Source organism: Vibrio sp. S12_S33, assembly GCF_963889785.1.
Classification (GTDB): Bacteria; Pseudomonadota; Gammaproteobacteria; order Enterobacterales; family Vibrionaceae; genus Vibrio; species Vibrio aestuarianus.
In genome coordinates this window covers 57,672-115,342 of record NZ_CAWPQZ010000007.1, presented here as the reverse complement: position 1 = coordinate 115,342, position 57,671 = coordinate 57,672, and the positions used below count along the sequence as shown (strand labels likewise).

The 57,671-nt window shown below is 44.4% G+C and carries 45 protein-coding genes and 1 pseudogene (2 of these 46 cut by a window edge); 19 read left to right on the top strand and 27 right to left on the bottom strand.

All coding sequences use genetic code 11. The features are described 5' to 3' along the window. Nucleotides 1-563, top strand: the end of a protein-coding gene (locus AACW06_RS05525) for a M20 aminoacylase family protein (RefSeq protein ID WP_192074329.1). 604 nt of this gene lie to the left of the window's left edge; 563 of the gene's 1,167 nt are visible here — the last part of the coding sequence; its start codon lies off the left edge, out of view; it ends in the stop codon at nucleotides 561-563. Nucleotides 564-604: 41 nt separating this feature from the next. Beyond that, nucleotides 605-1,598 (top strand): annotated as a pseudogene (locus tag AACW06_RS05520) (IS630 family transposase). 85 nt (nucleotides 1,599-1,683) lie between these two features. On the opposite strand, the gene AACW06_RS05515 reads toward AACW06_RS05520, so the two are convergent. The 10 genes from AACW06_RS05515 to ebgR form a co-directional block, all read right to left on the bottom strand. Then, nucleotides 1,684-2,832, bottom strand: coding sequence for an HD domain-containing phosphohydrolase (locus AACW06_RS05515; RefSeq protein WP_192074328.1), 1,149 nt, complete (start codon nucleotides 2,830-2,832; stop codon nucleotides 1,684-1,686). A 125-nt stretch (nucleotides 2,833-2,957) separates the two neighbouring features. After that, nucleotides 2,958-4,100 (bottom strand): chromate efflux transporter, encoded by a 1,143-nt coding sequence (chrA, locus tag AACW06_RS05510; RefSeq protein ID WP_192074327.1) that lies wholly within the window; start codon nucleotides 4,098-4,100, stop codon nucleotides 2,958-2,960. A 110-nt stretch (nucleotides 4,101-4,210) separates the two neighbouring features. Continuing rightward, on the bottom strand, nucleotides 4,211-5,443 hold the full coding sequence (locus AACW06_RS05505; RefSeq protein ID WP_443262896.1) for an MATE family efflux transporter: 1,233 nt from the start codon (nucleotides 5,441-5,443) through the stop codon (nucleotides 4,211-4,213). Nucleotides 5,444-5,833: 390 nt separating this feature from the next. Then, nucleotides 5,834-8,209 carry an alpha-glucosidase gene (ygjK, locus tag AACW06_RS05500; protein WP_192074326.1) on the bottom strand — a complete coding sequence of 792 codons (2,376 nt, stop codon included), beginning with the start codon at nucleotides 8,207-8,209 and terminating at the stop codon, nucleotides 5,834-5,836. 15 nt (nucleotides 8,210-8,224) lie between these two features. Further along, complete coding sequence (ygjJ, locus tag AACW06_RS05495; RefSeq protein ID WP_192074325.1) at nucleotides 8,225-9,289, bottom strand: protein YgjJ; 1,065 nt, start codon at nucleotides 9,287-9,289, stop codon at nucleotides 8,225-8,227. A 409-nt stretch (nucleotides 9,290-9,698) separates the two neighbouring features. Next, on the bottom strand, nucleotides 9,699-11,132 hold the full coding sequence (locus AACW06_RS05490; protein ID WP_176312806.1) for an amino acid permease: 1,434 nt from the start codon (nucleotides 11,130-11,132) through the stop codon (nucleotides 9,699-9,701). Between the two features lie 568 nt (nucleotides 11,133-11,700). Continuing rightward, nucleotides 11,701-13,125 (bottom strand): amino acid permease, encoded by a 1,425-nt coding sequence (locus tag AACW06_RS05485; protein WP_172532000.1) that lies wholly within the window; start codon nucleotides 13,123-13,125, stop codon nucleotides 11,701-11,703. Between the two features lie 177 nt (nucleotides 13,126-13,302). After that, complete coding sequence (locus tag AACW06_RS05480) at nucleotides 13,303-13,755, bottom strand: beta-galactosidase subunit beta (RefSeq protein WP_171979489.1); 453 nt, start codon at nucleotides 13,753-13,755, stop codon at nucleotides 13,303-13,305. 3 nt (nucleotides 13,756-13,758) lie between these two features. After that, nucleotides 13,759-16,860, bottom strand: a complete 3,102-nt coding sequence (gene ebgA / locus AACW06_RS05475; protein WP_192074324.1) for a beta-galactosidase subunit alpha — start codon at nucleotides 16,858-16,860, stop codon at nucleotides 13,759-13,761. 324 nt (nucleotides 16,861-17,184) lie between these two features. Then, entirely contained in the window at nucleotides 17,185-18,168 is a 984-nt protein-coding gene (gene ebgR, locus AACW06_RS05470) for a transcriptional regulator EbgR (protein ID WP_192074323.1), read from the bottom strand. A gap of 393 nt (nucleotides 18,169-18,561) precedes the next feature. On the opposite strand from ebgR, the gene galE reads away from it, so the two are divergent. The 4 genes from galE to galM all read left to right on the top strand — a co-directional run bounded on the left by galE (nucleotide 18,562) and on the right by galM (nucleotide 23,035). After that, nucleotides 18,562-19,581, top strand: a complete 1,020-nt coding sequence (gene galE / locus AACW06_RS05465) for a UDP-glucose 4-epimerase GalE (protein WP_192074340.1) — start codon at nucleotides 18,562-18,564, stop codon at nucleotides 19,579-19,581. Nucleotides 19,582-19,675: 94 nt separating this feature from the next. Then, complete coding sequence (locus AACW06_RS05460) at nucleotides 19,676-20,728, top strand: UDP-glucose--hexose-1-phosphate uridylyltransferase (RefSeq protein ID WP_192074322.1); 1,053 nt, start codon at nucleotides 19,676-19,678, stop codon at nucleotides 20,726-20,728. Between the two features lie 78 nt (nucleotides 20,729-20,806). Beyond that, nucleotides 20,807-21,967, top strand: a complete 1,161-nt coding sequence (galK, locus tag AACW06_RS05455; RefSeq protein WP_192074321.1) for a galactokinase — start codon at nucleotides 20,807-20,809, stop codon at nucleotides 21,965-21,967. A gap of 3 nt (nucleotides 21,968-21,970) precedes the next feature. Then, complete coding sequence (gene galM, locus AACW06_RS05450; protein WP_192074320.1) at nucleotides 21,971-23,035, top strand: galactose-1-epimerase; 1,065 nt, start codon at nucleotides 21,971-21,973, stop codon at nucleotides 23,033-23,035. A 183-nt stretch (nucleotides 23,036-23,218) separates the two neighbouring features. On the opposite strand, the gene AACW06_RS05445 is transcribed toward galM, so the two are convergent. The 4 genes from AACW06_RS05445 to AACW06_RS05430 all read right to left on the bottom strand — a co-directional run bounded on the left by AACW06_RS05445 (nucleotide 23,219) and on the right by AACW06_RS05430 (nucleotide 27,453). Further along, entirely contained in the window at nucleotides 23,219-24,229 is a 1,011-nt protein-coding gene (locus AACW06_RS05445) for a substrate-binding domain-containing protein (protein ID WP_192074319.1), read from the bottom strand. A 197-nt stretch (nucleotides 24,230-24,426) separates the two neighbouring features. Then, entirely contained in the window at nucleotides 24,427-24,978 is a 552-nt protein-coding gene (locus tag AACW06_RS05440) for a gamma-glutamylcyclotransferase family protein (protein ID WP_168521205.1), read from the bottom strand. An 18-nt stretch (nucleotides 24,979-24,996) separates the two neighbouring features. Further along, nucleotides 24,997-25,935 carry a zinc transporter ZntB gene (locus AACW06_RS05435; RefSeq protein ID WP_192074318.1) on the bottom strand — a complete coding sequence of 313 codons (939 nt, stop codon included), beginning with the start codon at nucleotides 25,933-25,935 and terminating at the stop codon, nucleotides 24,997-24,999. A 66-nt stretch (nucleotides 25,936-26,001) separates the two neighbouring features. Then, nucleotides 26,002-27,453: a RimK family protein gene (locus AACW06_RS05430; protein WP_168521208.1), complete on the bottom strand. Its 1,452-nt coding sequence runs from the start codon at nucleotides 27,451-27,453 to the stop codon at nucleotides 26,002-26,004. A 70-nt stretch (nucleotides 27,454-27,523) separates the two neighbouring features. Here AACW06_RS05430 and AACW06_RS05425 point away from each other — a divergent pair, with 70 nt between their 5' ends. Both AACW06_RS05425 and AACW06_RS05420 read left to right on the top strand, forming a co-directional pair. Beyond that, a complete protein-coding gene (locus tag AACW06_RS05425) occupies nucleotides 27,524-28,618 on the top strand; it encodes a GNAT family N-acetyltransferase/peptidase C39 family protein (protein WP_192074317.1) in 1,095 nt (364 codons plus the stop codon). A 169-nt stretch (nucleotides 28,619-28,787) separates the two neighbouring features. Continuing rightward, nucleotides 28,788-29,972, top strand: coding sequence for an NnrS family protein (locus AACW06_RS05420; RefSeq protein ID WP_192074316.1), 1,185 nt, complete (start codon nucleotides 28,788-28,790; stop codon nucleotides 29,970-29,972). A gap of 89 nt (nucleotides 29,973-30,061) precedes the next feature. Here the strand turns inward: AACW06_RS05420 and dapD are convergent, their stop codons facing one another. The 3 genes from dapD to AACW06_RS05405 all read right to left on the bottom strand — a co-directional run bounded on the left by dapD (nucleotide 30,062) and on the right by AACW06_RS05405 (nucleotide 32,639). Next, nucleotides 30,062-31,093, bottom strand: coding sequence for a 2,3,4,5-tetrahydropyridine-2,6-dicarboxylate N-succinyltransferase (dapD, locus tag AACW06_RS05415; protein WP_192074315.1), 1,032 nt, complete (start codon nucleotides 31,091-31,093; stop codon nucleotides 30,062-30,064). 231 nt (nucleotides 31,094-31,324) lie between these two features. After that, the gene (locus tag AACW06_RS05410) at nucleotides 31,325-31,624 is read right to left on the bottom strand and encodes a YebG family protein (protein WP_168521212.1); all 300 of its coding nucleotides are present in this window, start codon (nucleotides 31,622-31,624) and stop codon (nucleotides 31,325-31,327) included. A gap of 118 nt (nucleotides 31,625-31,742) precedes the next feature. Continuing rightward, nucleotides 31,743-32,639, bottom strand: coding sequence for a LysR family transcriptional regulator (locus AACW06_RS05405; RefSeq protein ID WP_192074314.1), 897 nt, complete (start codon nucleotides 32,637-32,639; stop codon nucleotides 31,743-31,745). A 118-nt stretch (nucleotides 32,640-32,757) separates the two neighbouring features. Between AACW06_RS05405 and AACW06_RS05400 the strand changes: the two genes are divergently transcribed. From AACW06_RS05400 to recD, 4 genes are all read left to right on the top strand, one after another. Beyond that, nucleotides 32,758-33,774, top strand: coding sequence for a TDT family transporter (locus AACW06_RS05400; protein WP_192074313.1), 1,017 nt, complete (start codon nucleotides 32,758-32,760; stop codon nucleotides 33,772-33,774). Between the two features lie 98 nt (nucleotides 33,775-33,872). Continuing rightward, the gene (recC, locus tag AACW06_RS05395; RefSeq protein ID WP_192074312.1) at nucleotides 33,873-37,325 is read left to right on the top strand and encodes an exodeoxyribonuclease V subunit gamma; all 3,453 of its coding nucleotides are present in this window, start codon (nucleotides 33,873-33,875) and stop codon (nucleotides 37,323-37,325) included. Between the two features lie 301 nt (nucleotides 37,326-37,626). Continuing rightward, nucleotides 37,627-41,244: an exodeoxyribonuclease V subunit beta gene (gene recB, locus AACW06_RS05390; RefSeq protein WP_192074311.1), complete on the top strand. Its 3,618-nt coding sequence runs from the start codon at nucleotides 37,627-37,629 to the stop codon at nucleotides 41,242-41,244. After that, nucleotides 41,241-43,370, top strand: coding sequence for an exodeoxyribonuclease V subunit alpha (recD, locus tag AACW06_RS05385; RefSeq protein WP_192074310.1), 2,130 nt, complete (start codon nucleotides 41,241-41,243; stop codon nucleotides 43,368-43,370). The genes recB and recD overlap by 4 nt, the downstream gene beginning before the upstream one ends. Nucleotides 43,371-43,569: 199 nt before the next feature. Here recD and AACW06_RS05380 read toward each other — a convergent pair whose 3' ends face one another. Together AACW06_RS05380 and argA are read right to left on the bottom strand one after the other, a co-directional pair. Next, on the bottom strand, nucleotides 43,570-43,749 hold the full coding sequence (locus AACW06_RS05380) for a hypothetical protein (protein ID WP_192074309.1): 180 nt from the start codon (nucleotides 43,747-43,749) through the stop codon (nucleotides 43,570-43,572). A 432-nt stretch (nucleotides 43,750-44,181) separates the two neighbouring features. Further along, nucleotides 44,182-45,519 carry an amino-acid N-acetyltransferase gene (gene argA, locus AACW06_RS05375; protein WP_192074308.1) on the bottom strand — a complete coding sequence of 446 codons (1,338 nt, stop codon included), beginning with the start codon at nucleotides 45,517-45,519 and terminating at the stop codon, nucleotides 44,182-44,184. 230 nt (nucleotides 45,520-45,749) lie between these two features. Between argA and AACW06_RS05370 the strand changes: the two genes are divergently transcribed. From AACW06_RS05370 to csdE, 4 genes are all read left to right on the top strand, one after another. Further along, nucleotides 45,750-46,139, top strand: a complete 390-nt coding sequence (locus AACW06_RS05370) for a DUF2850 domain-containing protein (protein WP_238336639.1) — start codon at nucleotides 45,750-45,752, stop codon at nucleotides 46,137-46,139. 62 nt (nucleotides 46,140-46,201) lie between these two features. Continuing rightward, complete coding sequence (mltA, locus tag AACW06_RS05365) at nucleotides 46,202-47,314, top strand: murein transglycosylase A (protein ID WP_192074339.1); 1,113 nt, start codon at nucleotides 46,202-46,204, stop codon at nucleotides 47,312-47,314. A 148-nt stretch (nucleotides 47,315-47,462) separates the two neighbouring features. Beyond that, nucleotides 47,463-48,272: a tRNA cyclic N6-threonylcarbamoyladenosine(37) synthase TcdA gene (gene tcdA, locus AACW06_RS05360; RefSeq protein ID WP_192074306.1), complete on the top strand. Its 810-nt coding sequence runs from the start codon at nucleotides 47,463-47,465 to the stop codon at nucleotides 48,270-48,272. 5 nt (nucleotides 48,273-48,277) lie between these two features. After that, nucleotides 48,278-48,703 carry a cysteine desulfurase sulfur acceptor subunit CsdE gene (gene csdE / locus AACW06_RS05355; protein ID WP_192074305.1) on the top strand — a complete coding sequence of 142 codons (426 nt, stop codon included), beginning with the start codon at nucleotides 48,278-48,280 and terminating at the stop codon, nucleotides 48,701-48,703. A gap of 77 nt (nucleotides 48,704-48,780) precedes the next feature. Here csdE and csdA read toward each other — a convergent pair whose 3' ends face one another. The 4 genes from csdA to AACW06_RS05335 form a co-directional block, all read right to left on the bottom strand. After that, nucleotides 48,781-49,992: a cysteine desulfurase CsdA gene (csdA, locus tag AACW06_RS05350; RefSeq protein WP_192074304.1), complete on the bottom strand. Its 1,212-nt coding sequence runs from the start codon at nucleotides 49,990-49,992 to the stop codon at nucleotides 48,781-48,783. Further along, a complete protein-coding gene (locus AACW06_RS05345) occupies nucleotides 49,992-50,591 on the bottom strand; it encodes a DJ-1 family glyoxalase III (protein WP_053310879.1) in 600 nt (199 codons plus the stop codon). The genes csdA and AACW06_RS05345 overlap by 1 nt, the downstream gene beginning before the upstream one ends. After that, the gene (panE, locus tag AACW06_RS05340) at nucleotides 50,588-51,478 is read right to left on the bottom strand and encodes a 2-dehydropantoate 2-reductase (protein WP_192074303.1); all 891 of its coding nucleotides are present in this window, start codon (nucleotides 51,476-51,478) and stop codon (nucleotides 50,588-50,590) included. The genes AACW06_RS05345 and panE overlap by 4 nt, the downstream gene beginning before the upstream one ends. Nucleotides 51,479-51,581: 103 nt before the next feature. Then, on the bottom strand, nucleotides 51,582-52,382 hold the full coding sequence (locus AACW06_RS05335; protein ID WP_192074302.1) for a nucleoside-specific channel-forming Tsx family protein: 801 nt from the start codon (nucleotides 52,380-52,382) through the stop codon (nucleotides 51,582-51,584). Nucleotides 52,383-52,711: 329 nt separating this feature from the next. Here AACW06_RS05335 and AACW06_RS05330 point away from each other — a divergent pair, with 329 nt between their 5' ends. The 3 genes from AACW06_RS05330 to AACW06_RS05320 all read left to right on the top strand — a co-directional run bounded on the left by AACW06_RS05330 (nucleotide 52,712) and on the right by AACW06_RS05320 (nucleotide 54,690). Then, nucleotides 52,712-53,287, top strand: a complete 576-nt coding sequence (locus tag AACW06_RS05330) for an LON peptidase substrate-binding domain-containing protein (protein ID WP_192074301.1) — start codon at nucleotides 52,712-52,714, stop codon at nucleotides 53,285-53,287. 123 nt (nucleotides 53,288-53,410) lie between these two features. Then, complete coding sequence (locus tag AACW06_RS05325) at nucleotides 53,411-54,013, top strand: RNA polymerase sigma factor (RefSeq protein ID WP_192074338.1); 603 nt, start codon at nucleotides 53,411-53,413, stop codon at nucleotides 54,011-54,013. Further along, entirely contained in the window at nucleotides 54,010-54,690 is a 681-nt protein-coding gene (locus AACW06_RS05320; RefSeq protein ID WP_192074300.1) for a ChrR family anti-sigma-E factor, read from the top strand. Before AACW06_RS05325 ends, AACW06_RS05320 begins: the two co-directional genes overlap by 4 nt. Before the next feature lie 179 nt (nucleotides 54,691-54,869). On the opposite strand, the gene AACW06_RS05315 is transcribed toward AACW06_RS05320, so the two are convergent. The 4 genes from AACW06_RS05315 to AACW06_RS05300 form a co-directional block, all read right to left on the bottom strand. Beyond that, nucleotides 54,870-56,261, bottom strand: coding sequence for an AmpG family muropeptide MFS transporter (locus AACW06_RS05315; RefSeq protein WP_192074299.1), 1,392 nt, complete (start codon nucleotides 56,259-56,261; stop codon nucleotides 54,870-54,872). 82 nt (nucleotides 56,262-56,343) lie between these two features. Further along, nucleotides 56,344-56,889 (bottom strand): peptidylprolyl isomerase, encoded by a 546-nt coding sequence (locus AACW06_RS05310; protein ID WP_168786570.1) that lies wholly within the window; start codon nucleotides 56,887-56,889, stop codon nucleotides 56,344-56,346. Further along, complete coding sequence (locus AACW06_RS05305) at nucleotides 56,889-57,458, bottom strand: YajG family lipoprotein (protein ID WP_192074298.1); 570 nt, start codon at nucleotides 57,456-57,458, stop codon at nucleotides 56,889-56,891. Before AACW06_RS05305 ends, AACW06_RS05310 begins: the two co-directional genes overlap by 1 nt. 24 nt (nucleotides 57,459-57,482) lie before the next feature. Then, nucleotides 57,483-57,671: the end of a methyltransferase gene (locus AACW06_RS05300; RefSeq protein WP_192074337.1), read on the bottom strand. 942 nt of this gene lie beyond the right edge of the window; 189 of the gene's 1,131 nt are visible here — the last part of the coding sequence; its start codon lies beyond the right edge, outside the window; it ends in the stop codon at nucleotides 57,483-57,485.

Here is a 57,671-nt window from a genome sequence, read left to right as displayed (position 1 = left end):
TGGGCGCGCAAATTGTTACCGCGATGCAAACTATTGTATCTCGTAACTTAAGTGCGATTGATGAGACTGCTGTTATCTCTGTCACTGAGTTCACTACTAACGGTACGGTTAACGTGATTCCAACCAAAGTGACGATTAAAGGTGATACACGTAGTTTTACCGACGTAGCATTACACAAGATTGAAAAAGCGATTGAACGCATTGTTGCTGGTCAATGTATGTCTGCGGGTGTGGGCTATACATACAAGTTCAATAACAGCTTTCTATCGACGATTAATACACCAGATGAAGTGGCTTATGCAGCAGAAGCGGCGACTAAAGTCGTTGGTGCGGATCGTGTGAATGGTGCATGCCAGCCATTTACAATTAGTGAGGATTTCTCATTTATGTTGCGTGAAGCGAAAGGCTGTTACATCCTCGTTGGTAATGGAGTTGGTGAATGTGGTGGGACTGCGTTACATAAACCTCAGTATGACTTCAACGACAATATCATTAAAGATGGTATTAGTTTCTGGACGACATTAACTGAGCAACAATTATCCATCTATACCCGTGATCATTGAAGATGCTTGATTTCTCATAAAATCAGGATTATGCACGCACCATGAAAATAATACTGACTCCTCAACAGAAACAACAACTCGAAGTGATGCACGATTCAACTCGTGATAGCCGAGTACGTGACCGCATCAAAGCGGTTTTACTCGCTTCTGAAGATTGGAGTCAGGCGATGATTTCTCAAGCTCTTCGCATTCACGAATCAACCGTAGCTCGTCATCTCAGTGATTATGTTCTCTCTGAAAAACTTAAGCCTGAAAATGGTGGTAGCTAAAGCTGACTGTCTGTTGGACAAACCATACAACTTATCGAACATCTGACTGAGAATACGTACTTTCATACCCACCAAATTGTCGCTTATGTGCAAGCTGAGTTTGGTATCCGTTATACCGTTGCTGGTATGAACAAGTGGCTACATCATCACGGCTTCTCATATAAGAAGCCGAAAGGTGTGCCACACAAGTTTAACCCAGAGATGCAACAAGCCTTTATCGAACATTATAACGAGACGTTAAGAAACAGCGAAGACCCCGTGTTGTTCATGGATGCCGTTCATCCTACGCAGTCAACAAAACTCAGTTATGGCTGGATACGAAAAGGCCAAAATAAAGTGATTGAGACAACAGGCAGTCGAACTCGCCTTAATGTCATCGGTGCGTTACCACTTCAAAATATTGGCGCAACGGTGACAAAAACGTATGACACGATAAACAGCGAGAGCATCGTTCGTTTCTTCTGGAAGCTCAAAAAGGAGCATTACCCTTTGGAACAAAAAGTACACTTAATTCTTGATGGCGTAGCCTATCATCAGTCAAGGCTGGTGAAAAATGCGGCAAAAGTGCTCAATGTCGAGCTTCATTACTTACCCCATATAGCCCAAACTTAAATCCAATCGAGCGGCTTTGGAAAGTGATGAATGAGTATGTGAGGATTCGGCCACCAAAGAGTTTTTCGATGTAACATTACCAGAAGTTGCAGGTTCACTCGTATCCAGAATTACGGATAACTTTCAGATTTTGAAACCTGCATCTTCAAGTTGAACGGGTATAGAGGGATTTTGATAATTGCTTTTCAATATTCAAATTTCATTATCCATTTATTATTTCATTATTTATTCAGGCACAATTAATTTATCCTATCTTTGGGGTCCATTTCAGGGTGGGCGGCTATGATTTGTTTAAGATAGTCTTGATGGTAGCGCAGCGCATTAACACAATGCCTATCCAGTTTTCCATCGACAACCATCTTTTCTAACTCTAACAGTGCAAACGGTACAGACCATGCTTGTTTATACGGTCGATGACTGGTGAGCGCGTCAAATACATTGGCCACAGCAATGATACGAGCTGAAACCGGAATATCATCTTTACTTAAACCGTAGGGGTAACCACTACCATCTAAAAACTCATGATGATAAGCGACAATCTCTTTCAGTACTGATACACAAGGGTGCTGAGGTGAACCCACATCATCAATAATATGGTTAATGATATCTATCCCTTTTTCAATGTGGCCATAGAGCTGTTGGCGTTCTTTGGCTCCAAAGTTTTCCGTTTTCAATAACATCGAAAGTGGTAATGAGAGTTTTCCTATATCGTGATACCGAGAAAATTGCGTAATGTTGTCAATCATTTCGTCATTAAGCTGATAAATATCGGCAACCTCAGTAGCAATCACTTTGGCATAACTGCTGATCCTTACTTGATGTTCTAGGTTCTCTTGTAAGTGTTTAGGTGAGCGCAACTGAGTATGACGAGCCGTTTCTAAAATCGTATGGATTAAATGATACTCAGAGCAGACAGCAAAGTGCACCATGTCAATAAAGGGCTCTAATGTTTCTTGGAGAGATTCATTAAAATATTGTGCTTGTTTCGAATTTAGGAAGATGAAACCGATAAAACAACCATTGTGATAAGTTGGTATCGTCATTGAAGAGATAAAACCTTGTTTAATCAACCACTTTGTGTGAGGGTGATTTGGCTTTAGTTGACTCGGTATATTGCCAATGCTACGAATTTTTTCGGTTGTTGAGCACTCTTTTAACGCCGGTAAATCAGCAAGGGGAAATTCATAATGCTGTAGCTCATAAGCGTTATAAGTGCTGTCTGCGTAAGTTTTAAGATGATCTGAGTCTGGGTCGTACAATGCAAAAGAAATACGATCAATATGAGGGACACTGACACGCAATCGGTCATGAAGGTCGGACAGTTGCTTGTTGAGTGTACCGACATGTTGAAAAAATGAATGATCACCATTTTTGCTGTGCGTGTCCATTGCTCGTTCCTCTCCCCTTTATTCGCCAGCTTATGGGGCTGAAAATTTTTATGCCTAATGAATAAGTTTAGGATAGAGAAGCGAGGTTTGTGGAAAATTACTCAAATAATTTCCCTTTGATTGATCTAGATGAGTTCAACAGCGATACCACCTAACATGAAAAAGATGACCATCCAAATAATCGGCAATTTAAGCTGTCTTAGCAAATAAAAACCGATCAGAATAAGTGCCATATCTACACTAGTTGACACGGCACTGCCAAATACAGGTTGATAAAGGGCTGCTGTCAATAACCCGACTACGGCAGCGTTCACTCCATTGATTGCGCCAGCGATTTTGGGTTGATTCGCCAATGCTTGCCAGTTTTTTAACACACCTAAGAGCAACAGAAAACCCGGCAGAAAAACCGCTAGGGTGGCGAGTATCGCTCCAAGAATTGGCGACTGGGGTAGTAGTTCGTAGCCAATGTAAGTGGCGAACGTGAACATTGGGCCAGGTACCGCTTGCGCCGCAGCATAACCGGTTAAAAACACATCAGAAGAGAGTTGGTCACCAACCAAGTTTTGTAACAAAGGAAGTACGACATGACCACCACCAAAGACTAAACTACCCGCTTGATAGAAATGGTTAAACAGCGCGAGTTCAGGCATAAAATGAGCGACTAGAGGCAAGCCGAACAGTAAACCGACAAATAGAATTAATGGTAGCACTGAAGGGGAGAATGATTTTGTCGGGAGTAAATCTTGGCTCGGTAGCCATCTTGCGCCAATGAGAGCGGCGACAATCAACACACCGATTTGAGTACTAATACTGGGCGCAATCAGCAACATCACCGCTGTTGCAACGCACAAAGCAACGGCAATGCGATGGCTACAGAAATTTTTGTACATTCCCCAAGTCGCATCAGCTACTACCACTACGGCAAGCAGTTTTAGGCCGTGAACAATATGCTGGAACAGCGGCATTTCAGTCAATTGGCTACTGACCATCGCCAACAACACCATGATGATCACGGAAGGCAGAGTAAAGCCAATAAAGGCCGAACATGCTCCGAGTAAGCCGCCACGTTGATAGCCGACCGCAAAACCAACTTGGCTTGAGCCAGGTCCCGGCAGGAACTGACTTAAAGCAACGAGCTGGGCGTACTCTTTATCTTCGAGCCACTTTAGCTTGTCGACAAACGTGTTACGAAAATAACCAATATGTGCCGCAGGGCCACCAAAGCTAATCCATCCAAGCCAAAAGAAGGTTTTGAAAATCGTAAACATGGGTGAAAGTACTCAAAGTTTTGTATAGAACTACTTTAAAGTCTCGATTTTACAGATTCAAATTTATTGATTAAGCAATTGTAAATCAAACCACTTTAAAAGAAGAATGACTAGCTAAGCTTAAACTTGGTCCATGCTTTAGATCGCCAACGTTTGCACATGATAACGCCACGAAACCATTCATCTACGGAAATCGCGACCCACGCTCCCACCACGCCCCATCCCCAATGCAAACCGAATAAATAGGTCAAACCAGCACCAAAGATCCACATGCTCAATATGCCCATTTGTACCGGAAAACGAATGTCGCCAGCGCCTTTTAAGGCTGCGATAAAAATCAGGTTAAATGCTCGTCCTGCTTCCATCACAATCGACCCTGTAATCAACATGGTAACTAACTGTGTGATTTCTGGATCGGAAGTGAAAAGGGCAATAATATCAAAACGCAACAGGTAAATAGAGACGGTTAACGCCGTTGAAACCAGAAAACCGACCACGAAGTACTTCTGCACTTTAGTCAGAATTTCATCCACCCAACCTTTACCGATATAATAGCTAGTTTGAATTTGCCCTGCTTGCCCTAGTGCTACTGAAAATGCAAACGCAATGCGGGCAATATTTTGTGCATAGGTAAATGCTGCCAGTGAAGCCGTGCCCATTTTCACTACGAAGAAAATCACCGTCAGCTGCATCATATTATAAGAGAGGATCTCGCCAGCATTCATCATGCCGATTTTAATGATCTTTTGGTAAAGTTTTTTCGGGATGATGTTCCATTCTGAAAATGGCAAAGCAATGTGATAGTGCTTAGCAGTGAAGTACAGCAATATGGTACTGACTATTTGGCTAAATACCGTTGAAATGGCTACCCCTTCCACGCCATAAACCGGCAAGCCAAACGGTTGGAAAATAGCAATATAGTTACCAATGACGTTGAGCAAGCCTGCAAATAAGTTAATAAACATCGGAGCTTTAGAGTAGCCATTACTGCGTAAGATCGTCGCAAACACGATGCCAATGGTAACGTTTACCGTAAAGCTGCCGCTGATGATCAGATATTCATACCCGTATTGGGCTACTTGTGCTTCGAGTCCATAGGCGTTCATCACCGCATTAGCACTTAAAAATGAAGCTAAACTCAAAGCACTGCCAATAGCCAGCCCCAATAATAAGCTTGCGATATTGACATGTGCCGATTCACTTTGACGGCCAGAGCCATTGTACTGACCAATCAGAATGCCCGTACCGCTGCTAACCATCATAGATACAATCAAAAGAAAGAAATTGATTTGAGTGATTACCCCAACCGCAGATACAGCCTTATCTGAATAGCTACTAAGCATAAATACATCGCTAGTGTTAATTGCGGTGCGCAATAAAATTTCGATGAAAATCGGCCAAGTTAAGGTGACGATATTCATTCGAGTATTAAGATCGATACTGCTTTTTGTCATGGGTTATAGCTCAAAAGAGAAATCAAATATGGTCAGGAATGACCACAAATTTTTGGTGGCGAAGGATTGCACAGAATTTATCCTATTGTGTTAATTAACGGAAAGGAATTCGCTTTGAAACGGCGATACGATGTACTTACCCCTAAGCTTCGATTTATGTATCTTCTGTTCAAAGTCAATAAAGCAGTATCCATGATTTCAGGCTATGATTGGTATGATGATGCTTCTTCTTTTTTTTTAAAAAAAAGCGCCATTTATAGGCGCTTTAGTCGAGAATAATTAGTGAGTATCAGTAAAGAAATCGTTGTAAAGCATGTACAAGTGAGCCGCACTCCAAGAGAAGTTTGGTGCACCTTGCTGTTTACCGTTTAGTGGGTTGTAGTTCTCACGGATAGGACCGTCTTGTACTAAACCATCGGCGTGGTCAAAGAACGCGCTTGCCATTTCAATCGCATCGTCACGGTAACCGTAGCTGTCCATACCTTTTAGGCCGAAGTAGAATTGGTCTACCCATACGCGTCCACGCCAGTAAATATCTGGGCCGAATGCTGGGCTAGAAAGCGCCGCTGTGCCCAGTGGAACGTAGGTGTTGAACTCAGATGTATCTTTCATCACAGAGACAACCGCATCAGCGTGCTCTTGAGTTGCCACGCCGTTGAATAGTGGTGACCAACCTTCAGGGCCTTTGCCACGTTCTACAATCGGTTTACCTGCACAGCCATTGGCGAGTGGTTTGTCTTCGATACGAATGTCGTAAAAGAAGTTAGTGCCTTCGTCGAACATACAAGTGTTGATGTAGTTCGATAGGTGCTCCGCTTTTTCACGGAACTCTTTCGCTTCAGCCTTTTTACCTAGAATGTCAGCCATTTCTGCTAGGTACTTGTTATCGCTGTACATGTAGCTGGCTTGGTCAACAGACTCTTGCAGTAGTGAATAGCCTAGCAATGTGCCGTCTTCAGCGCGGTTTTGAGCGAACTCAACGTCCCAATCGCTGCGCTTGCCGCCGTTAGCAACGTATGCGTATAGCTGATCTTTATCGATGAAACCAAATGCTGCGGCATCGTCACGACCAGACTCCCAAGAAGCGGCTGTTTGAGCTGGGCTTTCGATGCGATCGTAATCACCTTTAGCCATCACTTCATTTAGTGCTTTTTGGCCAATGATGGTCTCGTGTTTATCGCCACGAACTACGGTGAAGTACATTTCGCCTTCAGGTGTGTTGTGTGCTTTGTCGCGCGCTGCACCATATTCAGGTACACCGTTGCCGTTGTGATCACGGTTACGTAGCCACCAATCATGGTACGCGACTAGCTTTGGATACATTTCTTCCAACCAAGCTTTATCGCTGGTGGTCTTGTAGACTTCCATTACCGCCCAAGCAGCAAGGCTAGGCTTAGTGTTACGCTCGTTCCAGTTGCCACCGTCACCGCCACGTTCAGGGCTTAGGTTGTAAGCGAGTAGATCTGGTACGTAACCTTCATCCCAAGGACGAACCGCATCGTCTGCTTGGATTTGGTAAGCGAACATCGCGCGGATGTTGTCTTTTGCTACGTCTGGGTTGAAGTGAGCCATTGCGTAAGCTTGCTTCCATGTGTCCCACGGCCAAGTTTGGTTGCCTGAAAACCAACGCGCCGTTACTGATGGGGTCACAGAATCAAACTTCATTGCACCTGCTGCGCCACGCCAGTTACCGTTTAGGGTTTCCATCGCTTTAACCGCAACACGCTCTTGTTCTGGCGTTGCATTCGGGTTGGTCAGACCCATCTCTAGGTAACCTTCCCAACGTGCTTCAGATGCGGCTAAGAAGTCGGTAGGGTTTGCCATGATCTTTTTGATTTTAGGTTGTTCCGCTTGCGCTTCTTTTGCGGTTAGCACATGCGAGTATGTGGTGTAGATGGTCGTTGATTGTTCAATGCTTGCGGTTGAAGTAAACGCTAGGCCATTCACCTTGGTTTGGGTTGGAATCGATTTATGAACTTGGTACTCAGACTCACCTGAGGTCAGTAGATCCCACGTTGAACGTACTTTACCGAACGTTACCTTTAGGCCATCATCTGTTGCAATGATTTGACGGTCGTACTCAGGGTAAGTCTCTGCAATGGTTTTATCGGTTTGTGCTACGCCTTCTTTCGCGTGTGTTTTTTCAAGCAGTTCTCCATCCCACACTAACTCAACAGGAGAGTCTGTGGTGACTTTAGTCTCTAGCAGAGAGGTACGGTTAGAAGCAAAACGCATCGTCAACTCGACCGTTACGTCATCTGATTTGAGTATCTGAACCAATGCGCCCGGTAAGCTGTAAGCTTCCATGGTGAACGCGACCTTTTTGCCATCTTTGAACACGCTTAGGCGGTCAAAGTTATCAGCCATGAAGTTGATGTACTCTTCGGTAAGCAGTGCAGTCCCTGGGAAGCCCCCCATGCCCTCTGCTGTGTCTGGTAACAAGTGACCGTGCCATGCTCCTAGGTCGAAGAACGGGTTGAAGCGTTGATGGTCATCGAAGTCGTAGTCACGCATGTATTCAGGTGAGCCAGTACGGTCGATAACGTTCTTAAATTGGTTTGCTTGAAGCTCTTCAGAGCCTATATTTGACGCGCAACCAGTAACAACAAGTGCTGCACCAATAGCGATAGCTGCGAATGATTTGTTCAGTTTCATAGTGAGTTCCTGTTATTACCAGTAGAAGTATTGCATTGCGAACACTTGCGCGTCGCCAATTTCAGTGTCGCTGCCGACGCCAAAGCGGCTATCGAAAGCAGTCGCAAACGCGCCGTTTCCGTATTCGTACCAAACACCGGCATTGATGTAAGAGGTGATCTCTTTGTCGCCATTGTCGCCATCAAAGTTTGCGTAGTTGTAAGCGGCTGATAGGTAAACGCCCTGAGCGGCTTCGTACCAAGCACTGGTTTGAAAGCCTGATTCACTACCGAACGATTCTTGGTTGCCTTTGTCTGTGTCGTGCCATACGCGGGCTGCCACATTTTTGTATTCCACCCCCAATAATAGAAGTTCACCGCCATCGTTATTACGAACTTCACCGCCGCCCATTAGGGTTAAGCCGTCAGTAAGGTCGTATTGAAGATAGCCATTGACTATGGCGTTCTTATCTTTCCATTGGTCTGCGAATCTGTCGTATTTACCGAAGTGAATCAGAGCATCATCTTCAGAGAAGTCAGATTCTGGTGCGAAAGAAACGCTGTAGCGAAGCTTGCCTTCTAGGTTTTGAATTTTTATACCTACGTTTACATCACGGGTGTTTGAGATCGTATAGCCATACTCAACTGTTGCATCTCCCCACCATTGAACATCATCCAATGAGGAGTCCATACGACCTACGATGAATTCAGTTTTACCATCGGTGCGGTAGCCCGCGTAAAAGCGGTTAAAACCACCTTCAAAGCCACCCCAACCATGGCCTGTAGCCCATGGATTCCCTTCATTGTCGACTTGTACTGTCCACCCTTCTAGGTAAGCAAGACCAAACCAGTTACCATTGTCGATGGCTAAACCTGCTTCTATGTAAGTACCATCGGCATAACGGCCTTTGTCATCACCTTCTAGTGCAACATGACCACCAAGGCCAAGTTCACCATAAAAGTTAAATAGGGTTTCAGTTTCTGTTTTAGGAGGCTGAGTATCACTGTGGTTTGCTGCGGACTCTTCCGCGTGAGTAGTGGTGCTTAAGGCAGCAAGAATACAGCTTGTAATAAGAGTGGTTTTAGTAAAACTACTTTTCATTTTAATCACTTCTGTGTCGGGGCTATGAATGAAGGTTCGCAAGCAGTTCTGACTTCTAATATGGGGTGCTCTTCAAGGCGTATTGGTCAGGTTACTTACGATCGCAAAACCGATATTAATGATAATTTTGATGTTTAAAATTAATTTAGTTTAAAAGTGTGATCTGTTTTTAGTAAAAGTTTACTTTGTTTTTGTTTTGACTTTAAGTTGAATGTGTAGAGGTATGACTGGGTGGGGTAGCTATTCGAGAGGTGAGTCATTTTATAGGCGGTTCGATTGTTGACTCGAATATCTTCTTGCTTGAATGGCTTTGATGAAATGGAGCTATTGAGTGGAAGTGTACCGACAAATAAAAAGGCACTCACTAAATGGGAGTGCCTTAAATATTCAATCAGAGTGCAGGGTTAAACTAAGCGTTCGCCGGTTCAGGTTTTGCTTCTAGTTTTTTCTCTTCTGGAGATAAGCTTTTTTCATATTTGCCGTACTTCCACCACGCGTAGCCAAGGAAGATAATAATCCCGCCCATGTTGTAGAAGATGATGGTCATGATGTCTGCACCTGTTGGGAAGGTCGATGCAAAGAAGCCAACCGTAAAGATACCGATAAGAATCGACACCGCTGTAATACCGACCGTACGGGAGCCCATGCGGAAATCACGTGGAAGATGGTCGAGTTTCACGCGCAAGTGAAGGTAAGCGATCATGATGAACAGTGGCGGTAGCATAGAAGCTGCTGCTGTCATGTTGATGATGGTGCTCATCAAGTCTTGAACGGTGTCTGACGCCAACGTTGGGATGAACATCAATGGAATCACGATGAAGAACTGAACCCATGCGGCACGCTCAGGAACGCCTTGCTTGTTTAGTGCAACGGTCTTCTCGCCGAAGATACCTTTAGGGATTTCAGAGAAGAAAATTTTAACCGGTGTCGCTGTCCACATTAGTAGGGAGCCCAACATCGCAGTGAATGAAACCACACCAACGAAACGGTTCATCAAAATTTCAGACAGGCCAAAGTGTCTTGCTAGTCCTTCAAATACCTGCACTGAGCCACCTGTAAATTTAAGCTCTTCACGAGCAACAAATACGTTCGCTAACACAGATCCTACCGAGTAAAGTGCACCGATGAAGATACCGGCAATGATGATTACTTTAACGAAAGATTTGTGACCGCCTTTGATGTCGTTGACGTAAACCGCAACTGATTCTGCACCGCCTGCCGCCATGAATATCCAAGTGATTACACCAAGGAAAGCCCAGTTAAAGCTTGGTGTCATTGCTTCGATGGTGATTGGGTCAGCTGGTTCGATACCACCAATTAAAGCACCGCCAGATAGCAAGATGTAAGACATCGTTAGTAGCAGCATCAGTGATGATGTTAGTGAGGTGATAGGGCCCAGTAATTTCGCGCCGTTGTTAGATATATGAGTCGCGATCGCAAACAAAATAGTACTCAGAATGGCGGTGGTGATTGGCGTGAATATGTACTCAAAGCCTAAGAATGCATATGACGCGTAAGCGATGATTCTAGGTAGCAGAGAGGTGAAGAAGAACAGGTTAACAAACCAGTAGGTGTAAGCTGAAATAAACGCCCAGCGACCGCCTAGAGAGCTTTTAACCCAAGAGTAAACACCCGCTTCAGAGTCTTTATTCAGTGACACAAATTCTGCAACGATCAAACAAAATGGCACAAAGTAAAAGATGGTTGCTAGAAAGAACATCGGAGCCGAGGAAAGGCCGATCTCGATGTTGTTATTAATGATGTTATTGAAGCTGTATACCGCCGCGAAGGTCATAGACAGTAGGGCAAATTTGCCTATCGTACTGCGTTTATTTTCGGACATGATGTTCTCCGGTGAATCACGTTGATGATCGTTATAATTTGGTCCTAGAGAGGGAAGCTCTAGGCCGCACTTTTATTGTTATGTTGGTTTGGCAAACACCCGCTTTGTTTTGTCAGGGGGCTCATTGTTGTTTTGATAGATTTACGATCGGACTTCTTTGTACTTTCCTTTTCTGGTGTTTCAGTAAAGTTATTACCAAAACAAAGAGTTAAAGATTAAGACGTTCGTTGAAGAGGTTGCTTGTTTCATGAGTGACTGTTTATAAGGCTTGTAGGGGCTTTGTGTTGCTTTTTTATATTAGTCAGTTTGTCTCTTCAGCAAGAAGATTAAAGATTAAGCGGCGGGAAGTTAATCTAAATTGATCAAATATGTGACCTTGGGTAAATAAATTTAGTTAATATTTTACCTTTATTTTTATTCGAGTTTTATTACCTATTAATTGGTGTTTTTCGTGAAGTGAAACCTTGACGGAACAACGTTTTTATTTCTCTATTTCATATTTAATTATTTGATTTAAAACAAAAAAGCGCCATCATAGGCGCTTTGGGATTTGAGCTAATACGGAGTGTTACGATTGCTTAGCCGTTTCTAGCTTTGCGTCTTTACCTGCCTGCTTTTTTTCAAAACGGGAGATCCACCACCAAGCAATACCAGAGAATACCGCTGTCATGAATACGTTGATAAAGAAGGCTTGAACTAGGTCAACACCTGTTGGGAATGCCGATGCAGTCATGCTCACAACGAAGATACCAATAAGTACAGATACAACAGCCATACCTTGAACTCGAGTACCCATGCGGAAATCACGCGGTGTATCGTCATGCTTCAAGCGGAATACAAAGTATGCCACCATGATGAAGATAGGCGGTAACATTGCAGTACCTGCTGTCAGGTTGATTGCAGTGTTCATCATGTCTTGTACTGATTCAGAGCCGAAGCCGTTAACTACAAGCATCACGAATACGAACGCAAACTGCCACCATGCTGCACGAACTGGAACACCGTGTTCGTTAAGCTCTGTCGTTTTCTCACCGTAAACGCCTTTAGGAATCTCAGAAAAGTGAATTTTTACAGGCGCTGCCGTCCACATCATCATCGAGCCAAACATAGCAACGAACAGTACGATACCAACGAAACGGCCAACGAGAGATTCAGAGATATTGAAGAATTGCGCCATACCAGTAAAGATTTCAACCATACCACCGGCGTAAGTTAAGTCTTCACGAGCAACGAACACGTTTACCAGTAGCGAACCTACGGCGTACATTGAACCGATAGCGATGCCCGCACCGATAATTACTTTGATGAAAGACTTGTGACCGCCTTTTACATCGTTTAGGTATGCCGCTGCAGTTTCTGCCCCCCCGGCTGCTTGGAAGATCCAGCACATGATACCTAGTGTTGCCCAGTTAATGGTCGGTGTCATTGCCTGAAGTGTGATTGGTTCTACTGGTTCATGGTTGCCGCCCAGTGCCATTAGTGCACCAATAACGTAGATCGCGAACAGTGCGAATACACCGTAAGCCACTATTTCAGAGATCTTACCTAGCCAGCTCGCCCCCTTGGTTGAGATGTGTGTTGCTGCTGCAAACAGAACAATCGAGATCACTGATGTGACAAATGGAGAGAAGGCGTATTCGTAGCCAAGCATCGCGTAAGACGCATAAGCGATAACATTCGGTAGCAGAGATACAAACCAGAATAGGTTTACGAACCAGTACAAAAATGAGCCCAAGTATGCAGCTTTAGAACCCAGTGGCTTTTTAAGCCAGTCGTACATGCCTGACTCTGAATTTTTATTTGCTGATACGAATTCTGCAATGATGAACACAAACGGAATGAAGTAAATAAGGGTCGCAAGCAAAAAGATAGGAGCAGAACTTAATCCCAATTCGATGTTGTTGTTTACGATGTTGCGAACGTTAAATACCGCTGCAAATGTCATGGAAAGCAAGGCAAATTTGCCTAACTTACCGCGCACAGATTCAGACATAGTGTCCTCCAAGGAATCACGTAATTATAGTCGTCATTTCTCTATGCTTCCTTGTAGGGAAGAAGCATAAAGGCGTTTGCAGTGTGACTGAGCCTTGAACGGCAAGCCTTAGTCACACTGTGAATAGATTTTGTTGTTGCTACTTTCGGCTGTTTGGCTTCAGTAACTTAATGTCGGTTATTTATTGAGGAAGTAACCGTCTTCGATAGTCACTTTCAGTACCACTTTGCGAACTCGGTTATCACCGTGAAAGCGGTAAGCTTTGCTGTTATCAAAGATCGCCACTTGGCCTTCAACTAACTCACGAGTATCGCCGTTACCCATTAGGTGTTCACGGTCAGTTTCATCGCTGTAAGCTTGGGTCTGTTCAAGTTGAGACTTATCTGCAAACTCAACTGTTTCACGACCTTCCAAGTAGTAGTGCACATCAAAGTAACGGCGGTTACCGGTGAAGTTTTCAGTGTTACGAGCGACACCGTCTTCAATCATGTAAGCCAGTGAGTCACCAATGGAATACATCACGCCATCTTTGATGTTGCCAATGTTTTCAATCGCTTCTATACAGCGTTGCCATTTACGACCGTCGCGGTAAACGACTTTAAATTGCTCTAGGTTGTCTAAAACGATCATCGCTTATGCCTCGTTTTGTTGTGGTTGAGTTTTTGGCGTATTCACCGTGAAGAACTCGTCACCAAAGTTGTGATTGATTAGGTGTTGCGCGCCGCAATCGCCTGCTTGGAATGGAATTAGCGTTAAGCCGTAACGGAACTCATCCATGTACACGCGGTAAGAATCCAACACTTCACTGCCCCAAGAGTTTGAACCTAAGCCCATAACTTGGTGGTCTAGATTTAGCGTGATGTAACCGCTCTTCTCTAGCTCAATCGTGTGTTGTGCTTGATGCAAGTTTTGGTTGGTGTAGAACCACGCGCTGAAGTTGATTTCTTGTTGTGGTTTCACCGCAATACCATTGCCAGCACGGCTTGAAAGCGCAGCCCAACGAACGTGTTGGCGGTTGCCGTTGTTTTGTGGGAACGGGTAGTTCTCAAACATATCTGCAACCGTTGATTGGTATACATCAATCATGTTGGCTTGCTTGCTGTCTTGGTAGTTCTCTTCTGGGCCGCGGCCATAGTATTGAACTTGGTCGAAGTCGCCATTGATGCCCATATCGAAACCAATTACTGGAATCACGTGCGGGTACTCACCGTAGCGTTCGCCACTCAGTTCCACGTTCAGGTGGCCTTCAGTATTGATTTGGTAACGGTATTCACAACGCATACCGAAATCGAAGACTGGCGGAGCAATGATGCTTGTTGTGGTGATTTCAATCTTGCCGTTAACCTGTTCAACATCCAGTGTGCGGAAGTGCTCCTGCATGATCTGTAGGTGTGCAGGTTGCCAGTAACCATCGTGCTCTTGCTTGTGGTTATCGATCATTGGCTTGAAGAAGTTGATTCGTGGTTCAGACTTAATTATCTCTTCGCCATTGACTAACCATGACGTCAGCTTGCCGTTCACTTTCGAGAAGTTCAGCGCAAAGTTGTGACCTTTGATTAAGTAAGCGAGACGAGACTCTTCAACATTCAGTACTGTTGCATTGTTATTGGTGAACGCATCTAGTTGTGCTGTGTTCTCTTTCACTTGGAATTGGTAAACAGCGATGTCGTGGTTCGCTTCGCTGTATGAAGTCCGGGAATTCTTACGAACCGTAAAGTTCACAAACACTTCTCGCTCATCAAGCTCTGGCAAGTTTAGAGTCAGTTCACGGCTAGAGTTTTCAGCGAGATCTTCAACCTTGATGTGTTGTACCGCAATGGTTTCACCCTCAGCACGGATCTCCGCAGTGATGGTGTAGTCATCAATGTTTGAGAACCAAAATTTGTTATCGACGGTGAAGGTGCCCGTTTGTGCATCGAAATCGCGAATCTTCACTGGGGCAATAACTTGCTTGTACTCTTTCAAGCCTGGGCCTGGAGTTTGGTCTGGGTAGATCAAACCATCCATACAGAAGTTGTAGTTGTTCGGGTAGTCACCGTAGTCACCCCCATACTTGTAGAATTCAGTGCCCGCTTCATCACGCGCTAGAATGCCGTGGTCACACCATTCCCAAACATAGTGGCCTTGAATCGCATCATGCTTGTAGAACACGTTTTGGTATTCGGTTAGCCCGCCTGGTCCGTTACCCATTGCGTGTGCGTATTCACAGATGATGCGTGGTTTTTCGTGAGGGAATTCACCGAAGGCATTCATCAGTTGAGCACGTGAGTACATGGTTGAAATGATGTCGACTACTTCAGCATCACGGTCTTCTTCGTAGTGAACCAGACGCGTGTCATCAATTGCTTTTGCCGCATCGTACATAGCACGGATGTTGCAGCCGTAACCAGACTCGTTGCCCAGTGACCACATGATGATTGAAGGGTGGTTCTTTTGAGCGTGGATGTGACGTTCGATACGTTCGACAAACACCGCTTCCCATGCTGCATCGTTAGTGATGCGGCTTAGGTCGCCAACGTTAGCAAAGCCGTGTGTTTCGACATCGGTTTCGCCCATCACGAATAGGCCATAGATGTCACACAGTTCGTAGAAGCGTGGGTCGTTCGGGTAGTGCGCAGTGCGTACTGAGTTGATGTTGTGCTGCTTCATCAATATCAAGTCTTTCTCTACGCGATCCATGCCGACAGCACGACCTTTTAAATGGTCGTTGTCGTGACGGTTCACGCCGTGCAGCATCACGTATTTGTTATTGATGTAGAACAGACCATCGCGAACTTTAATGTCACGGAAACCAACGCGTTGTGGAATCACTTCCAGCACCTTGCCGTCAGCGTCTTTCAGCGTCAGTAGCAGTTGGTACAGGTAAGGGTTTTCAGCGCTCCATTGAACCGGGTTAACCACATCAATAGAGAATTGAGTATTCGCACTGCCGTCGACGGTGAGGTTATCTACTGAGCCTTGCGAGATAACTTGATTGCCATCAAGCAATGCGTACTCAAGGGTTGCGTTTGTCGCTGCGGCTAAGTTTTCTAGTTCCACTTTGCACGATAGGGTAGCGCTTTGGTAAGCATCGTCGAAGTCAGTGCGAACTGTAACGTCTTGAATGTGCAGTTGTTCTTTACCTACAAGGTAAACGTCACGGAATATACCGCCCGTCCACCACATGTCTTGGTCTTCAATGTAGGTTGAATCGGCCCACTGCATTACACGAATAGAAAGTAGGTTGTTGCCTGCTTTTACGTGACTAGAGATATCGAACTCGGCGGTTAGGCGGCTGCCTTTGCTGAAACCTACGTACTCACCGTTTACGTAAACTTCGAAGTAAGTCTCAACGCCATCAAATTTGATGATGGTTTGCTTCTCGTCCCAGCTTTCGCCAAGGAAGAAAGAGCGTTGGTAAGCGCCTGTTGGGTTGTCTGATGGTACGAAAGGTACATCAATTGGGAATGGGAAACCTTCATCTGTGTATTGAAGATCGCCGTGGCCTTCCATTTGCCACATGTTTGGAACCGTAATGTGGCCCCAGTCTTTCATTTCTTGAGAGTAGAACTCTTCAGGAACCAATAGTGGATTGGTGAAATAGCTGAAATTCCATTGGCCACTCAATAGTTGGAAGTGGCTGCTAAGTTCACGCTGAAACGTTTTTGCATTCTTTTCTGATGCGTATGAGAAGAAGTATGCACGCGGTGCCATACGGTTCTCATGTAAGTTCAGGAAGTTTTCCCAGTTGTTCACGTTGCCTCTCTCTCGGCCTAAATGCAATTTGCTGACCGACGTTCTTATGCGTAATTGGGTCGTAGTGAATACGAGTATGTTGGACTGGGGTAATTATTAGTAAAAGTTTTACTAAATAAAATTAGTGAAAACGTTTTACTTTAACTCCATCACGTTTTTTATGGTTTTTTTGTGGTGCTGTGTGATCCACTTAAAAGAATGCTATTGGCTGTTTTATGAAGCAGGTTAAAGAGGGGGGGAGTGTGTACATTGATGTATGTGATGGGCACAAAAAAGGCCACCTTTAACAAAGGTAGCCTTGGTTTATCTATTTGATATATTTGGTTATTTTGTTGTGTCTCGCAGCTTGAGTTTGCTTGGTACATAGACGCGTAATGGGATGGTACGGCCGTCGCGCGCTTTCTCTATCAGAAGGTTAACACCTTGAATTCCCATCAGTTCAGAGTGGATACGAACTGTTGATAAAGATGGGAAGGTAAACTTAGCGGTTGGGATGTCGTTTACACTGATCAGCGCAATGTCTTCAGGAATGTGCAATCCGTGCTCATGAATCGCTCGTAAAACGCCAATTGCGATGGAATCTGACGCAATAAACATGGCTTTCGGGTAGTTGCCCGTCGCGAGCATCTGTTTTGCAAGCTTGTAACCTGAAGAGCTAGAGAAGTCACCACGATAGATATCTTGTTCACTGACAACGTTCTTGAGGCTGCCATATTCAGCAAAGGCGACTTCACGAATGTCAGGGGTGTTGACGTCGTCTTGTCCACCAATAAAGCCGATGCGCTCATAGCCTTGGTTGATAAAGAAGTTGGTAATCTCTTTGCTGATCAAAGCCAAGTCGATATCGACAGAGTCATAAGGTTCTGAATGATCAGTAAAATCGACATAACAGATATTATCGCTCAGCTTTTTGGCTTGCTCGATAACCTCTGGTGTCATTCTGCCTACCAGAAGTACACCGGTGATAGGGCTTGAGTTGATGTGTAGTTTACTTTCATAACAGTTGGTTAGCTTAACTTCCATTTTTTCACACTGAGTTTCAATCCCGTGGCGAATCGATAGGTAATAAGGGTCGTTAACCTCAGCTTCTTGTTTGTAGTTATACAAGGCAAGGAAGTGGTGATTTTGTTTTTTATTGCTAACTGCTTTTCGTGAGCTGCTGGTTTTGTATTCCAACTTCTCTGCAATTTCAAAGATACGCCTTTTAGTCTCTTCCTTGACGTTTAATGTAGGATCTTCATTGAGAACCCTTGAAACTGTAGCCAATGATACATTCGCTTCAGTCGCGATATCTTTTAATGTTGCCATATTCACTTCCTGTTATTGGAACATTGCGTTGCTTTGAAATTGGTATTTAGTAAAAAAGCAATGCACCTCTTTATTCTGCAGACCTATTGTAATCAAACTGAAAGTCATTGCATTAACTTTTAGTAAAATAAATGCTTAACTCCTCTATGATGTCCAAAATCTAACTATCTATAATTATCTTATTAAAATTCAATAGATTAGCTTTAATTGAACCCGAGTTATCTCTATGCCATGTTCAATTACAATGATGAAAGTCAGTGTAAACGTTTACACTTCGTGGTTTTGATCACAGAATTATAGTCAAAATGGCTGCTACTATTTCTGACATACGGTGCTACTGAGCTGAATATCAGTTCGAGTTAGCCGACGAATGACGACAAAGAGAGGTTGATGGTGAAAGTACTGGTTACAGGCGGCATGGGTTACATCGGAAGTCATACATGCATTCAAATGATACAGGCAGGTATGGAGCCAATCATTGTTGATAACCTTTGCAATAGCAAAGAGCTAGTGCTGGAACGAATTGAATCCTTAACTGGCAAGCGGCCAACTTTTTATCTTGGCGACATTCGTGACCAATCTTTTCTAGATAGCGTGTTCTCAGAAAACGATATCCAAGCCGTGATTCATTTTGCGGGCCTGAAAGCAGTTGGGGAGTCGGTGGCTAAGCCTTTGGAATACTACGATAACAACGTCAATGGTTCACTGGTGCTGGCTCGAAGCATGAAGAAAGCGGGTGTGAAAAGCATCGTATTTAGCTCTTCTGCTACCGTTTACGGTGACCCTGAAGTCGTACCAATTACTGAAACTTCACCAACTGGCGCAACAACCAACCCTTATGGTCGCAGCAAATATATGGTGGAAGAGTGCTTAAGCGATCTGTTCAACGCGGAGAACGATTGGAGTATTACACTACTGCGTTATTTCAACCCAGTTGGAGCACACCCATCAGGCACAATGGGCGAAGATCCTCAAGGTATACCCAATAACCTGATGCCGTTTATTGCTCAGGTTGCAGTTGGCCGCAGAGAGAAGCTTTCTATATTTGGAAACGATTACCCAACGATTGATGGTACTGGTGTTCGTGACTATATCCACGTGATGGATTTAGCCGATGGTCACGTTGCAGCACTAAAAGCGGTTGGTGAGAAAGCGGGGTTGCATATTTACAACCTAGGTACAGGTAAGGGGTCGAGTGTGCTTGAGATGGTTGACGCCTTCGCACAAGCATCAGGTAAGCCCGTACCTTATGAACTTTGCCCACGCCGCGCTGGTGATATTGCAGAATGTTGGGCAAGCACAGAAAAAGCAGAGCGTGAGTTAGGTTGGAAAGCGACTCGCAGCGTGATGGAGATGACGGCGGATACGTGGAATTGGCAGTCGAATAACCCGAATGGCTATTCCCCTTCGTAATTGAAGTCGCAGTGCTTTTATCTGGTATCGGTTATCGGCATTTTTCTCATTGATTAGTGCAGAAGATAAAATTTTAAAGAGTTGAGTAAGTAGCATGTCAAAAGTTGAATTTAACCCAGTAGATCATCCGCACCGTCGTTATAACCCATTAACGGGTCAGTGGATCTTAGTATCGCCGCACCGTGCGAAACGTCCGTGGAGTGGCCAAGATGAAAAGCCATCGACCGCGCAGCTTCCTGTGTACGAGAAAGAGTGTTTCTTGTGCCCAACCAATACGCGTATCTCGGGTGATGAAAACCCAGATTACGACGGTACTTATGTATTCAATAATGATTTCGCGGCGCTGATGCCTGATTCACCTGACGCTCCAGAGTCTGATAACCCTCTATTCAAGACTCAAGGTGTACGTGGGTTGAGCCGCGTGATCTGTTTCTCTCCGGACCACAGCAAAACGCTGCCAGAGTTACCAGTAAACAAGATTCGCGATGTGATTGATACGTGGAATGAACAGATTGAAGAGCTGGGTAAGGATTATCTGTGGGTTCAAGCTTTTGAAAACAAAGGCGAGACAATGGGCTGCTCTCAGCCACATCCACATGGTCAAATCTGGGCAAATAGCTTTTTACCCAATGAAATTGAACGCAAAGAAAAATTGCTAAAAGAGTACTTTGAACAACAAGGTTCTAATCTATTAGTGGATTACGTTGCAGCTGAAATGAAAGACGGCTCTCGTACGGTGGTTGAAACTGAACATTGGATTGCTGTGGTTCCTTACTGGGCTGCGTGGCCATTTGAAACCATGTTGCTACCAAAAACACTTATTCGCCGTATGAGTGAACTCACCGATGAGCAGCGTGATGATTTAGCGGTTGCGATTAAGAAGCTAACCAGCCGTTACGACAACTTGTTTCAATGTTCATTCCCATATTCCATGGGCTGGCACTATGCACCATTTTTCGAAGAAGGCACTGATATCGATCACTGGCAACTGCATGCGTTGTTCTACCCGCCATTGCTGCGCAGTGCTTCGGTTCGTAAGTTCATGGTCGGTTATGAAATGCTAGCAGAAAGTCAACGTGATCTTACCGCGGAACAAGCGGCGCAGCGTCTGCGTGAGCTGAGTGATATTCACTATAAAGAACAATAAAGAACAATATTTAGAGTCACTTCAATAAGGCTCAATGAAGTGGCTCGCCATAATTAAGTACGAAGAGAGAACACTACTATGTCTGACCTAATCCAAAACGTGAAAGCATCTTTTGAGCAAGTCCTTGGTTACCAAGCGACCCATATTATCCAAGCTCCAGGTCGTGTGAACCTGATCGGTGAGCACACTGACTACAACGATGGTTTTGTTTTACCGTGTGCCATTAACTACCAAACGGTAGTCGCAGCGGCTAAACGTGACGACAACATTGTACGTGTAGTATCGGTGGACTACGGTAATGCAATCGATGAGTTCGACCTAACTCAAGAGATCACTTTCCAACAAGACAAGATGTGGGCTAATTACATTCGTGGTGTGGTGAAGTGCTTAAAAGGTCGCGGCTTCGAATTTACAGGTGCAGACATCTCTGTAACGGGCAACGTTCCTCAAGGTGCGGGTTTAAGTTCTTCTGCGGCACTGGAAGTGGTTATTGGTCAGACATTCAAGGTGCTTTATAACCTAGAGATCAGCCAAGCCGAAGTGGCGCTTAATGGTCAGCAAGCCGAAAACGAATTCGTCGGCTGTAACTGCGGGATCATGGACCAAATGATCTCTGCAGAAGGGCGCGCAAACCACGCGATGCTTTTGGATTGTCGTAGCCTAGAAACAACGGCAGTCTCTATGCCCGAAGATATGGCGGTGGTGATCATCAACTCAAACAAGAAACGTGGTTTGGTTGACAGTGAATACAACACGCGTCGTGAGCAGTGTGAAGAAGCCGCGCGCATTTTTGGTGTTCCAGCCCTTCGTGATGTGACTATTGAACAGTTTAAAGCGAAAGAGTCTGAGTTAGATGAAATGGTCGCGAAACGCGCTCGTCACGTGATTACTGAAAATGACCGTACGGTTGAAGCGGCTCAAGCTCTACGCACTCATGACATGAAACGGATGGGCGAGTTGATGGCTGAGTCTCACGCATCAATGCGTGATGATTTTGAAATCACGGTTAAAGAGATTGATACACTGGTTGATATGGTCAAAGACGTGATCGGCGAGCAAGGTGGCGTACGCATGACTGGTGGCGGTTTTGGTGGTTGTATTGTGGCCTTGGTGCCACCAGCCTTGGTTGATGAAATCAAAACAACCGTTGAGCAGAAATATCAAGCAGCGACTGGCTTAAAAGAATCGATTTATGTCTGCCAAGCAAAAGAAGGTGCAGGCTTGGTTGAGGTTTTATAAGTGATGTCTGACTATTTTTTACAGCTAGAAGAAGCGATGGCGGGTGCGCCATCGTTTGATGATATGCCAGCTCGCTTGGTTCATTTGACCAATGCTAATGGTATGAGTGTTTCATTGATGGATATTGGTGCGACTTGGCTTAGCTGTGTGTTGCCTGTGAAAGGTAAACCGCGTGAGGTACTGCTGCGTTCACCGGATATGCGCGAACACATGAAGCAGGGCGCGTATTTGGGTTCTATTGTCGGTCGCTATGCTAACCGTATCGCAAAAGGGCAGTTCACCATCGGCGATCATACCTATCAAGTGGGGGTCAATAACGGCTCTAACTCACTGCATGGTGGGCTGATTGGTTTTGATAAGCGCCGTTGGGTTATTGAGTCTCAACAACTCAACAGAGCGATTTTTGTATTGCATTCCGCTGATGGTGACCAAGGCTACCCGGGGAATCTAGATATTAAAGTGTGTTATACGCTTACTGACGATAATGCACTCCACATTGATTATTACGCAGAAGCTGATCAAATCACTCCTGTGAATCTAACAAACCATGCTTATTTTAATTTGGCTGGGGAAAACTCGGATGCGAAGAGTATCGATCATTGTTTGCATATGGATGCTGATCGCTATTTGCCAACCAGTGACGATTTAATACCAACCGGTGAGTTACGTGCTGTTGATGGTACGAGTTTTGATTTCACCCAGAGCAAAGTTATTGGCCGTGATTTTTTATCGGATGATGATCAGAACATGGCCGGAGGCTATGACCATGCTTTTATTTTTTCTGACGGTAAAAATGATGGCAAAGAAACCGTGGTGACTCTGATCTCTCCGAGTAAAGACGTGGTAATGAAAGTTAAAACCACCAAGCCTGCGATACAGTTTTATTCGGGTAACTTTCTTGCAGAAACGCCAGGGGCATCTAAGTTATACCAACGTTATGACGGCTTAGCGTTAGAGACCCAATATTTCCCTGATGGGCCTAATCACCCCGAGTGGGGAAAAAGTAACGGGCTACTCAATTGCGGGGAGCACTATCAACATCAAACGACTTATCAGTTTGAGTTTTAATGATGTGAAGGGGCAATGATTGCGCTGAGAGGGGGCACAATCATTGCTCAAATGGTGTTGATGGCCTATTTGGCGAGCTAAATTAGCTCGCCTTTTTTGTTGAAGACTGGCGAATAATAAGTTCGCCCTCGACTGCTGTTTATAAGTAAAGGTAACGCTCTATTTTCTATAGATTGCTGTCTTTTATTTATCTTGGTCACATTTCTCTACAGAGTTACGTCTGACTAGAGTAGGGGAAAAGATCATCGGCTCTTTTTCTATTACATCACCACGTGCTAAATGTAATGCCAATTTGGCAGCTTTTTCTGCCATCATCTCAATTGGGTAACGAATGGTGGTTAGCCTTGGGCGTACATAGCGCGCAATTAAAGCATCATCAAAGCCGATCATTGAAATCTCTTCAGGGCTTTTGACGCCATTTTCTTCTAGGATATTTAAGGCACCAGCAGCCATATTGTCGTTGTAGGCAACGATGGCGGTGATATCGAGTGATTTGATCAGTAAGTTGGTCATCGCTTGTTCACCGCCTTTATTATTTGGATCTGACGACTCGATATAACTCGCGGTCAGCTCAATAGCGTGATCTTTCAATGCTGCTTTGTAGCCTGCGCAGCGGTCAGTCGCATCTTCAATGTTATGTGAAGATCCTATGTAGGCGATCTTGCGGTGTCCGTGGCGTATCAGATATTCGGTTGCCAAGTAAGCACCTTTGGCATTATCAAGTGAGATACAGCGCTCTGCTAATTCAGGGATATATCGATTGATCAGCACCATTGATTTCACTTCCGTTGCATAAGCAACCAATTCTTGATCGGATAAGCCTTTGGAATGAATAACGAACGCATCACAGCGGCTGTTGATTAATAGTTCAATAGCTTGGCGTTCTTCTTCAGCGCGGTGGTAGCCGTTACCAATCAGCAGATGTTTGCCATTATCGTGAGCTACGTTATCGACCGCTTTGACTAAAGTGCCAAAAAATGGGTCTGAAACATCACTGACCAATACGCCGATGGTATCAGTACTTTGACTTACTAAAGCTCGAGCGGCCGCATTAGGGCGATAACCTAATTTACTCATTGCCGCCGTCACTGAATCAATCGATGTTTGACTCGCTTTTGGAGATTTATTGATCACACGTGAAACTGTTGCCACCGAAACGCCTGCTTCACGAGCCACATCTTTAATCGTCGCCATGTTATGCCTCTTTTATTTTATGTAAGCATTTAACAATGGCTGTGAAAATAACGCAAATGAACAATGCACTCATATTGATATTTGCGATCTCAAACACTGATAGAATCTGGCTTGGTTGTAGTGTAAACGTTTCTAAAAATGCCGTTATTTTTTAATTGGAAGCGTGTTTTAGTCATCGTGTGTAGGTTGATGTACTGTTAACGAACTTTGGCAATTAAATCATCGATAATAGAGTGGTGACTAGGTTGTACACCTGCAAGGTTGCCGTATTTAGGATCATGACGGTCATTCTCTAAAGGATGTTGCCAACCAAGGGTATGCTCGACAAAGTGATGGGCAAATGATTCTGAGAACTCTAAGCATCCGGCTAAAACCGTATCGACATAAGTTTGTACTATCGGGCTGTGTACACATGGTGGTTGTGGCGAATCTTTGACATAAACCCAAATCGGAAGTTGTGGATTAAATGCATGCTCGGTCTCTATTTGATTGGCAGAAATGGATATTCGCTCGTAACCACGCTCACGGTGATCAAATTCTGCTAAGGCGAATTCATCTATTTCTAGTAGCACCCCATTTACTTTTCCTTGGCCTATATTGACCACTAGCGGTGATAATACATAGCTGTCATCAATTTTCCCCCAGCAACGCACGAGACCATGAGCAACGACTGGAATCGCTTGCCCAGTTTGCCCTGTTAGTTGGCGAGAAGCGGAATTGATTAAACTACCGTAGCCAAAAATATACATACTGACCCTCGAGAGTGGTTAATCTTTATTAAAAAAACGTAAACGGTGAAGAATCCAAAACTCCACCGCAAATATGCCCACTAACGCTGCACAAAACAGACCAAAGGCAACGGGGGATTCAGTTCCCGGAATACCACCTACATTGACTCCGAGTAAGCCAGTTAAGAAACTAGTGGGTAGGAAAATAGCCGCAATAACCGAGAACAAATAGGTATTTTGGTTCATCTTTTCGGCGTGATATTGGCGCAATTCACCTTTGATGATTTCCAGTTCACCAAGAAAGAAGTCGAGTGTTTCATTGATACGAGTAATGGTGTTAACGCTGTGCCGCAGGCGCAAATTTTTGCTATTGGCTAGCGCAACGTCTGAGTTGCAGTAGTCATCGATTGCGTATTGTTGTGGCTTAATAAAGCGTTTAATTTTGAGCAACGCTTTATGGGTTTGCATAAGATCTTCGCTCAACTCGATTTCGGTATCGTATTGAGTGATTTTTTCTTCGATGCTGCTTAAGTAGTGATCAATATTTTTATTCAGGCCATCGATCACTTGTACAATAACCTCAGATAAGGTTTGAGGTCCTTGCCCTGCCAGTAGAGCTTCTCGAATACCATTGATGGCTTTGGATGGAATTTTTCGTGTGGAAAAGAGCGCACCATTGAAATAAAGAATCCGCACACTGAGCATGTCTTCTGGGTTTGCGTTGTCGTTCATGTTGACACCACGCAAGATCAACAAAAAATTGTCATCATCATATTGCTCGAATAACGGTCGCGTATCTTCAGCTAATAAGCTATCGACTATCGTGCTGGGAATTTGATATTCCAATAGCCATTCACGCAACCCTTGCTTATCACGTTGGCAGTGATACCAGTTATTCGGTTCTATAGTTGAAGCGTGATTTGTGTGTTGTATTGGCGGAGAAGAAGAAAAGCGCCAATGATCAATCAAGAATTCCATATTTATCCTTAATTAATGCTCCTCAAAACTTGCTGTTTTGAGGAGCATTTCCGTTATGTTTGATGGTTAGAAGCCACGCATTTGAATGCGGCGCAAGAACTCCGTCATCACCCGGTCATAAAGTAGATCACCTAAGAATGCATCTTCAACTTGGTGGTCAATACTTGGGTTGTCGTTGACTTCAATCACATATACTTGGCCATCAATTTCTTTTAAGTCAACGCCGTATAACCCTCCACCAATAAGGTTAGCCGCTTTCACTGCTACATCGACCACATTTTTAGGTACTTGTTTGAGATCCAAAGTTTCAAAGCCGCCAGATGAAACTCGACCACTGTTATGGTGTTGGTAGATCTGCCAGTGACCACGGCTCATCATATATTTACAAGCGTAGATCGCTTGGCGGTTCATGACACCGATACGCCAGTCAAAATCGGTTGGCATAAACGCTTGCGCGAGAATCAAGGCACTTTTTTCAAACAATACGCCAGCTTCGCGTTCAAGCTCTTCTTGGTTGCGCACTTTTACGACACCGCGAGAAAATGCACCATCAGGAATTTTTAACACCATTGGAAAACTCAGTTCTTCCATAACGTGCGTTTTCCAGTTTTCATCAAAGCTTTGTAATATAACGCCTTTTGGTGCAGGCACATTATTGCGTTGCAAAAGCTCGGTTAAGAAAACCTTGTTAGTGCATTTCATGATCGATTCAGAATCATCCATTACCACTAGGCCCATTTTTTCTGCGGTTTTAGCAAAGCGATAGGTGTAGTTACTGATGTTGGTCGTGGCGCGAATAAATAAACCATCAAACTCGCCTAAACGGGAAAGATCATCCGGTGAAATCGTTTCAAGGTTGACGCCTAATCGGTTTGCTGCACGGCGAAAACGCTTCAGTGCCGATGTATCGGATGGCGGCATTTTCTCTTCTTCATCCACTAGCATGGCGATGTCGTAGCGATATTTCTTTTCTTGTTTAGGTTTGCGCCATACTTTGGTGGAGAACAGCTCAAGTGACTCAACAAAGAAGTCTTGTTCGTGGTCGTTCAGATCTTGGAATGGGAATGGTCCAATTTTACTGATTTGCCACTGACCTTGGTGTTTATTCATCTCAAGTTCAATCACCGGCACCATAAACTGCTCGAACAGATGCCGTGCCAGTTTATCCAACCCTTTTTCTTCGGTACGGCCAAAATAAATTTTGCATTGAATATGGTCAGTTTCGGTACACAGCTTATTGAGTTTTAATAAGCCCGATGACAACAAAAATGGTTGGTTAATATCATTGATAGCCATGACCCGTGGGATCACGCGGTGACCACGAGCTTCTGCCATCAACGAGCAGTAATAGCCACTGCTCATGTAGCTATAATCGCGACATAGGTTCACCACTTGTAAACTGCGGTGAGTCTGTTTCCAATCGGTGTTGAGGTATTGATCGACACTCACCACTTGCTCCGAAGGGAAATATTGTTGCCAGTCACTTGACTGGTCAGTCACGATCAAAAGGTTTGCCATTGCTATTCTTTTCCTTAATCAATAGGAATAATATTGAGCTGCAATCTTGCCAACCACTTAGGGACGTCGTATGGACTTTCGTCTTGCGAAAAGTGCTGATCTCACTGCTCTTAATGCGCTAGAACAACAGCTGTTTGAGGGAGATAAAATTTCTCCGCGCCAAATGAAGCGTTTTTTACATTCCAACCAAGCCGTGTTCTTTGTGGCTGATGCCGGAACAGAACTGGCGGGTTATGCATTGCTACTATTTCATCAAGGTACACAGCTATCAAGGTTGTATTCGATTGCCGTAAAACCTGATTTCAGAGGCCGAAGGATTGCTCAAAATTTAGTTGAGCAATGCGAGCGTGCTGCTCTTGATCAAGGTGCGACTACATTACGATTAGAAGTGCGTGAAGACAATACGGCTGCGATAAATTTATATGAAAAAATGGGCTATAAAACCCTTAAATTATTAATCCATTACTACGATGACCTATGTAATGGGAGGCGGATGCAAAAACGCCTTTCACCGCAAGGGCCTAAAGTGCAATTGCCGATGCCACTTTATGTGCAAACCACGCCGTTTACTTGCGGTGCTGCTTGTTTATTGATGAGTTTTTCCTGCTTATCGACATCGTTTGAACCAAGCCGCACCGAAGAGCTACAACTATGGCGCGAAGCAACCACCATATTTATGGCAGCAGGTCACGGAGGATGCAGTGGTCATGGGCTGGCACTGGCCGCGACAAGGCGTGGTTACCATGTTGAGTTATGGAGTCAGTCGAAGAGCACACCATTCATTGATAGCGTGCGTGACCTAAATAAAAAGCAAGTGATTGAATTGGTTCATCAAGATTTTTGTGAACAACTAACCCATGAGGATGTGACGATGATTGATGCACCTCCCACTCAAGAGCAGCTTGAGCAATGGGTTAATCAAGGTGCATGTGTTTTACTCTTGATTAGTACTTATCGATTTGACGGTAAAAAAGAGCCACATTGGATTGTGCTCAGTGGCATGAGTGAAAAATTCTTCTTCATTCACGATCCACATGCTGAAACAGAAGTTGACGCTATGGCTTCAGCGTTCATTCCTGTGGGTAAAAAAGCATTGTCGCAAATTATCGGATTTGGCAAGCAAAAACAGACCGCTTGTGTGGTGATTAGCAAGAGTAAGTCATAAAAACTAAGAGGAGTCTTTATGACTTCTTTTGGGTGTGTCGCTTTAACTCTTTTGTTTGATGGGGTTTTGTTATCTCATTGTTTTTGTTAATTATTAATGTTGGCGTGGTTCATGCTTTCTAAGAGTGAATAAGCCGCACTCTATTTAATTAGAACAACGAGGATTCATCGTGCTCAATATCACTGATAAAAAAGTCGAAGAACGTATTCCTGCATGGTTACGTCTTGGTTTTCGACCTTTCTTTTTACTGGGCAGTCTCTATGCCATTATTGCTATTTCATTATGGGTGTGGATGTTTCAAACTGGCCAGCCGTCAATGCTGCAAGTTCCTGCGTTGTGGTGGCATGTGCATGAAATGCTGTTCGGTTTTGCTATGGCGATTGTGGTCGGTTTTTTACTTACCGCGGTGCAAAATTGGACGGGTATAAACGGCACTAAGCATTACCGTTTGTTGCTGCTAGTAGCGTTATGGTTAGCGCCTAGAGTACTACTGTGGATGCCAGTGCCATTGTGGTTAACTTCATCTATCGAAGCGTTATTTTTAGTGTTGGCCGCGTATGAAATTGGGAGCCGAGTTGTCAAAGCAAAAGGGTGGAAGAATCTCTTTTTTGTGCCGCTATTTGTGCTAGCCATTGCTGCGAATTTTGCCAGTTACGCTACCATTAAAGGCATGCCGCCGTTTAGCTCCGCAGCGGTCTGGCAAGCCATGCTGTGGTGGTTCACGTTGTTATTGTCAGTAATGGGCGCGCGCGTGATTCCTTTTTTCACCGCTAGGCGTTTTAATTTTGAAAAAGCACAGCCTTTGCAGTGGCTTGATTGGTTAGCGAATGCACCCATAGCGGCACTATTCATTTTGAGCTTTTTCCCGATGACGATGGATCAACTGGGGCAACCTTTGATGATTATGACTGGTGTTGCTCAATTAGCTCGCTTTATTCGTTGGAAACCGTGGTTAACATTAAGTGAACCGTTAGTTTGGTCTTTGCATGCCGCTTATGTTTGTTTGCCGTTGAGCTTGTTACTTCGTGGTTTGATGGGTAATACTTATGTCGCACACAACTTAATTCATCTGTTTGCGATTGGTGCTTTGGCTGGGGTGATTTTAGCGATGATCACGCGCGTTACTATGGGCCATACTGGACGCGCTATATATCAAGGACCAAATATGAGTGTGGCCTTTTTTGCTTTAGTCATTGCTGCCTTTATTCGTAGTTTTGGTGTGGCATTTTTTCCAGCTCAACTGTTTATGATGGTTAACATTAGCGGCGCATTATGGGTATTGGCTTTCAGCCTGTTTGTTTGGAAATTCGGCTCGATGTTAATTACCCCAAGAGTAGACGGGCACCCTGGTTAGGCATTTTTAGAGGCAGTGTAAATAAAGCGCTCAGAAAAAAGGCTTGGTGATGTACCAAGCCTTTTTCATTATTTGTGATGGGGAATTGATCAGTTATTGCTGTGCAGCATGCTGTTGAGTTCAACGGCAGATTTATTCGCAAGACACTCAATTTGGCCCGTAATCGAGTTACGGCGGAACAGCAAATCAGACACACCAGCAAGGTCACGTGCTTTAATGATTTCTACTTCGTTCCCTTGGTTATCGAGCATGCGTACTTTCGTTCCTGCCGTCACGTATAGGCCTGATTCAACAGTACAACGATCACCTAGCGGGAAGCCCAAACCTGCATTTGCGCCAAGCAGAGAGTTTTCACCGATAGAGACCACTACTTTACCGCCACCAGAAAGCGTTCCCATAATCGATGCGCCGCCGCCGATGTCAGAGCCGTTACCAACTACTACGCCAGCAGAGATACGACCTTCAACCATGCTCACTCCAGTGGTACCTGCGTTGAAGTTAATGAAACCTTCGTGCATCACGGTCGTGCCTTCACCCACGTGTGCGCCAAGGCGAACGCGTGATGTATCAGCAATACGAATGCCAGTTGGGACCACGTAGTCCACCATTTTAGGGAACTTGTCTACGCAATCTACGGTTAATGCACGACCAGCAAGGCGAGCTTCGATTTGACGATCTGCTAGCTCTGGCAGGTCGATAGGGCCCTCATTAGTCCATGCGATGTTGTGCAGTAGACCGAAGATGCCGTCCAGTATTGTGCCGTGTGGCTGAACTAAACGGTGAGAGATAAGTTGCAGTTTCAAGAAGCCTTCAGCAATCGATTGAGATTGAGCGTCAGTGGCTAAAATCACAAGCACCAATGGTTGTTCTGAGTTTGCTGCTTTATCGGCAAACGCCGCATTTTGGCTATCGCCGTTGTCGGCAAAAGCAGTTGCGAGTTGTGCGCTTTGTGTCGCTGAAATTTCAATGGCTTGGTTGCCTTCGTTGTAACCAGCGATTTGCGCAAGTGCGCTAACGAACTTATCACTTGGGTTTAGAACTGGGGCTGGGAAAAATGCTTCAATGATTTTTCCATCACGGTTTTTCGTTGCCGTACCAAAGGCAAGTGCAAAGTAAGCCATCTTATATCTCCATGTTGCAATTATAGGAGCGCAGTATGTTGATGAGTTGAGCATCATCACTGCGCTGTCAATTCACTTGTCAAACATCATAAAGAGTGGAGAAGAGGGTGGAAAGGGCAAAAGGGGAGAAAGTCCGTAAAACGATACGTTTTGTCTTTTTACCGATATATTTCTTTAGATGGAAATAAAAAACCGCTGGTCGTCCAGCGGTTTGAGCAAAGATAAAGAGAGTTAAGCTGCGTCTTCTTCAGGCGTTTCGTTTTTCGCTGCCTTCACCGCTTTTGGTTTTGCTGGTGCAGGTTTACGTTTTGCACCCAACGCATAAAGCACTTCTTCTTTGTTGTGTGCTAGGAACATGGCAAGTTCTTCTTGCTTCGCTTCATCTTCTAGCAGTTCACTTTTACCCAGCAGTTCGAAAAGCTCATCTGCCATATCGAGCATTTTGTCATAAGCGTCAGCATCTGCTTTAGAGGTAAAAGTCATCTTTTCTTCTCCGTTGCGTTCCACCACGTACTTGACGATTACAGCCATGGTTAATCCTCTAACTTAGTCGTAAATTCCACTGGCTGTTTATACAGCTTTTAATCACTGAAGTCTAGGCGATGAGAGAAAAGTGAGAGGTGGATGGTCACTATCTACTCGGCCTTAACTAATGGTGGAGGTTTTGAGTATGGCAAAATTCGATGAAGCGTTTTAACAGCGGACTTTGGTATTTTTCTTTATGTACTAAAAGCCAGAAACGGCGCTTCATATCCAGTGGTACCTTGAGCATTTTTACTCGCCCATGTTGCACTGCTGAATGGGCTGCTAGTGTCGATAAACACCCTAAGCCGAGGCCTGCAGATACACTGTTGATCAAGGCTTCTGTTGTATTGAGTTCAAATGCTTCATACCACTGTTCCAGTCGGGGGGCGACGGTACGTAAGAAGAATTCTCTGGAACCAGAACCGGCTTCACGCAGAACCCATTCGCTATGTTCAAAATCACTTAACGTTATTTTAGTTTTTTGCACCAGCGGATGATCAGTGGCGCAGATGATGCACATTTTGTCTTGGCTAAACTGAGTTGACATTAATTCAGGATGCAAGGTTTTTCCTTCGATCAATGCAATGTCCAGTTCATAGTCAACTAACTTTTGGCAAATCAAAGCCGAATTAGATATAAACAAACTTTGTGATAAATGCTCCGTTTCTGCTCGAAAAGCACTGAGCAAGTATGGCGCAACATGGTTGCCAATCGTATCACTTGCGCCAATACGAAGTTTGCCTGACAGGGCTTGTTCACCATCAAATAATTGTTGGATGCTATTGGCTCGGTTGAGTAATTCATCCGCTAGTGGCAGTAATTTTTGCCCCTCTTGATTAAGGATTAGGCGGTTATTGACCCGGTCGAACAGCGCATGCCCGAGCTGCTTTTCCAATTCAGATAGCGCCATGCTGACCGCAGCTTTCGATAAAAAAAGTGCATTGGCAGCCTCCGTTAACGTTTTATGCTGAGTGATAGCGGTAAAGACTTTGAGTTGTTTTAACGAGATATTAGCAGCCATAATGATCGTTTAGTTTATATGAACGTGTGTTCCATATATTTAGATATATTAGAACAAAGTGCAAGCGTATGATGGCGACATTAAGTAGTAAGTTCGTCAGTGTTAATAAGAGGTCAATATGATTCAAGTAGCTAAAGCAAAAGTGATGGGAGCCCCAACACCAATGGCGGGTTTAGCGCTAGGGATTGCGAGCTTAGGATGGTGCTGGGAAAACTTCACTACATTGAACGGTTACGGCCAATGGTTGGGCGCCAGTGTTGCAAGTATTTTGATCGTAATTCTAGCGATCAAGTTTCTATTTCATAGCCACTTATTACGTCAAGATCTCGCACACCCGGTCGTCGGCGGTGTGGTTCCTACTTTCGCGATGGGGGTGATGATTATCTCTAATTCACTTGGCCATTTTTACCCAATGGCGGGGGACGCATTATGGCTATTTGCGGTGGCTTTGCACATTATCTTCTTGGTGAGTTTTTTGTACCATCGTGCCAAAGTTTTTGAGCTTCACCACATGGTGCCAAGCTGGTTTGTGCCACCAGTTGGTATGGTGGTGGCTGACGTTGCTTTCTCTGGCAACCCTGCGCTTGCTCCCATTGCCCACGGCACGTTGGTATTTGGTTTAGCCACTTATGCGGTGATGTTACCGATCATGATTTATCGTTTTATGTTTCGTCATGAAATTCCTGATGCCGCAAAACCAACCATAGCGATATTGGCCGCACCGGCAAGTTTATCTTTAGCTGGTTATTTAACGGTCACAGCAAACCCATCGCCAGTGATCATTGCTTTGTTATTTGGCATCGCGGTATTGATGACCGCGATCATTTACTTAGCCTTTTTTAAATTACTACGTTTACCTTTCAGCCCAGGTTATGCCGCGTTTACCTTCCCAATGGTGATTGGTGCAACCGCGTTGTTTAAAATGGCGCATTGGATGGAAAGCATCGGTATGAATGCTGAATATGTTCAACAAGTGCATGGTTTAGCTGACATAGAACTGATAGTAGCAACATTGGTTGTGGGTTATGTGGCGATTCGTTATCTGCATTTCTATCAACCTCATCGCGTATTGCTGAACAGCACTGATGAGTTAGAGAGGTTGGATAAACACCAACTCGATTGCCAGATGAAATAGCCAGCAATTTAAGTAATCCAAAAGATAAAAATCTCAAGTATAGAATGCACTTATGCTAATCTCAGTCCTAATTACGGCGAGAAAAGCGTGAGTGCATTTTGTTTACTGTTTACCATTCCAATAAAGTCGATACTTTAAAAATTTTGTTAGTGCATTTAATTAAAAATGCGCCGCTGGTTAATCCATTTGAAAAAGAGCAGATTTTGGTACAAAGCCCTGGGATGTCGCAGTGGCTCAAAATGGCACTGGCTAAAGATTTAGGTGTTGCAGCCAATCTTGAGTTTCCGCTACCAGCGACCTTTATTTGGGATATGTTTACTAAAGTACTGCCTAATGTGCCAAAGCGCAGTGCATTCAACAAAGAAGCCATGACGTGGAAGTTGATGCACTTGCTGCCAACGCTGCTCACTCACGCCGAATTTGCGCCTTTACAACGTTATCTTGACGATGATGAAGACCAATCGAAGTTGTATCAACTGGCAGAAAAAATAGCCGATATTTTTGATGGTTATTTAGTGTATCGCCCCGACTGGATTGCCAAGTGGGAAGCCGGGGAAACGGTCAGCGAGTTAGGTGATGAACACCCATGGCAACCTATGCTGTGGCAAGCCTTATACCAATACACATTAGAACAAGGTCAGTCGCATTATCACCGCGCCAATTTATATAAAAGTTTTATTGAGCAATTAGCAAGTGGTGCTTTGGATATCTCCACACTACCTAAACGCTTGTTCATCTTTGGCATTTCCTCCCTGCCGCCGCGCTATATGGATGCGCTTAAAGCTTTAGGTGAACATATCGATGTACATCTCATGTTTACCAACCCCTGCCAACACTACTGGGGGGAAATTCGCGACCGAAAAACCCTCGCCAAACTGCAAAGTCAGCAGCGTAAACAGTTTGCCTTACAAGGCAGTGATGTTCGATTTGAAGGTGAGCGTTCGCCACTCAAAGGTGATATTGAAGCTAACCTTGTGGATGAACTGCATACTGAAGCGGCGGTGGGCAATGGCTTATTAGCGTCGATGGGCAAATTGGGGCGTGATAACCTTTATTTACTGTCTCAAACTGAAAACGAAGAGCATGACTTTTTTATCGATGTGCCACGTGACAGTTTATTGCATCAACTGCACGCCGATATTTTACATTTAGAAGAACATCAAGACGATGACAGGCTTGAAAGTAGCACCCATAAGCAAGTGATTGCCCTAGGTGATCCTTCCTTAACCCTTCATGCTTGCCATAGCCCAATGCGTGAAGTAGAAGTGTTGCATGACCAACTGCTGGCGATGTTTGATAGCGATCCTGAACTGAAACCACGCGATATTATTGTGATGGTGGCGGATATCAACGCCTACAGCCCAGCCATTGCTGCGGTATTTGGTAACGCACCGGGCGAGCGCTTTATTCCTTATTCCATTTCGGATCGCAGTGCCGATCAAGAAAGCCCGATCTTGGCCGCATTAATGCAGTTAGTCAATTTGCCGCACTCACGCTGCCTAGCGTCAGAGCTGCTTGAGCTATTAGAAACGCCAGCCATGATGGCAAAATTTGCGTTGGATGAACATGAATTTGCTCAAGCTAAACTGTGGGTGGAAGAGTCGGGTATTCGTTGGGGGCTTAACGCAGCCACGGCGCAACAATTTGAATTGCCACACACAGAGCAAAATACATGGCAGTTTGGCATTGAACGTATGTTGCTCGGCTACGCGATGCCAGAATCTGTAGGGCTTTTTGAGCAAGATGAGTGTGCACTGGCGCCTTACAATGAAGTGCAAGGGATGGGCGCGGAACTTGCTGGTAAACTCGCGTACTTTATTGAGCAAGTGAGTCATTATCGCGAACGACTGGCTCAAACCCAAGCTGTGGACGAGTGGCGAACTGTACTTGGTGAGGTGCTTGAAGGTTTCTTTAGCGTTGAGTTAGAAGGTGAAATGGCGCTCAAGTCCATCCGCGATACCTTGTCGCAACTAAAAGAGCAACTGACTGATGCAGGTTATGAACAAGCTCTTGCACCCAGTATTATTACCCAGTACCTGCAAAACAAGCTGTCAGGTACACGAGTCAGCCAGCGCTTTTTAGCTGGGCAAGTCAATTTCTGTACATTAATGCCAATGCGCTCTATCCCTTTTAAAACAGTTTGTTTGCTAGGGATGAATGATGGTGTTTATCCGCGCACCATGCCAGCGGAAGGATTTGATTTAATGAATGGCCGTACACGAGCAGGCGACCGCTCGCGACGTGATGATGACCGTTATCTGTTTTTGGAAGCGATGCTCTCGGCGCAGCAGACGTTATACATCAGCTATGTGGGGCGCTCTATTCAAGATAACAGCGAGCGTGTTCCCTCGGTGTTGGTATCAGAGCTTTTAGAGTATTGCCAACAAAACTATTGTCTCGAAGGGGATCAAGAACTCGGCAGTGATCAATCTGGTCAAAGGTTAGTAGATGCGTTAATGATTACCCATGCCATGGTGCCATTTAGCCCTAACGCTTTTTTGAGTGAAACGGGCAGCTATGCCAAAGAGTGGTTACCTGCGGCCAATCGCCAAGGGCAAGCCAGTGGTCAATTTAATCGAGCGCTCGATAATTACTTGTTAGATGCAACCTATCCATTAGAGTTGGATCTGGTTGAGTTGCAACGTTTTTGGCGCTTGCCAGTGCAGTATTTCTTTAATCGTCGCTTAAAAGTGACCTTTGAACCACCACTACCGGTGATGGAAGATGATGAGCCTTTTGTTTTAAACGGCCTTGAAAGCTATCAATTACGTGACGCCTTGTTAGAGGTACTACTTGAACATCCAGATTCGCCACAAGCACTGGATGACTTTACTAAACAACAGCGCGCGCAAGGCAAATTACCGATTGGTGCTTTTGGTGAGTTGGAGTTTGAAACCAACCGTGTGCAAGCACAGGACTTAGCTGAAAAAATCACTTTCTTATGTCAATCGCCAATTGATGATCAAGAAATAGACTTATATTTTGATGTTCTCGGTGAAGGCAAACGTGTGCATCTGACGGGGTGGTTAACCAAATATTACCAAACTGGTCTTGTGCGTTACCGCAGCGGTGCTATTCGTTCGCAAGATTACCTCGCAGCGTGGATCGATCACCTTGCTTTAGCTGCGATGGGCAAATGTCAGCCAACGCATGTGATTGGCTATGACCGCAAAGAGGGGGCGCAACACTTAATCTACCCACCAATGCCAGATGCCGAACAAGCTAAAAGCTTGCTCGCAGAACTGGTTTGTCTGTTTTACCAAGGCATGACTGAGCCACTAGCCTATTTCCCGAAAACTGCGTTAGCCAGCATTGAAGCGGGTTTTAACCGAGGAAAATGGATTGAGGATCAAGATAAATCGCTGAAGAAAATGGCGGAATGTTTTAATGATGGTTATATGACAACGGGAGAAGGCGGTAATGTCTATATTGCGCGAATTTGGCCACAATGGAGTGATGAACTTGCTCAACAAGTGCATCTATTGGCAAGTTTAGTGATGCAAGGTCCAAGGTTGTGGATCAAAGATGCAGCTGATACTAAACGTGATTAGTTTTTATGACTATCGCTTTGGTGTTTGTGTTGAGCAGTGTAATAAGAAGCAAGGTGGCCGCCAGTAAATCATTATTGTGTAGGGCGTTCGCTGTACGGCCACAGGTCAGAGGGACCATTATTCGGTGGGTTAAAGTAACTCTGTAGGTTCACTCAACTCGTGGCGCGGATGGTAAAGGCTGCTAGCAAGGCGAACCGTGAGAAAGATCGCACAACTTCTTAATTAATAAAATATTTTCGATTATTCATACAATTATTCAAGCGTGATCACACTCGCTTGCGCATTCAAAGGCTAACCGTTTATGAGTATGACCTCGACAACAGTCGCAACACCACTGGAAACTATGACCTTCCCATTGCATGGAGCAAGGTTAATTGAAGCCTCGGCTGGTACGGGAAAAACCTTCACCATTGCGGGTTTGTATTTGCGCTTGCTGCTTGGACATGGGAGTGATGAATCACGCCACCAAGCACCTCTGGCGGTGGATCAAATTTTAGTGGTGACTTTTACTGAAGCGGCAACTGCCGAGCTGCGTGCCCGTATTCGTGCCCGTATTCATGATGCGCGAATTGCCTTTTCTCGTGGTTGTAGTGATGACCCAGTGATCCAACCGCTGCTGGAGCACATCAGCGATCATAAACAAGCGACTCAAATTTTACTGCAAGCCGAAAGACAGATGGATGAAGCCGCTGTTTATACCATTCATGGCTTTTGCCAACGGATGTTAACCCAAAATGCTTTTGAATCGGGCAGTCGTTTTAATAATGAATTCGTTACCGATGAAAGCCATCTCAAGTCGCAAGTAGTTGCCGATTATTGGCGCCGTCAATTTTATCCGTTACCGATCAACCTGGCTGCGGAAGTTCGCCGTTTGTGGTCATCGCCAGCGGTCTTGCTTGAAAAAATAGGCGGCTACCTAACGGGTTCACCGCTTAAGTTGTCCATTGATGCCATGCAAGGTGACTTGGCGGCGCTCTATCAATCGTCTCTTTCTCGCGTTGAAGCACTAAAGCTGCAATGGTTGGCTGTGTGTGATGAATTTGAAGCGTGTATCAATGAGTCAGACTTACACGCTGCGACGAAAAAAGCGCTTCACAAACGACTGGTTTTCTTGGCGCAGTGGGCGAGTAATCCGAGCCATGAACTGAGCGTACCTACAGAGCTACAAGAGTTTGCTCAAAGTGCGTTGGATGCTAAATCTAAAAAGGGTAACCCTCCACAGCATGCAATGTTTACCGCTATTGATGACTTTCTTGCAATCCCGATCAGTATAGAAGCGCCGCTGCTGGCGCACGCGATTACTCATTGCCGAGCGATGCTTGCCAAATCGAAGGCACAAAAGCAGTGGTTATCGTTTGATGATCTGTTGACTCAGCTTTCTGCTGCAATGGATAACGATGAACTGGGTTTGCTGGCTGAGCGCATTCGTACCCTTTACCCAGTTGCGATGATCGATGAATTCCAAGATACCGATCCACTGCAATACAGTATTTTTAGCCGTATTTATCTGCCTAAAACCGAATGTGGTTTGTTTATGATTGGTGACCCCAAGCAGGCTATTTATGCGTTTCGTGGTGCAGATATTTTTACTTATATTAAAGCGCGAAAACAAGTGAGCGCGCATTACACCTTAGGCACCAACTGGCGATCAAGCGCTGATATGGTTAAGGCGGTGAATCAAATTTTCACCACAGCCGATAGCCCATTTATTTACGACCAGGATATTCCTTTTTTGGCGGTCAACGCGAGCCCGAATGCAGAAAAGCGTCACTGGTGGCTTAATGGAAAAGCCCAACCAGCGTTAACCTATTGGTTGCAAGCAACAGAGGATAAACCGCTACCCAAAGGCGAATACCTCAAATGCATGGCGCAAGCGTGCGCAAGTCAAATTCAAACCATTTTGACAGCAGCACAACAAAAGCAAGCGTATTTTGAAAATGGGAAAACGCAGAAAACCGTGCAGGCAGGGGATATTGCGGTATTAGTGCGAACTGGTAATGAAGGGCGAATGATCAAAGAAGCATTGGCAAAACAAGGTATTGCCAGTGTGTATTTGTCGAACCGAGACAGCGTGTTTAGCAGTGCCGTTGCGCAAGATTTACAACGCGTGCTGCAAGCGGTCCTGACGCCAGAAAACGACCGTGCTCTACGTGCCAGTTTGGCTTCGCAACTTTTTGCTTTAGATGCCGCCAGCCTTGATGATTTAAACAACGATGAAATGGTGTGGGAAAACGCGGTTAACGAATTTAAAGAATATCGCAAATTATGGATTGAGCGTGGTGTGCTGCCGATGTTGCGCAGTGTGATGAGTAAGCGCCATATTGCCGAGCGTTGGCTTGAAGAAGAGGACGGTGAACGTGCACTGACTGACTTCATGCACATTGGCGAATTGTTACAACAAGCGAGCCAAGAAATCGATAGTGACCACGGTTTGCTGCGTTGGCTCGCGCAAGCCATCAGTGATGCGGAAAATGGCTTAGGTGGTGGTGATGAGCAAATTCAGCGTTTGGAATCTGAACGTAATTTGGTACAGATTGTCACCATCCATAAATCAAAAGGTTTGGAATATGACTTGGTCTTTTTACCGTTTGTGGTCAGTTACCGAGAAGCCAGTGAGGGCAAATATTATGATGCTGCGAATGATGAAACCGTACTCGATATTACGGCCTGTGATGCCTCGATTAAGCAAGCCGATAAAGAGCGTTTAGCTGAAGATCTACGCTTAATTTATGTGGCATTAACTCGCGCCGTCTACGGCTGTTTTATTGGCATTGCGCCGCTGCGAAATGGTCGATCAACCAAAGAGCCGACGGGCGTCCATTTAAGTGCAATAGGCTATTTACTGCAAAATGGGCAAGAGGCGGGTATTGCCCAATTGAGCTCTGCATTGAGTGCACAGGTTAATGAGCAAGTGGTGATTGAAGAGCCGCCCGCTCCACAGGATCAAATGTTTAAAGCATCCGATGGAGCAACACCGCTCTTAACGGCTAAAACTCTGCAAGCACAGATTGATCGCTTATGGCGCATTACCAGTTATTCAGGACTGGTCAAACAAGGCTCGAAACATGTTAACCATGACGCGACCCTTGAAATCTCAGGCTTTGATATCGATTCTGCCGACGAGCAAGATGAAGCCTTATTACTTGAGCCTGAACGTTCCATTTTTACCTTCCCACGCGGTGCAACGCCAGGCACTTTTTTACACTCATTATTTGAAGAGGTCGAATTTACTGAGCCTGCCAGTAGCGATGCCAATCAGCAAGTAATCATGGAGTTGATGCAACGAGAGCAAATTGAACTCGAGTGGCTACCAATATTACAAACGCTGGTGGATACGGTGTTAGATACGCCCTTAGATGGCAAAACACTTCGTTTGAACCAAAAGAGCGCCGAGCAGCGTTTGGTTGAAATGGAATTCCTCTTGCCGATTGAAGTGCTCACCGCTCCAGCGTTGAACCGTGTCATTCAGCGCCATGATCCTTTATCAGCGAAAGCGGGAGATCTCGGATTTTATAGCGTACAAGGTATGCTGAAAGGCTTTATTGATTTGGTGTTTGAGCATCAAGGTAAGTATTACGTATTGGACTGGAAATCGAATCATTTGGGCAATGAAGTGGCGGCTTATCATGGCGAGCGTCTAAAAGTGGCTATGGCCGATCATCGCTATGACCTGCAATATCAAATTTATGCGCTAGCACTGCATCGTTTCTTACGCAGTCGTTTAGCGAACTATGACTATCATAACCATTTTGGTGGCGTCTATTATCTCTTTTTACGCGGCATGGATGGTGAGTCTGAACATGGGATTTTCTCAACCAAGCCCAGTTTTGAACTGCTCGATGAGATGGATAGATTGATTGATGGAGAGGTGATTGATGCACGTGCAACTAACGCTGGTCAAATGGAGTTAGATCTATGAAACTCACTTTGATGATGACACTTAAGCAGCTAGCAGAGAAAGGCTCACTTCGCCAATTGGATTATCAATTTGCTCGCTTTATTGAGCAAAAAAGTCGTCAACAATTCGCCACAGAGCAAAGTGAAGCGTTAGGTTTTATCGCCGCTGTAGTAAGCAGTGAATTAGCCAAAGGACATATCTGTTTATCTTTAACGGAAACTTCCTCAGCGCAAGGCATTGACCTTGCAGCCAAGTTGGGGCTGTTTGGTGAAGCAGCAACGTTGCTGAATCAACAATTACTGACGATTGACTGGCTTGAACTGTTGAAAACGTCGTCGTTGGTAGGCGAGCGCGGTGAAGCGGTACCATTAATGTTTGATGGGCAGCGATTATACCTGCACCGTTATTGGCATTATGAAGTGACTTTGGCTGAGCGTTTAACAAGCTTTGGAACACCAATGAGCTTAAAGCCTACCGATGTACAAAAGCTCAAATCGTTGCTCGATATATTGTTTGCTCGCCAGTATCATTTCTTGTTCAACGCACTCGTGAAATTACCCGATACCAGCAATGCGGTAGTACGTCAGCAATTGGTGTGTGATTTTCTCGATGTTATCGCAGTTGATGAGCTCGATTGGAGTGCTATTGATCGCGTTGTTAGCTCGGCTAGTAGCGTCAGTGAATTGTATTCATTGGAGGAATTAATTCCGCAGGCTTCGTGCGTTAATTGGCAAAAAGTTGCGGCCGCTGTGGCATTAACTCGTCGCTTTGCGGTCATTTCTGGCGGGCCGGGAACCGGTAAAACCACCACGGTCACCAAACTACTGGCCGCCTTGATTACTCAAGCCCTGCAACACGGTGAAACGCCAACCATTAAGTTAGTGGCTCCTACTGGTAAAGCCGCGGCGCGTTTAACTGAATCGATTGGTAAAGCAGTGTCAGAACTTGCGGTCGAACCGCAGCTCAAAGCTGCGATTCCGACCGAGTCGAGTACTATTCATCGCTTGTTGGGGGCGATTCCAAACAGTGTTGAATTTCGACATGATCAGCGCAACCCATTACACCTTGATATTTTGGTGGTTGATGAAGCCTCAATGGTCGATTTGCCGATGATGGTCAAATTGGTTGATGCACTACCCAAACACGCGCGCTTGATTCTACTGGGGGATAAAGATCAGCTTGCTTCAGTCGAAGCCGGAGCGGTGTTGGGTGATATTTGCTCATTTTTAGACTACGGCTATAGCCGCTTACATAGCCAGCAATTGTCACAGCTAACGGGATATCAACGTTTAACTTTGAATGCTCATACTCAAGAAAGTCATGTTTCAGATAGTTTGTGCATGCTGCAAAAAAGCTATCGTTTTGATGCGCGTTCCGGTATTGGTCAGCTTGCTAAAGCGATCAATGCTGGGCAACTAGCCATGGTCGATGAAGTCTTCAAACGCGATTATGCCGATATTACACACCATTCGCTCAGTAGCGAAAGCTACAACCTCATGTTGCAAACCTTAGTTAAACAATACGGCCGTTATTTGACTCGTATTGATGAGGTGGTGATTGATAGCAGCACCAAAGTACCTGAGACTCAAGCACAAAAAGCTAAAGCTGTGCTTGATTGTTTTAATCAATGCCGATTGTTATGTGCAATTCGGGAAGGTGATTTTGGGGTTACCGGGCTAAACCAACGCATTGAACGTGCATTAGCTGCGCGTAAGCTGATCAAAGCTCAAGATGAGCTGTGGTATCACGGCCGTCCAGTGATGGTGACGCGCAATGATCATGGCTTAGGGCTTTACAACGGTGACATTGGGATTTGTATGCGCGATAGCAGCGATGAGCAGCAGCGTCTAAAAGTTTATTTTGAATTACCTGACGGCAGTGTAAAAGCGATTTTACCAAGCCGAGTGCCCGAACATGAAACGGCCTACGCAATGACCATTCATAAATCACAAGGCAGTGAATTTGATTTAACCTTGATGATTTTACCACCTGACTTTAGCCCGATCCTAACCAGAGAGCTTATTTATACAGGGATCACACGGGCTAAGAAACAATTAATGTTATTTGCTGATATGACAACCATGAAGCGAGGGATCAGAGTCAAAACTGAGCGCGCGAGTGGCTTAGTGGTAAGGCTAAAGAATTAATTGAAGTTAATATACCCTTTCCACTTGAAGTGACAGCGGTATTGGCTACATTCGTTCACCCCAATTACATAGTTTATCTATGCTCATGGGGATGCACTCATTTGCCGCCTACCTGCAACTTCAAGTAGTTTGGGTATAGCACCAGAAAATGTTTACTGCATTTTTTGGTGCGTGAATCTGTTATTTTTCGAGCGCTAATTTACGCAAAGGCATGAGTGAATGAGATATTCTTTATCTTGTAGCGGTCTTGAGAGCTGAGAATAAAGCCTCGTAGTTTGCTGTTTGCTGGGAATACGCAGTGGACATTGTGTCCTTCGAGAAACTGGTGGTCTCCCATATCCCAAAAGCTTTGTGGTGAGTTACAAATGATTGTTTTCATAGAGTTTTGCTCTTAAGTACGTGAGTAGTAAAAGCAATCCGTGCAAGCCATTTAGTCTCTTGTTCGTTAAAACCTCTGTATAAGTCAGCGCATGATCGTGCGGGCTAACAGCGGTTATAATTTATTGAGATCTACATATGAAGCCAAGTTCCTGAGTCGTTTATTAAACATACACATCTAATGACGTCGGCTGATTCTACACACAATAATTAGGTAAATAAAGTACCTATTTACGAATGACGCAGTGCAAACGTTTGCATTTGATTGTATGTGTTTATTTAACCGGATTATCCCCTTCCTATTTAAAGTTGCAGCGGTGTTGGCTACGTTTGCTCACCCCAATCACATTGTTTATCTATGCTCATGGGGATTCACTCATTTGCCGCCTACCTGCAACTCCAAGTAGTTTGGGTATCGTAGATAAAACTGACGTTAAAGGTGCAGGACTAAAATTTTTGAACGACGCTGATAGTTGTACAAACTTTGCTTAGCAATCGGCAATGATTCCACACCAACCTCATTAAAACCTTGTTCTCTAAACCAGTGTAAACTGTGTGTTGTCAGTACAAAAAGCCTATCTAGACCCATGTTCTTTGCCTGTTGCTTCATGTGGTTAAGCAATAATAGTCCACGGTTGCCATCTCGATATTCCGTATGAATTGCCACGCAAGCCATTTCAGCCATCCCTTCTTCTGGGTACGGATAAAGCGCAGCGCAACCAATCAGCAAGCCATCTTTATCTATGATGGTGAATTTATGGATCTCTTGTTCTAGTTGTTCACGAGAACGACGTACTAAGATGCCTTGTTCTTCTAGAGGACGAATGAGATCGAAAATTCCTCCGATATCGTCTATTTGTGCCAAGCGCACTTGTTCAGCGCTCGCCATGACAATTTGTGTACCAATACCATCAAAAGAGAACAGTTCTTGAATCAAAGCCCCATCTTCTTTGTAGCTAATTAAGTGACTGCGCGGTACACCAGCTCGACATGCAGAGACAGATGCCCTTAAAAAACGCAGCGTGCCAGAGCTGCTGTCTTGAGAGTGGTCAATGTCGGTTTCCAAACGTTGTAGTAGTTGTTCAACGTCTGCGGGAAAGAGTTCGGCAATCGCATTACCTTGTTCATCGATGATCCCTTGTTCTGAACAAAAACCGATGAGTTTCTCCGCTTTTAGTCGTATGGCGACTTGAGTGGCCACTTCCTCTGAAAGTAAGTTGAAACACTCTCCAGTAACCGAGCTAGCGATAGGACCAAGTAACACAATAGAGCCTTGGTCTAGCATGCGATTAATGCCTTCAATATCAATACGGCGAATACGGCCACTGTGGCAATAGTCGACACCATCATCTATACCCAAAGGTTGAGAAATGACAAAATTGCCACTAACGACGTTAAGTTGGGTACCGGCCATGGGGGTGTTGTTTAAGCTCATTGATAAACGTGCGGTGATGGCATGCTGCAATTGTCCTGCAGCCTGCATAACTAAACTTAATGCATCTTCATCGGTGACTCGAATACCTTTATGGTAAGGCGTGGTGTAGTTGTTTTTTGCCAAAATATGATTGATCTGTGGGCGAGCCCCATGAACCAATACAATTTTCACCCCTAGGCTATGAAGAAGGGCGAGATCACTGATGATATTGGTAAAGTTCTTATCAGCAATGGCTTCACCGCCTAGCATAACAACCATGGCTTTACCGCGATGGGCGTTCACATAAGGCGCAGATTGTCTAAAACCTTTAACGAGAGCAGTACTACGAATCTTCACTATAAAAACACTCTTAATGTTTATTTATGCTTTTATGGTGACTTTTTATTCCTTCGTCAGCAAGCGATTTTTTGAGTTTGCTGCAATTATTTGAGATCTGATTTTTACTGTCATTCTTAATGGGTTAGAGTATTTGCAGTACAAAGGCTTACAGTGATCAAAAGAAGATTTAGAGCCGAGATAAAATGATAAAAGATCAACCCATAGATCTAGTCACGCAGGAGACTCATTTGCGTAGAATAATGGTAATAGAACGAGTATTAATAGTATTAGCATTAATGGGAACGGTTGTTGTTTTCTCTTTATATGGTGATATTTTTTTTCGTATCTCAGATTATTTAACCCCCAAAGAACAGGTATATGGTATTTGGGTTGAGCAAAATGTCGCCCCCTATGCCGCTAAACATATTGAGTTGGGTAAACAAGGTGTAATGAGTGATGGGCGAGTCTTAGCCACTTCTTTTGATTTTGATGGTCGTTATATTGAGTATCAAATTGGTGATGAACACTATCGCTACAAAATGCTCAATGAAAGGTATTCTGAAATGAAACTAGTGTCGTCAGAACACTATAACCCAACCTTTCAATTGTCAGGGAAACACAAAAAAAACCTTCGCTAACAATTTGCTAATTGCGGTTTGGGTGGGAGTTTGTCATGCTTCCAGTTAATGAAAAATACTGGATGACTCCTGTGATTAAACCCATTCTTCCTTTTGTCGTTATCACGCTTTTAGCCGGTTGTGCTCAACCAACCGATCGCGCACAGCAATATAACGGTGGTGAATTTCCGCAAATACTCAATAAGACGACGGTTATTGATTCGAATACGCCTCGTGATTTCACCGAGTTTTCTAAGCAAAGTGAGCAAGTGATTAGCAACTCACCGTCGATGGCTGCAATTTATCAACCTTTATACGAGCAGATTAGTGAGTGGGCACTGCAAAGTGGTGAGCCTAAAGATCTTGCCAATTTTGGTATTCAAGCTGCGCAATTAGGTGGTGGTGACAAACAAGGTAATGTGCTTTTTACTGGCTATTTTTCTCCTGTAATGGAACTTCGTCACTACCCTGACGCGACCTTTAAATATCCGGTTTACTCCTTACCGCAATGCGATATTGATTGTCCAACGCGAGCGCAGATTTATGATGGTGCTTTGGCTGGCAAAGGGTTGGAATTAGGGTATGCCGCGAACTTGATTGACCCATTTATTATGGAAGTTCAAGGCAGTGGTTTTGTGCATTTTGAAGATGATGATAGCTTAGAATACTTCGCTTACGGCGGCAAAAATAATAAAGCTTATGTCAGTATTGGGCGTGTGTTGATTGATCGTGGTTTAGTGCCACGAGAGAAAATGTCCCTCAAAGCTATAAAAGAATGGGTACTTGCTAACGATGAGGTGACAGTGAAAGAGTTGCTTGAGCAAAATCCATCGTTTGTCTTTTTTGAACCACGAGCCGCAGCGCCTGTGACTGGCTCTGCTGGTATCCCATTATTACCGATGGCGTCAGTGGCGGGGGACCGTTCTATTTTCCCAATGGGTACGCCAATTTTAGCCGAAGTGCCACTATTGAATGCCGATGGTACTTGGAGTGGAGCGCATCAATTGCGTATTCTTATTGTGTTAGATACTGGTGGTGCGGTGAAGCAAAACCACCTAGATTTGTATCATGGCATGGGTGAACGCGCTGGAACTGAAGCTGGGCACTACAAACATTTTGGCCGCGTTTGGAAGCTCGGATTAGAAAATTCACCGACACAAGCTCCTTGGGCATTACCACCAGAAAAGCTACAATAGCGGCGTGACTACCTTATGATGATTTGATGAAGCTGAAGCGTTGTTAACGGGTGATTCAAGTCACTCACAGGGAAGCTAGACTTTTAAATAAAGAGTGCGTATAAATCGCACTCTTTGTGTTTTTATCGATTTAATCGGACTTCTATTTATGCGCGAACTCGATACCCCAGCCTCTGATAACTACAACCAACGCTTTGGCGGAACGCGTCGCCTGTATGGCAATCACGAGGTGGATATTCTACGCGCCGCTCATGTGTGTGTGATTGGTATTGGTGGCGTTGGGTCATGGGCTGTCGAGGCGTTAGCCCGTACTGGTATTGGTGAGTTAACTTTGATCGATATGGATGACGTTTGCGTGACCAATATCAACCGTCAAATTCATGCAATGAGCGGTACGGTTGGGCAAAGTAAAATTGAAGTGATGGCTGAGCGAGTAAAGCTGATTAACCCAGAGTGCGTGGTGAACTTAATCGATGACTTTATTACTCCAGATAATCAACATCAATACTTGAGTAAAGAGTTTGACTATGTGCTTGATGCCATTGATAGCCTGAAGGCGAAAGCTTCACTGCTTGCTTATTGCCGTAGTAATAAAATCAAAGTGATTACGGTTGGGGGCGCTGGTGGTCAGGTTGACCCGACACAAATCAAAGTGGCGGATTTAACGAAGACGATTCAAGATCCGCTAGCCAAAAAATTAAAAGATACGTTGCGTCGCCAGCACAATTTTCCGATTAACCCTGCGCGTAAATTTGGTATAGATTGTGTTTTCTCCACTGAGCACCTTAAATATCCGCAAGCCGATGGTAGCGTTTGTGCGGTGAAATCAACCGCGGAAGGACCGAAACGGATGGATTGTGCTAGTGGTTTTGGCGCGGCAACGGTCGTGACGGCGACTTTTGGTTTTGTTGCAGTGGCACGAATTGTTGAAAAGCTAATTCAGAAACATAAGGTGTAACGGTCATGAGTACTTTCCCTAACTCGCCCTTTGGTTGTGATATTAGTTCCGAGGATATTGTCGCCACTATGCAAAACTTCAAAGGTTGGGAAGACCGCTATCGTCAAGTGATCCAGTGGGGGAAATTGCTTCCTCAAATGCCTGAAGCGTTGAAATCTCAACAAGTGACGGTTGCGGGCTGTGAAAGCCAAGTTTGGCTAGTTAGCGAAGAAATCGATGGAGTTTGGTTTTTCTGCGCCGATTCAGATGCCCGTATCGTGAGAGGTTTAATTGCACTCGTGATGGCTGCTTATAACGGTAAGCGTTCTGAGCAAATTCAATCATTTGATATTGATGGCTATTTCGACAAGCTCGGTTTGATCGCTCACTTAAGCCCTTCACGTGGCAATGGTTTGAAGGCGATTATCGAGAAGATAAAAAGTGTCGCTTAGTACTATCTATTTAACAGTACTATCTATTTAAAAGTATTCCCTATCTAAAAATACTCCCCTAATAAAGGGGGAGTGCATTACAGCATATCGACCGCTTTGGTGAGCGCAGCGATCAATTTTTCTACATCTTGCTCGCTGTTGTAAACACCGAACGAAATTCTTATTGTTCCCGTTAAACCTAGTGCATCCATTAGCGGATGAGCACAATGATGTCCCGCTCGAAGTGCGATACCTTGTTGATCAAGTAGAGTGGCAATATCTTGATGGTGAACGCCTTCCATCACAAAACTAATCACACTGGCGTGGGGTTGATAACCAACCACGCGAATATCATCGAGCTGTTGCAGTGCTTGGTAAGTGAGTGCTTGTAAATGATGCAAGTGTGTTTCAACCGCTTCTCGATCACAGCCTTGATACCATTCAATCGCTTTAGCCAGTGCAATGGCTCCGGCTACATTCGGTGTGCCTGCCTCAAATTTACCGGGAAGATCGGAATAAGTGGTACCGTCAAAGGAAACTTTCTCGACCATTTTGCCGCCGCCATGCCATGGTGGCATGGATTCAAGCAGAGACAATTTGCCGTAAAGTACACCAATACCCGCTGGAGCATAAAGCTTATGCCCGGAGAATACGTAAAAGTCAGCCTGTAATTGCGCCATATTAACTGACTCATGAACAATACCTTGTGCGCCATCAACCACTACAATGGCACCCAGTTGATGCGCCTGTTCAATCACCGCTTCGATCGGTTGGCGCGTGCCAGTTACGTTGGTGACTTGAGCGATTGCCACAATTTTCGTTTTGTTCGTGAGTAGTTTATTGAAAGCGTGTTGATCAAAGTGACAGTCTGCTGTCATTGGGACTTTAATGACTTTAGCACCAGTCTGCTGTGCGACAATTTGCCAGGGAACAATATTGGCGTGATGTTCCATCTCACTGACTAAGATTTCATCACCTACTTGCAGGGTATTACGTGCATAAGTTTGCGCGATGAGGTTTAACGCCTCTGTTGCCCCACGAGTCCAAATAATTTCTTTACTTGATTGTGCGCCAATAAATTGCGCCACGCTATCGCGCGCGGCTTCAAATTGACTGGTGGCTTGAGCCGTTAAACTATGGCTGCCACGGTGTACGTTCGCATTTTGTGCGCTGTAATAGTGGGTGAGGGTATCAATCACTATTTGTGGCTTTTGCGTTGTGGCGGCACTGTCTAAATAAACCAGAGTTTCTCCATTCACCGATTGTTTTAACGCAGGAAATTGTTCGCGAATGGTTTGCACGTCAAACATTATCGTTCACCTAACTCGTGATAATGCAGCGTTGGCAGCGTCACCATTGGCTCTGCAATTGACCATGCATGCGCTTTACCAGAGAGTAAAATGATGATCTCCATAGCGAATTCAAGCGCCGTTCCTGGTCCTTGGCTAGTGATCAACTTGTGGTTTACATCAAGGGTTACGCGTTTATCTCGCCATAAATCGGTGGGAATGTGCTCGCGAAAAGCAGGGTGCCCAGTCATGATGGCTTGTGGGAAAAGCTGATGATGCTGAAAGACCAAGGCGGGCGTAGCGCAAATAGCGGCTAACCAGCGACCATCATAATGCTGCTGCTTGATCATTTCGATTAACAGCGGGCTGTCGCGAAAAGTCTCTGCGCCACCAACACCACCGGGTAGTGCAATCACGTCAAATTCTTCATCTGCCACATCTACCAATTTGCAGTCTGCGGTTAACGTTACTCCGCGAGAGGCTTTCATTGTTAGTTGTCCGTCGAAAGCGGCACTGGCTACAACGACTTGGTAGCCCGCTCTGACCATCATATCGATGATGGTGATCGCTTCCATCTCTTCGCTGCCCGGTGCTATCGGGACTAAAATTCGTTTGCTCATTGGCTTTCCCAACTGTGTTCTATCTGTTTAATGGCGTGGTATAGCTTACTATTTTCTACTGTTGCGAGTTGGTGTTTCTCAGCTTTCTTTAATAAATAGCCAGTAATAAAGTCTATCTCGGTTTTCCGTTGATAGAAAATATCTTGATGCATTGAAGAGTGGTTCACGGCAGTGGCTTGAATCACCTGTTGAACCTTAGTTAGGAGCGATGACGGCATGACCGAAAAACCTTCAGCGTTCATCACAGAAGCCACTTCTGCAACAATATCCTCAAGTTGCTGTTGGAAGCGCTGATTGGCTAAATCACCATTGCGACATTGCTCTAACGCGGTAATCGGATTAATTGCGCAGTTAATCGCAAGCTTATGCCATAAGGCCTCTTCAATGGTGTTATTCCACATAACTTCTGGTAATGCATGTGCAAGGACATCCACCAAAAACTGGCATTGTTCGCCTTTGGTGTTATAAGCCCCCAATTGAGTCACACCTTTACCGGTATGTAGCACCTGATTGATTGATGGTTTTAATGCGCCGTGAGTAGTCGTGGCTAATAGCAATGGAAATTCACTAATTAAGGCTGCAATGTTATCCACCGCCCCCATACCGTTATGCATAAATAGTAAAATAGTGTCGCGGTTTAATTGCGCTAATAGAGGGAGCAGTGCTTGTTCGACTTGCCATGCTTTGACGGTAATCAGTAATAAGTCCGCCTTTTTTAAGGCGTTACTATCACAATAAGGTAAGCTCACGGTTAGGTTGTTATCTTGGATAATAGAGAGGTGTTGATGTGGTGCTCTTCCCCATAAAGAGACACAGTGCCCCGCTTGATGAAGTTGAGTTGCCCACAGTAAGCCGATAGCTCCCGGACCAAGCACGACAATATTCATGATACCTCTCTATTTTTGACTTTGCGCCAAGGATAACGAGGTAGAAATGGAAAGCAATAAAAATGGCGCTCAAGAGCGCCATTTTTAAAATACTTAAGTTCGATTAGAACTTGTACGTTACTGCTAGGTAGTGACCAAAGCCTGTTGACTTGAATGCATCTGTATCTTTGATACCGTAGATATCTTTGTAACCTTTTAAACCGTAACCAACCGCAAAACGGTCAGAATGCCAGTAGATACCGTTAAACATTGCGCCGCCACTGCTAGATGTTGCATATCCTTTACCTGTTTCCATACCAAATTGATAGTCAATGTAACCTTGGTAAGAGATAAATGAACCGTTTTCAAAGAAGTAGAAAGGTTTAAACCAGTTGGTTGAAACTTGGAAACCGTTCCAATCTTTCTTATTTGAGTCGTAAGTACCGTAAAGATTTAGACCAATTTTACCTAACCAAGGCACCATAATATCAGAGCCAAGACCGATTTTTTGAGTGTTAACACCAGAGTTACCACCAGAGTTACCACCCCATTCCATCAGAGTAGATACATATAGTTCTTGTACTGCACCGAAAGATAAATCTTTACCTGTTGCTGCGTCTAGCGACATGCGAGGTGCAAATTTCATAAAGATTTTTTCTGCGCCATCTTTATCACTGCTTGGGTTGCTAAGCAGGTTGAATACATCAACGTAACCGTATAAATCAAAAATACCAGAGCGACCACCAAATTCCATCTCTAAGTAATCGTGAGATGACTCACCTGGCAGTTCATCAATTGCTGCCATTAGATTAAATTGCATCCACTTGTAATCGTTTTTGTGGATATCGCCATCTGAGTAGTCTGCAGCCATAACTGGCGCTGAAGTTGCAGCCATTAGGCCTAGAGCTAAAAGTGATTTACGCATAAGGGGGACTCTCTATGTATTTTAAAAATTCAGCAAACAGATATTTCTGTAGTGCTTTCAATTGGCCGGAATAATAGCGATAAAATTCTCAATTAAAAGTGACTGGTCGCTAAATATTGCATAAAAATTGTGATTATGATCTCCATTTTGATCTTTAGTTTGGAACTAAATCATCATTTCATTTTTTTGCATTGTTAGTGTGATTTTTGTCGCGTTGTCGATTGAGTTGTCATTATTTTATGCAAATCGATAAACCAACATTTTTGGTTAGTGATCGTTTTTTGCTTGGTATCGTATTGATAGATATTAATTATGAAGAGTGGTGAATAATGGAAGAGCTAATGTTGTTCCCTCTAGCCTCAGTCGTTCTGCCAGAAGGGAAGATGAAGCTAAGGATATTCGAATCAAGGTACAAAAGAATGGTCACTAAGTGTTGTCAAACTGACTCTACGTTTGGTATTTGTTTGTTTGATAACAAAGCGGAAGATAAGTCAAGTTACTTATCTGAGTTTGGGATGTTGGTGAAAATTATCGATTTTGAGGCACTTGATGGTGGGTTATTAGGAATAACGGTTTTAGGCATCAAGCGTTTTAAGATAACTAACTTAAGAACAGAGTTTGATGGATTGAGAGTTGCTCAAGTTTCAAGCTTGCCGAATTGGTCAGTCAGGGAACTACAAAAGCATGAGTTTTATTTAAGTGAACAATTACAGAAGGTTTATAAACAGTTTCCTAAGCTTGCTGAAATGTATCCCCTCTGCTTTTTTGATGATGCAAGTTGGGTTGCTCAGCGGTGGTTAGAATTACTCCCCTTATCTAACCAACAATTTGATTATTTAATGCAACAGCAAGATGCGAGCGATGCGTTAGATTTTCTTTTAGGAGTGATCGAAGTCTCTCATTAATGAAGTGATAAAAGAAAAGCTATAGTTACAAGAGTGATCGATTTAGCTTTATTATTCGTACATAGAGTCTAACGGTCAAAATCATTTTTCAAAAAAATGAGACTTCTAAGGAAAGAGCGTAGCATCATGAGTGATTCTCAACATAACGTGCAACCAACAGAGCGCTATACTAAGCAAGATTGGGCCGAGTATATGGAGCGAGTAAAGCTGAGAGACAAACAAGCGTTTTCTGTCGTGTTTCACTATTTTTCCCCACGCTTGCAGCAATTTGCTTATAAACATGTCGGTAATGAACAGGTCGCCTTAGAAATGGTTCAAGAAACCATGGCAGCGGTTTGGCAAAAATCGCATCTATTTGACAGTACTAAAAGTGCGCTATCTACATGGATATATACTATCGCCAGAAATTTATGCTTTGACCTGTTACGCAAGCAAAGAGGGCGGGAACTGCACGTTTATGCTGATGATATTTGGCCAACTGATTATTGCCCACCGGATTTGGTGGAACATTACAGCCCCGAGCATGAAATGCTCAAAGAACAGGTGCTGAAGTTTTTAACCCTGCTTCCTGAGGCTCAGCAAGCAATAGTTAAAGCGGTTTATCTAGAAGAACTGCCACAGCAACAAGTGGCTGAAATGTTTAACATTCCTTTAGGTACAGTCAAATCGCGGTTGCGATTGGCTGTAGAAAAATTAAGACAATCGATTCAAGCGGAGCAGTTATGAGCCATCATCCAACGAACGAGTTACTTAAAAGTTATGCCAATGGTTCGATTGATGCCGCGCACGGCCTTATGGTATCTGCTCACATCGAACATTGTGCTCATTGCCGCAACGTGGTCGAGCAGTTTGAAGCTGTGAATGCTCGAGCTGCTTTTGAATCGAATTCACAACCGATTGGTGATCAGCCAATAGCCGTAGATTTTGATCGAATGTTTGACAATATCGTGTGTTTAGAGACTATTAGCCCATCAGCGATGATGAAGCGCCCACCTAAATATGTTGAAGTTAACGGTAAAAGGTTCGAGTTACCTAGTTCACTTGGTAACTTACTTGACCGAATGGGTGAGTGGCGAAGTTATGGGGGCAAGGTGTTCAGTGCTCATCTTGATCTCGATGAAGAAGCACGGGTTAATTTTATGTACATCAATCGTGATGTTCATATTCCACAACACACTCATAAAGGGATTGAATCAACGCTTGTTCTACACGGTGGTTTTAGTGATGAAGATGGCCACTACGATACAGGGGCTTTTATTCAGCGTGATGCTAGTGTTAAACACAGTCCTTATACTAAGGCGAGTGAAGATTGCTTGTGTTTGACAGTCTTAACCGAACCGATGTTGTTCACGCAAGGTGTAGCGAGAGTCTTTAATTTATTTGGTAAAGGGCTTTATCCATAACGCTAACAATTTTATCCCCTTTCTACTTGAAGCTGCGGAGGGGGGGTTACGTTCGGTCACCCCAATCACATAGCATGTCTATGCTCATGGGGATTCACTCACCTGCCGCCTACTGCAACGCCAAGTAGTTTGTCCTCGTAATCCAACATCATCTGTGAATAACAGAATATGGGGAAGGATTAGAGTTGAGTTTCTTGTTGCTGCTGACTTTCATCTGTATCTCTTTGCCGAGCTTTATCGAGTAAATCGGTAAAGTAATGACGCAGTGAATAAAGCATGATCAAGCTTGGAATTACCATCAAAGCGGTAACTACGAAGAATATTGACCAATTATCTAAGTAATCCACTAACTCACCACTAAATGAAGCCAAGGTCGTTCGGCCTAAATTACCGAGTGAAGCCAGCAGTGCATATTGAGTAGCAGAAAAAGCTTGCCCAGTGAGCACCGTTAGGAAGGAAACAAACGCAACGGTGGAAAAGGCGGTGGTGAAATTGTCAACAATGATGGTGGCAAGGAATAGATGCTCATTTGGCCCAACTTGCGCGATCCATGAAAACATCAGGTTACTAGCTGACATCGCGATACCGCCGATCATCAAGCCGCGCACAATACCAAATCTTACATTGAACATGCTACCAACTAAGGTAAAGAACAATGTTGCTCCCCAACCAATGAGCTTCGAATAATGACCGATTTGCTCATTGCTAAAGCCGATCTCCTTATAGAATGGAATTGACATACGGCCTAGGAAGGCCTCACCAATCTTAAATAAGAACACGAACAACAGCAAAGTGAGTGCGACTTGAACACCATTGCGTTTGAAGAAGTCTAAAAATGGTTCAACAACGGTCACGGTAAACCAAGCCGCAATTTTAGAACCAACCACTTCGCTATGTCTTTGTTCCGCTTGACGCTGTAGGGTTTCACGCAATGTTTTTGGCTCACCCACAAGTAGGGTAAACAGCATTAATACGGCCACGCAAACAGCCATTCCGTAGTACACGCCATTCCAACCAATAGCATCGGCATTAACAAAAGCAAGGTAGCCAGGGAGTGAATAACCTGTCCACCATCCCATCACCGCCATTGCTGAAGCTTGAGGAAGTTTACTGGCTTGCGATTTTGGAAATGAATCAATACGAAATGCATCAATAGCGATATCTTGAGTCGCTGAAGCAATCGCAATAGCCAATGCTAGCATTGACGTGAACATTAAATCATTGGCCGGGTTGACCCCTGCGATAAATAATGTGCAAGTAAGAATGACCAATTGACAAAAGAAGACCCAACTACGCCGCTGACCAAGCAGTGGAGTGAGGAGCGGTAACTTAACGCGGTCGACTAATGGGGCCCATAAAAAGTTTATCGCATAGACCGCAAATACACTGCCAAAATAACCAATAGCGGCACGCGTTAATCCAGCATCTTTTAACCAACCAGACATATTGGAACCGATAAGAACCCAAGGGAAACCGCTAGAGCAGCCCATCAGAAATACCCACAGCAAGCGCTTATCAAGATAGCTACGAATGGTTTCCATCCACGTTAAGGCTGGAGTAGTTGAAGGCATAAAACAAATCCTTATGATGAAAGTAACGTGAGTGTGGTTATTTTCAGAAAGTGAAACGCCGATGAAATCGGCGTTGGTCTAGTTATTTTTCTAATGTCACTTTGGTTATCACAATTGGCTCAACGGGGACGTCTTGCATTCTACCTTTTGAATGGGTGGGTTGTTGCGCCATTTTTTTTACAACGTCAAAACCTTGTGTGACTTTACCAAATACGGCGTAGCCTGGTGGGCGAGCACCATAGTTAAGAAAATCATTATCAACTAGGTTGATGAAAAATTGGCGAGTCGCTGAGTTTGGATCATTGGTACGAGCCATAGCAATGGTAGCAGCGTCATTCTCTAAACCATTATTTGCTTCATTTTTGATCGGGGCGTAGGTATCAAGCTGATTTAAATCAGCATCGAAGCCGCCACCTTGCGCCATAAAACCAGGGATAATACGGTGAAATTGACTTCCTACATAACTACCATCTTCAACATATTTGATAAAGTTGGCTACCGAAACTGGCGCTTTCTCTTGATTAAGCTCGACAGTAAATGAACCTAAGTTGGTTTCAAACTGCACGTTTGGTGCTGCAAATACTGAACAACTGGCCAGTGCTAAGGTTGTGATAAGTGAACGTAACATTAAAAACGCTCCTGCATGTAGCTTTTCAGTTCACTGTCATTGGCAATTTCTTTAAGCACTAAGTTGACGACATCATTGAGTACCATTTCAATATCTTCGTTAGATGCGCTGAGTTTTCCAGAGCGTTTGGCGGTGCCATTGAAGGTTTTTACTAATTTACCCTTAGGCGTTTCGGCGGTTATCTCTAGCGTCACATTGCCATCCATTTCATTGGCCATCACACTGTGTTTTACCGTGACCAGAGCTTCTTGGATCTCTAAAGTGACGTTATTTTCACTATTAACGGTTAAGCGGAAACCTTGGGAGCCAAATTGTTCAGACAATGCGTTTTCTAATGCAATACGCACATTTTGTTTAGAGTGAATAGGCTCGATGTTTGAGCGGCCATTATCCACAAGAGCGACATATTGTGCTGAACGTACGTCTTTGCTCACAAAAGTAAAAGTGGCGTTTTTCACTAAGTCACTTTTGCTCATTGTGGCGGTCGGCATAAAGTTAATTTGCTCTTGTTGAGGCGCAGCACAAGCGGTGAGTAATGCGATTGAGGCTGCTAGAACCAGTTTTTTCATGGTTATTTCCTTTCCTATCTTTGCCTATTTAGTTGCTTGTAAGATAACAAATTTATTGTTGGCTGCGACAGTTTTAACCTGATCTTGGCCAAACAACCTTGCTAATTTTACATCGTAGCCGAGGTGACGATTACCGATCACTAATAATTGTCCACCTTTGTCAAGAACATGCTTTGCATCACAGAACATCTGCCAAGCGATGTGATCTGTAAT

Coding starts and splice junctions, on each gene's coding strand:
- AACW06_RS05485 (WP_172532000.1), bottom strand. CDS start 13,125: ATGTCTGAATCTGTGCGCGGTAAGTTAGGCAAATTTGCCTTGCTTTCC.
- AACW06_RS05380 (WP_192074309.1), bottom strand. CDS start 43,749: ATGAAAACAATCATTTGTAACTCACCACAAAGCTTTTGGGATATGGGA.
- AACW06_RS05335 (WP_192074302.1), bottom strand. CDS start 52,382: ATGCGTAAATCACTTTTAGCTCTAGGCCTAATGGCTGCAACTTCAGCG.
- AACW06_RS05320 (WP_192074300.1), top strand. CDS start 54,010: ATGAGCCATCATCCAACGAACGAGTTACTTAAAAGTTATGCCAATGGT.
- ebgR (WP_192074323.1), bottom strand. CDS start 18,168: ATGGCAACATTAAAAGATATCGCGACTGAAGCGAATGTATCATTGGCT.
- galM (WP_192074320.1), top strand. CDS start 21,971: ATGTCTGACTATTTTTTACAGCTAGAAGAAGCGATGGCGGGTGCGCCA.
- mltA (WP_192074339.1), top strand. CDS start 46,202: ATGACTCCTGTGATTAAACCCATTCTTCCTTTTGTCGTTATCACGCTT.
- AACW06_RS05345 (WP_053310879.1), bottom strand. CDS start 50,591: ATGAGCAAACGAATTTTAGTCCCGATAGCACCGGGCAGCGAAGAGATG.
- AACW06_RS05460 (WP_192074322.1), top strand. CDS start 19,676: ATGTCAAAAGTTGAATTTAACCCAGTAGATCATCCGCACCGTCGTTAT.
- AACW06_RS05410 (WP_168521212.1), bottom strand. CDS start 31,624: ATGGCTGTAATCGTCAAGTACGTGGTGGAACGCAACGGAGAAGAAAAG.
- ygjK (WP_192074326.1), bottom strand. CDS start 8,209: ATGAAACTGAACAAATCATTCGCAGCTATCGCTATTGGTGCAGCACTT.
- panE (WP_192074303.1), bottom strand. CDS start 51,478: ATGAATATTGTCGTGCTTGGTCCGGGAGCTATCGGCTTACTGTGGGCA.
- chrA (WP_192074327.1), bottom strand. CDS start 4,100: ATGTTTACGATTTTCAAAACCTTCTTTTGGCTTGGATGGATTAGCTTT.
- AACW06_RS05405 (WP_192074314.1), bottom strand. CDS start 32,639: ATGGCTGCTAATATCTCGTTAAAACAACTCAAAGTCTTTACCGCTATC.
- AACW06_RS05315 (WP_192074299.1), bottom strand. CDS start 56,261: ATGCCTTCAACTACTCCAGCCTTAACGTGGATGGAAACCATTCGTAGC.
- AACW06_RS05400 (WP_192074313.1), top strand. CDS start 32,758: ATGATTCAAGTAGCTAAAGCAAAAGTGATGGGAGCCCCAACACCAATG.
- recD (WP_192074310.1), top strand. CDS start 41,241: ATGAAACTCACTTTGATGATGACACTTAAGCAGCTAGCAGAGAAAGGC.
- AACW06_RS05445 (WP_192074319.1), bottom strand. CDS start 24,229: ATGGCGACGATTAAAGATGTGGCTCGTGAAGCAGGCGTTTCGGTGGCA.
- galK (WP_192074321.1), top strand. CDS start 20,807: ATGTCTGACCTAATCCAAAACGTGAAAGCATCTTTTGAGCAAGTCCTT.
- AACW06_RS05430 (WP_168521208.1), bottom strand. CDS start 27,453: ATGGCAAACCTTTTGATCGTGACTGACCAGTCAAGTGACTGGCAACAA.
- AACW06_RS05505 (WP_443262896.1), bottom strand. CDS start 5,443: ATGCTTAGTAGCTATTCAGATAAGGCTGTATCTGCGGTTGGGGTAATC.
- AACW06_RS05305 (WP_192074298.1), bottom strand. CDS start 57,458: ATGAAAAAACTGGTTCTAGCAGCCTCAATCGCATTACTCACCGCTTGT.
- ygjJ (WP_192074325.1), bottom strand. CDS start 9,289: ATGAAAAGTAGTTTTACTAAAACCACTCTTATTACAAGCTGTATTCTT.
- recB (WP_192074311.1), top strand. CDS start 37,627: ATGAGTATGACCTCGACAACAGTCGCAACACCACTGGAAACTATGACC.
- AACW06_RS05490 (WP_176312806.1), bottom strand. CDS start 11,132: ATGTCCGAAAATAAACGCAGTACGATAGGCAAATTTGCCCTACTGTCT.
- AACW06_RS05310 (WP_168786570.1), bottom strand. CDS start 56,889: ATGTTACGTTCACTTATCACAACCTTAGCACTGGCCAGTTGTTCAGTA.
- AACW06_RS05330 (WP_192074301.1), top strand. CDS start 52,712: ATGGAAGAGCTAATGTTGTTCCCTCTAGCCTCAGTCGTTCTGCCAGAA.
- AACW06_RS05480 (WP_171979489.1), bottom strand. CDS start 13,755: ATGATCGTTTTAGACAACCTAGAGCAATTTAAAGTCGTTTACCGCGAC.
- dapD (WP_192074315.1), bottom strand. CDS start 31,093: ATGGCTTACTTTGCACTTGCCTTTGGTACGGCAACGAAAAACCGTGAT.
- csdA (WP_192074304.1), bottom strand. CDS start 49,992: ATGTTTGACGTGCAAACCATTCGCGAACAATTTCCTGCGTTAAAACAA.
- AACW06_RS05515 (WP_192074328.1), bottom strand. CDS start 2,832: ATGGACACGCACAGCAAAAATGGTGATCATTCATTTTTTCAACATGTC.
- AACW06_RS05435 (WP_192074318.1), bottom strand. CDS start 25,935: ATGGAATTCTTGATTGATCATTGGCGCTTTTCTTCTTCTCCGCCAATA.
- AACW06_RS05440 (WP_168521205.1), bottom strand. CDS start 24,978: ATGTATATTTTTGGCTACGGTAGTTTAATCAATTCCGCTTCTCGCCAA.
- AACW06_RS05425 (WP_192074317.1), top strand. CDS start 27,524: ATGGACTTTCGTCTTGCGAAAAGTGCTGATCTCACTGCTCTTAATGCG.
- tcdA (WP_192074306.1), top strand. CDS start 47,463: ATGCGCGAACTCGATACCCCAGCCTCTGATAACTACAACCAACGCTTT.
- csdE (WP_192074305.1), top strand. CDS start 48,278: ATGAGTACTTTCCCTAACTCGCCCTTTGGTTGTGATATTAGTTCCGAG.